General features: G+C 65.1%; 56 protein-coding genes and 1 tRNA gene (1 of these 57 only partly in view). 31 read left to right on the plus strand and 26 right to left on the minus strand.

All coding sequences use genetic code 11. The features are described from left to right. Window positions 1-202 carry the 3' end of an N-formylglutamate amidohydrolase gene (locus tag E2I15_RS24070; RefSeq protein ID WP_137482213.1) on the plus strand. 596 nt of this gene lie to the left of the window's left edge, so 202 of the gene's 798 nt are visible here — the last part of the coding sequence; its start codon lies off the left edge, out of view; the stop codon is at window positions 200-202. Between the two features lie 248 nt (window positions 203-450). Next, on the plus strand, window positions 451-1,926 hold the full coding sequence (locus tag E2I15_RS24075; RefSeq protein WP_137482214.1) for a DUF1963 domain-containing protein: 1,476 nt from the start codon (window positions 451-453) through the stop codon (window positions 1,924-1,926). Between the two features lie 72 nt (window positions 1,927-1,998). Here E2I15_RS24075 and E2I15_RS24080 read toward each other — a convergent pair whose 3' ends face one another. From E2I15_RS24080 to E2I15_RS24105, 6 genes are all read right to left on the minus strand, one after another. Continuing rightward, window positions 1,999-2,181 (minus strand): hypothetical protein, encoded by a 183-nt coding sequence (locus E2I15_RS24080; protein ID WP_016839685.1) that lies wholly within the window; start codon window positions 2,179-2,181, stop codon window positions 1,999-2,001. 7 nt (window positions 2,182-2,188) lie between these two features. After that, window positions 2,189-3,331: a PepSY-associated TM helix domain-containing protein gene (locus tag E2I15_RS24085; protein ID WP_276487064.1), complete on the minus strand. Its 1,143-nt coding sequence runs from the start codon at window positions 3,329-3,331 to the stop codon at window positions 2,189-2,191. A gap of 182 nt (window positions 3,332-3,513) precedes the next feature. Beyond that, complete coding sequence (locus tag E2I15_RS24090; RefSeq protein ID WP_137482251.1) at window positions 3,514-5,778, minus strand: TonB-dependent siderophore receptor; 2,265 nt, start codon at window positions 5,776-5,778, stop codon at window positions 3,514-3,516. 363 nt (window positions 5,779-6,141) lie between these two features. After that, window positions 6,142-7,344, minus strand: coding sequence for an NAD(P)/FAD-dependent oxidoreductase (locus tag E2I15_RS24095; protein WP_137482216.1), 1,203 nt, complete (start codon window positions 7,342-7,344; stop codon window positions 6,142-6,144). A 103-nt stretch (window positions 7,345-7,447) separates the two neighbouring features. Beyond that, on the minus strand, window positions 7,448-7,780 hold the full coding sequence (locus E2I15_RS24100; RefSeq protein ID WP_137482217.1) for a hypothetical protein: 333 nt from the start codon (window positions 7,778-7,780) through the stop codon (window positions 7,448-7,450). Between the two features lie 200 nt (window positions 7,781-7,980). After that, complete coding sequence (locus tag E2I15_RS24105; protein ID WP_137482252.1) at window positions 7,981-8,931, minus strand: helix-turn-helix transcriptional regulator; 951 nt, start codon at window positions 8,929-8,931, stop codon at window positions 7,981-7,983. 366 nt (window positions 8,932-9,297) lie between these two features. Here E2I15_RS24105 and E2I15_RS24110 point away from each other — a divergent pair, with 366 nt between their 5' ends. Then, window positions 9,298-10,230, plus strand: coding sequence for a helix-turn-helix domain-containing protein (locus tag E2I15_RS24110; RefSeq protein ID WP_137482218.1), 933 nt, complete (start codon window positions 9,298-9,300; stop codon window positions 10,228-10,230). Window positions 10,231-10,242: 12 nt separating this feature from the next. Here the strand turns inward: E2I15_RS24110 and E2I15_RS24115 are convergent, their stop codons facing one another. After that, window positions 10,243-10,422, minus strand: coding sequence for a hypothetical protein (locus E2I15_RS24115; protein WP_137482219.1), 180 nt, complete (start codon window positions 10,420-10,422; stop codon window positions 10,243-10,245). Window positions 10,423-10,431: 9 nt separating this feature from the next. After that, complete coding sequence (locus E2I15_RS24120; protein WP_137482220.1) at window positions 10,432-10,665, minus strand: DUF6894 family protein; 234 nt, start codon at window positions 10,663-10,665, stop codon at window positions 10,432-10,434. 190 nt (window positions 10,666-10,855) lie between these two features. Between E2I15_RS24120 and E2I15_RS24125 the strand changes: the two genes are divergently transcribed. The 4 genes from E2I15_RS24125 (at window position 10,856) to E2I15_RS24135 (ending at window position 15,126) form a co-directional block, all read left to right on the plus strand. Next, a complete protein-coding gene (locus E2I15_RS24125) occupies window positions 10,856-11,530 on the plus strand; it encodes a TetR/AcrR family transcriptional regulator (protein WP_137482221.1) in 675 nt (224 codons plus the stop codon). Then, window positions 11,527-12,345, plus strand: a complete 819-nt coding sequence (locus tag E2I15_RS39335; RefSeq protein ID WP_246668272.1) for a (2Fe-2S)-binding protein — start codon at window positions 11,527-11,529, stop codon at window positions 12,343-12,345. The genes E2I15_RS24125 and E2I15_RS39335 overlap by 4 nt, the downstream gene beginning before the upstream one ends. A gap of 142 nt (window positions 12,346-12,487) precedes the next feature. Then, window positions 12,488-14,206: a xanthine dehydrogenase family protein molybdopterin-binding subunit gene (locus E2I15_RS24130; RefSeq protein WP_246668275.1), complete on the plus strand. Its 1,719-nt coding sequence runs from the start codon at window positions 12,488-12,490 to the stop codon at window positions 14,204-14,206. Beyond that, window positions 14,203-15,126 (plus strand): FAD binding domain-containing protein, encoded by a 924-nt coding sequence (locus E2I15_RS24135; RefSeq protein ID WP_137482222.1) that lies wholly within the window; start codon window positions 14,203-14,205, stop codon window positions 15,124-15,126. Before E2I15_RS24130 ends, E2I15_RS24135 begins: the two co-directional genes overlap by 4 nt. 64 nt (window positions 15,127-15,190) lie before the next feature. Here E2I15_RS24135 and E2I15_RS24140 read toward each other — a convergent pair whose 3' ends face one another. The 4 genes from E2I15_RS24140 to E2I15_RS24155 form a co-directional block, all read right to left on the minus strand. After that, window positions 15,191-16,969, minus strand: coding sequence for an adenylate/guanylate cyclase domain-containing protein (locus E2I15_RS24140; protein WP_137482253.1), 1,779 nt, complete (start codon window positions 16,967-16,969; stop codon window positions 15,191-15,193). 156 nt (window positions 16,970-17,125) lie between these two features. After that, window positions 17,126-17,743: a LysE family translocator gene (locus E2I15_RS24145; protein ID WP_137482223.1), complete on the minus strand. Its 618-nt coding sequence runs from the start codon at window positions 17,741-17,743 to the stop codon at window positions 17,126-17,128. Window positions 17,744-17,939: 196 nt separating this feature from the next. Then, entirely contained in the window at window positions 17,940-18,473 is a 534-nt protein-coding gene (locus tag E2I15_RS24150; RefSeq protein WP_137482224.1) for a hypothetical protein, read from the minus strand. A gap of 7 nt (window positions 18,474-18,480) precedes the next feature. Beyond that, window positions 18,481-19,923, minus strand: coding sequence for an LVIVD repeat-containing protein (locus tag E2I15_RS24155; RefSeq protein WP_137482225.1), 1,443 nt, complete (start codon window positions 19,921-19,923; stop codon window positions 18,481-18,483). A 120-nt stretch (window positions 19,924-20,043) separates the two neighbouring features. Here E2I15_RS24155 and E2I15_RS24160 point away from each other — a divergent pair, with 120 nt between their 5' ends. The 4 genes from E2I15_RS24160 to E2I15_RS24175 are packed head-to-tail and all read left to right on the plus strand — an operon-like array spanning window position 20,044 to window position 21,823. Then, the gene (locus E2I15_RS24160; protein WP_028343393.1) at window positions 20,044-20,358 is read left to right on the plus strand and encodes an ArsR/SmtB family transcription factor; all 315 of its coding nucleotides are present in this window, start codon (window positions 20,044-20,046) and stop codon (window positions 20,356-20,358) included. Next, window positions 20,351-20,815: an SRPBCC family protein gene (locus E2I15_RS24165; RefSeq protein ID WP_137482226.1), complete on the plus strand. Its 465-nt coding sequence runs from the start codon at window positions 20,351-20,353 to the stop codon at window positions 20,813-20,815. The genes E2I15_RS24160 and E2I15_RS24165 overlap by 8 nt, the downstream gene beginning before the upstream one ends. After that, window positions 20,808-21,275 carry an SRPBCC family protein gene (locus E2I15_RS24170; RefSeq protein ID WP_137482227.1) on the plus strand — a complete coding sequence of 156 codons (468 nt, stop codon included), beginning with the start codon at window positions 20,808-20,810 and terminating at the stop codon, window positions 21,273-21,275. The genes E2I15_RS24165 and E2I15_RS24170 overlap by 8 nt, the downstream gene beginning before the upstream one ends. A 32-nt stretch (window positions 21,276-21,307) precedes the next feature. Continuing rightward, window positions 21,308-21,823 (plus strand): SRPBCC family protein, encoded by a 516-nt coding sequence (locus tag E2I15_RS24175; RefSeq protein ID WP_137482228.1) that lies wholly within the window; start codon window positions 21,308-21,310, stop codon window positions 21,821-21,823. A gap of 168 nt (window positions 21,824-21,991) precedes the next feature. Here the strand turns inward: E2I15_RS24175 and E2I15_RS24180 are convergent, their stop codons facing one another. The 5 genes from E2I15_RS24180 to E2I15_RS24200 form a co-directional block, all read right to left on the minus strand. Further along, window positions 21,992-23,602: an acyl-CoA synthetase gene (locus E2I15_RS24180; protein ID WP_137482229.1), complete on the minus strand. Its 1,611-nt coding sequence runs from the start codon at window positions 23,600-23,602 to the stop codon at window positions 21,992-21,994. 138 nt (window positions 23,603-23,740) lie between these two features. Next, window positions 23,741-25,261, minus strand: a complete 1,521-nt coding sequence (locus E2I15_RS24185; protein WP_137482230.1) for an FAD-dependent oxidoreductase — start codon at window positions 25,259-25,261, stop codon at window positions 23,741-23,743. 27 nt (window positions 25,262-25,288) lie between these two features. Next, complete coding sequence (gene folE, locus E2I15_RS24190; RefSeq protein WP_137482231.1) at window positions 25,289-25,906, minus strand: GTP cyclohydrolase I FolE; 618 nt, start codon at window positions 25,904-25,906, stop codon at window positions 25,289-25,291. 119 nt (window positions 25,907-26,025) lie between these two features. Beyond that, window positions 26,026-26,481, minus strand: a complete 456-nt coding sequence (locus E2I15_RS24195; RefSeq protein ID WP_018269821.1) for a GatB/YqeY domain-containing protein — start codon at window positions 26,479-26,481, stop codon at window positions 26,026-26,028. Between the two features lie 58 nt (window positions 26,482-26,539). Next, entirely contained in the window at window positions 26,540-27,241 is a 702-nt protein-coding gene (locus E2I15_RS24200) for an alpha/beta fold hydrolase (protein WP_137482232.1), read from the minus strand. 160 nt (window positions 27,242-27,401) lie between these two features. Between E2I15_RS24200 and carA the strand changes: the two genes are divergently transcribed. The 4 genes from carA to E2I15_RS24220 all read left to right on the plus strand — a co-directional run bounded on the left by carA (window position 27,402) and on the right by E2I15_RS24220 (window position 31,088). Continuing rightward, complete coding sequence (carA, locus tag E2I15_RS24205) at window positions 27,402-28,595, plus strand: glutamine-hydrolyzing carbamoyl-phosphate synthase small subunit (protein ID WP_137482233.1); 1,194 nt, start codon at window positions 27,402-27,404, stop codon at window positions 28,593-28,595. A 151-nt stretch (window positions 28,596-28,746) separates the two neighbouring features. Continuing rightward, on the plus strand, window positions 28,747-29,244 hold the full coding sequence (locus tag E2I15_RS24210; RefSeq protein WP_137482234.1) for a PaaI family thioesterase: 498 nt from the start codon (window positions 28,747-28,749) through the stop codon (window positions 29,242-29,244). 150 nt (window positions 29,245-29,394) lie between these two features. Further along, entirely contained in the window at window positions 29,395-30,495 is a 1,101-nt protein-coding gene (locus tag E2I15_RS24215) for a mandelate racemase/muconate lactonizing enzyme family protein (protein ID WP_170991695.1), read from the plus strand. Between the two features lie 71 nt (window positions 30,496-30,566). Beyond that, window positions 30,567-31,088: a cupin domain-containing protein gene (locus E2I15_RS24220; RefSeq protein ID WP_137482236.1), complete on the plus strand. Its 522-nt coding sequence runs from the start codon at window positions 30,567-30,569 to the stop codon at window positions 31,086-31,088. Window positions 31,089-31,091: 3 nt separating this feature from the next. Here the strand turns inward: E2I15_RS24220 and E2I15_RS24225 are convergent, their stop codons facing one another. Further along, window positions 31,092-31,619, minus strand: a complete 528-nt coding sequence (locus tag E2I15_RS24225; protein WP_137482237.1) for a Dps family protein — start codon at window positions 31,617-31,619, stop codon at window positions 31,092-31,094. A gap of 124 nt (window positions 31,620-31,743) precedes the next feature. Here E2I15_RS24225 and E2I15_RS24230 point away from each other — a divergent pair, with 124 nt between their 5' ends. The 5 genes from E2I15_RS24230 (at window position 31,744) to E2I15_RS24250 (ending at window position 37,524) form a co-directional block, all read left to right on the plus strand. Then, entirely contained in the window at window positions 31,744-32,433 is a 690-nt protein-coding gene (locus tag E2I15_RS24230; protein WP_038386877.1) for a class I SAM-dependent methyltransferase, read from the plus strand. A gap of 77 nt (window positions 32,434-32,510) precedes the next feature. Continuing rightward, window positions 32,511-32,586: transfer RNA gene (locus E2I15_RS24235), tRNA-OTHER, on the plus strand. Between the two features lie 352 nt (window positions 32,587-32,938). Beyond that, entirely contained in the window at window positions 32,939-36,403 is a 3,465-nt protein-coding gene (gene carB / locus E2I15_RS24240; RefSeq protein WP_137483992.1) for a carbamoyl-phosphate synthase large subunit, read from the plus strand. 197 nt (window positions 36,404-36,600) lie between these two features. After that, complete coding sequence (gene greA, locus E2I15_RS24245; RefSeq protein WP_155262549.1) at window positions 36,601-37,122, plus strand: transcription elongation factor GreA; 522 nt, start codon at window positions 36,601-36,603, stop codon at window positions 37,120-37,122. Window positions 37,123-37,128: 6 nt separating this feature from the next. Next, on the plus strand, window positions 37,129-37,524 hold the full coding sequence (locus tag E2I15_RS24250; protein WP_137483991.1) for a DoxX family protein: 396 nt from the start codon (window positions 37,129-37,131) through the stop codon (window positions 37,522-37,524). A 178-nt stretch (window positions 37,525-37,702) separates the two neighbouring features. Here the strand turns inward: E2I15_RS24250 and E2I15_RS24255 are convergent, their stop codons facing one another. Then, window positions 37,703-38,182 carry an Lrp/AsnC family transcriptional regulator gene (locus E2I15_RS24255; RefSeq protein ID WP_016845095.1) on the minus strand — a complete coding sequence of 160 codons (480 nt, stop codon included), beginning with the start codon at window positions 38,180-38,182 and terminating at the stop codon, window positions 37,703-37,705. A 282-nt stretch (window positions 38,183-38,464) separates the two neighbouring features. Here E2I15_RS24255 and trxB point away from each other — a divergent pair, with 282 nt between their 5' ends. From trxB to dapA, 3 genes are all read left to right on the plus strand, one after another. Further along, complete coding sequence (trxB, locus tag E2I15_RS24260) at window positions 38,465-39,430, plus strand: thioredoxin-disulfide reductase (protein WP_057017037.1); 966 nt, start codon at window positions 38,465-38,467, stop codon at window positions 39,428-39,430. Between the two features lie 2 nt (window positions 39,431-39,432). Beyond that, window positions 39,433-40,353 carry a LysR family transcriptional regulator gene (locus E2I15_RS24265; RefSeq protein ID WP_026192264.1) on the plus strand — a complete coding sequence of 307 codons (921 nt, stop codon included), beginning with the start codon at window positions 39,433-39,435 and terminating at the stop codon, window positions 40,351-40,353. 530 nt (window positions 40,354-40,883) lie between these two features. Beyond that, window positions 40,884-41,798: a 4-hydroxy-tetrahydrodipicolinate synthase gene (gene dapA / locus E2I15_RS24270; RefSeq protein ID WP_137483990.1), complete on the plus strand. Its 915-nt coding sequence runs from the start codon at window positions 40,884-40,886 to the stop codon at window positions 41,796-41,798. A 104-nt stretch (window positions 41,799-41,902) separates the two neighbouring features. Here dapA and E2I15_RS24275 read toward each other — a convergent pair whose 3' ends face one another. Continuing rightward, window positions 41,903-44,296: a heavy metal translocating P-type ATPase gene (locus tag E2I15_RS24275; protein WP_137483989.1), complete on the minus strand. Its 2,394-nt coding sequence runs from the start codon at window positions 44,294-44,296 to the stop codon at window positions 41,903-41,905. Window positions 44,297-44,361: 65 nt separating this feature from the next. Between E2I15_RS24275 and E2I15_RS24280 the strand changes: the two genes are divergently transcribed. Then, the gene (locus tag E2I15_RS24280) at window positions 44,362-44,637 is read left to right on the plus strand and encodes a metal-sensitive transcriptional regulator (protein WP_018269815.1); all 276 of its coding nucleotides are present in this window, start codon (window positions 44,362-44,364) and stop codon (window positions 44,635-44,637) included. Between the two features lie 151 nt (window positions 44,638-44,788). Here the strand turns inward: E2I15_RS24280 and ychF are convergent, their stop codons facing one another. The 4 genes from ychF to E2I15_RS24300 form a co-directional block, all read right to left on the minus strand. Beyond that, complete coding sequence (gene ychF, locus E2I15_RS24285; RefSeq protein WP_137483988.1) at window positions 44,789-45,886, minus strand: redox-regulated ATPase YchF; 1,098 nt, start codon at window positions 45,884-45,886, stop codon at window positions 44,789-44,791. Window positions 45,887-46,008: 122 nt separating this feature from the next. Continuing rightward, on the minus strand, window positions 46,009-46,623 hold the full coding sequence (gene pth / locus E2I15_RS24290; RefSeq protein WP_137483987.1) for an aminoacyl-tRNA hydrolase: 615 nt from the start codon (window positions 46,621-46,623) through the stop codon (window positions 46,009-46,011). Between the two features lie 55 nt (window positions 46,624-46,678). Then, the gene (locus tag E2I15_RS24295; RefSeq protein ID WP_137483986.1) at window positions 46,679-47,404 is read right to left on the minus strand and encodes a 50S ribosomal protein L25/general stress protein Ctc; all 726 of its coding nucleotides are present in this window, start codon (window positions 47,402-47,404) and stop codon (window positions 46,679-46,681) included. Window positions 47,405-47,584: 180 nt separating this feature from the next. Continuing rightward, window positions 47,585-47,845: an accessory factor UbiK family protein gene (locus E2I15_RS24300; protein ID WP_038388183.1), complete on the minus strand. Its 261-nt coding sequence runs from the start codon at window positions 47,843-47,845 to the stop codon at window positions 47,585-47,587. A 178-nt stretch (window positions 47,846-48,023) separates the two neighbouring features. On the opposite strand from E2I15_RS24300, the gene E2I15_RS24305 reads away from it, so the two are divergent. From E2I15_RS24305 to E2I15_RS24335, 7 genes are all read left to right on the plus strand, one after another. Further along, a complete protein-coding gene (locus E2I15_RS24305; protein WP_137483985.1) occupies window positions 48,024-48,758 on the plus strand; it encodes a dienelactone hydrolase family protein in 735 nt (244 codons plus the stop codon). 15 nt (window positions 48,759-48,773) lie between these two features. Continuing rightward, complete coding sequence (gene lgt / locus E2I15_RS24310; RefSeq protein ID WP_137483984.1) at window positions 48,774-49,616, plus strand: prolipoprotein diacylglyceryl transferase; 843 nt, start codon at window positions 48,774-48,776, stop codon at window positions 49,614-49,616. Between the two features lie 99 nt (window positions 49,617-49,715). Beyond that, window positions 49,716-50,774 carry a class I SAM-dependent methyltransferase gene (locus E2I15_RS24315; RefSeq protein WP_137483993.1) on the plus strand — a complete coding sequence of 353 codons (1,059 nt, stop codon included), beginning with the start codon at window positions 49,716-49,718 and terminating at the stop codon, window positions 50,772-50,774. Next, on the plus strand, window positions 50,771-51,538 hold the full coding sequence (gene pgeF, locus E2I15_RS24320; RefSeq protein WP_137483983.1) for a peptidoglycan editing factor PgeF: 768 nt from the start codon (window positions 50,771-50,773) through the stop codon (window positions 51,536-51,538). Before E2I15_RS24315 ends, pgeF begins: the two co-directional genes overlap by 4 nt. A gap of 136 nt (window positions 51,539-51,674) precedes the next feature. Continuing rightward, window positions 51,675-52,607, plus strand: coding sequence for a MerR family transcriptional regulator (locus E2I15_RS24325; RefSeq protein ID WP_137483982.1), 933 nt, complete (start codon window positions 51,675-51,677; stop codon window positions 52,605-52,607). Window positions 52,608-52,709: 102 nt separating this feature from the next. Beyond that, complete coding sequence (locus E2I15_RS24330; protein ID WP_137483981.1) at window positions 52,710-53,330, plus strand: hypothetical protein; 621 nt, start codon at window positions 52,710-52,712, stop codon at window positions 53,328-53,330. Window positions 53,331-53,510: 180 nt separating this feature from the next. Next, window positions 53,511-54,464 (plus strand): ribose-phosphate pyrophosphokinase, encoded by a 954-nt coding sequence (locus tag E2I15_RS24335; protein ID WP_026192263.1) that lies wholly within the window; start codon window positions 53,511-53,513, stop codon window positions 54,462-54,464. A 159-nt stretch (window positions 54,465-54,623) separates the two neighbouring features. Here the strand turns inward: E2I15_RS24335 and E2I15_RS24340 are convergent, their stop codons facing one another. Further along, window positions 54,624-55,430, minus strand: coding sequence for an SDR family NAD(P)-dependent oxidoreductase (locus E2I15_RS24340; protein WP_137483980.1), 807 nt, complete (start codon window positions 55,428-55,430; stop codon window positions 54,624-54,626). Window positions 55,431-55,533: 103 nt separating this feature from the next. Further along, complete coding sequence (locus E2I15_RS24345) at window positions 55,534-56,115, minus strand: 6,7-dimethyl-8-ribityllumazine synthase (protein ID WP_137483979.1); 582 nt, start codon at window positions 56,113-56,115, stop codon at window positions 55,534-55,536. Window positions 56,116-56,123 lie beyond the last annotated feature (8 nt).

The raw sequence follows: 56,123 nt of genomic DNA on the forward strand, positions 1-56,123 counted from the left end.
CGACAACGAGCCCTATGCGGTCAGCGACGAGACCGACTACACGATCCCCGTGCATGGCGAGACGCGCGGCCTGATGAATTCGGGCATCGAGATCCGCCAGGACCTGATCTCCGACCAGGCCGGCGAGACCGCATGGGCCGAGCGGCTGGCGCGCATTCTCGGCGAGATCGACGCGACGCTGCGCACGGAAGCGCTGATCTAGCGTGCGTGTCCATCAATCATCATCGATATCCGCTACGCTCTGATACCGAGCGCCTTGCAGTCGCAGCAAAGATCACGATGAACCAGATGCCGACGTCACACGCCGCGCATGGTTAAACTGTGCTAATGGTCGCGCCCTCTTATTCAACCAACGCCGGTGCGATTGTTTAAGCTTCTTCCACGAATATGCAAGGGTGAGAGTCTGACAGCACAGCATTCGACGGCGCGTCCGTGTAGAGGGCGATTGCAATGGCCTACGGAAAGATCTTCTCGAAGGTGAGGGCGCTGTTAGGCAAGGCTCAGGAGCCTGCCGATGCGCCTCGGCGTAAGATCACTGCCGCCGATCGGGAGCTTGCCGAGAAGCTGCTCGATGGCATGGTTTCGCAAGTTCTGCACGAACAGGAAATGGACGAGGCGCGAGGCACCGAGCCGCTCCTGGTGCGTCTCGTCCCGCAGGTGCCGGTCAGGGATCGCGAGGCTGTGGGCTGGATCGGCGGCGGCGCACGTCTCCCGGCCGGATTGGAATGGCCAACCGTCGGCGATTCCACCTTTCAGCTGCTGGTGCAGCTCGACTGCTCTCGATTGCCTGCCGGTCTCTGGGAAGGCCTTGGTCCTCGGCACGGCTGGCTGGCCATCTTCCTGGACCCGCAGAGCATCGAGGCCAAGGTGCTTCACTTCTCCGATGCCAGCGAATTCAGATCCTCGCCGCCGATACTCAAGGACTGCAGCATCGCGGGATATGATGGCCGCAAGCGTGCGGAAGCCTCGAATTACACGTGGAGCTTTCCCCGCTGGCCGATCGATATCGTGCCAGTTGAGCACGGACGCGATGACCCCTACCGGGAAGGCCGGAGCCAGATCGGATCGCAACGTTACGGCACACGCCACGACATCGTCACCGAGCAGCGCTGGCCGTTCGACTGGCCTACGGCGCAGATGATGATGGACGGGGCGTTGTCCGCCTATGAAGGCAGGGCCTCCAGCAACGGATTACCGGACTTCCTGAAGCCCGCGGCGCTCGCCAAGGCAAGGCAAGCGATCATCGATGCCGAACAAGCGGGTACTGCTGCCGACGAAGTTGCCAACATGCGCATCAATTATGACGAACGCTGTGCCATGGTTGCTGTCGCGGAATTCAATGCGAAGAACCACGCGACCGTCGTGGACCGGCTGCGCGCCCTGAAAGCCCGGATCGATGCCGTGGCTGCGAGCGAAGCTTTTTCATCCGATGCTATCGGCTCAGTTATGGCCGAGATGAAAGCCATGATGTGGATGCACTCCAGCGTGCCGCCCCAGTATCGCGATGGAAAAAAGCTTTCCGGTGCCGAACGCTTGGCGGAAGGTGTGCAGACGTTGGCTCTGCCACTGACGACCCACGATCCTTCGGCGGCGCCGAAATGGGTTTACGATTTCGAGACCCGTTTGCTGGAGGCCGCAAAGCCGGCTTACCTGCGTGATCCGACGGCGCTGCCCGCCGCACTCGTTGCCGATTGCGAGGAAGTTTGGAGTGATCAGGCCGCGCGCGACATGCTCAGCATGGGACATGTGCCGCAGAAATACATCCACAGATATGACCAGGCCGAAGACGTGACGCTGGTCGAGATCCCTTCGAGCAACCTCATCGGATGGCAGTTCGGCGATGTGGACAATCTGGTCATAACAATCAGCAAGGCCGACCTGTCTCGCGGAGACTTTTCGAAACTTCTCGTGCAAGTCACCAACTGAGCGTTTCGAGCGGCGATGCATCGGCGTCGAGCACGAGAACGCGGCGTTCGCGAGCGTGATCAACAGGCCCGATCAATTCGGCTGGCGCCGCCAGATGAACACCAGATAGAGCAGCACAGGCAGGCCGAGCCCGGCCCAGGAGACCGCATCCCACCAGCCGTCGCCGACCAGCGCGCTGATCAATCCTACCGTGCTCACGATCGCGATGACGAGCGGGGCGGCGAAGATCTGGGTCAATGAACGATGCGAGACCATGCTGACGTCACGACGATAATGCGGGGTTGTCGATGGAGGCGGCGTTGGCGATCGCGCGTTCCTGGCTCACGCCGGCCTTGCGGCGGCGCATCCACAGATACACGCCGGTCACCAGGATGAAGATGGTCAGAATGTCGAGCAGCGCCCAGACGATCTTGAGCGGCATGCCGCCATAGTCGCCGAAATGCAGCGGCTGCGAGACGAACAGGGTCGTCACGTACCAGGGCATGTCCCTTGTGTCGGTCAGCTTGCCGGTTTCCGCGTCGATCAGCGCGGGCTTCAGCAGCCGCGAGGTCAGCGGCGTATCGCCATGCAGGAACACGGCGTAGTGGCTCTTGCTGCTGAACAGGGTTCCCGGGAAGGCGACGAAGCTCGGCGTCATGCCGGGCACCGCATGGGTGGCCACGTCGACCGCTGCATTCAGCGAGGTCAGCTTCGACGGCACCGGGCGGTCCTTGTACTGCGCGGTCATTTCGGCGAGCTGGCCGAACTGCCACATCTTGAGCACGAGATCGGCCCAGGTGTTGATGACCCCGGTGAAGCCAACGACCAGCGTCCAGGCGACGAGCAGGATGCCCGCGAGATTGTGGACGTCGAGCCAGCGCACGACGCGGGTCCGCTGCGCGCGATAGGCGCCGAAACGCAGTTTCCGCATCGACGGCGCGTAGACCACGATGCCGGAAATGATCGCGACGCAGAACAAGATTCCCATCAATCCGAGGAACAGCTTGCCGGGCAGCCCCGCGAACATGTCGGTGTGCAGCTTCAACATGATGTAGGTGAAGCGGCCGGTCACATCGGGCGCATCGAGATAGGCGCCGGTATGGGTGTCCATCCGGATCAGCAGATTGTTGGTCGGATCGGCATCGATGGTCGGGCCGACGCTGACGAACATCGCGCTCGGATCGTCGCGATCCCAGATCAGGAAGTGAGGCACCTTTCCGGGCGCCTGCGCCAGCGCGTTGCCGAGCAGACGGTCCAGATTGGCCGGCGGCGTGCCTGGCGGCACGTCGGCCGGTTTGACCTGGCTGTGCAGGAGATCATCGATCTGCTCGTGGAAGATCAGCGGCAGGCCGGTGATGCAGAGCAGCAGCATGAACAACGTGCAGATGAGGCTGGTCCATTTATGGACAGCGCCCCATCGCCGCAAGGATCTGGTCGTCGCAGTCAAATTCGTTACCTAAAGCGCGATGCGATCCGGTTGGATCGTCATCGAGCTTTAGCCTCATGTTGAAGCATGATCTTCCGAAACCGCTTCGCACTTTCGGGATCATGCTTTTGTTGAAGCATGATCTTTTCCGAAAACCGCTTTGCACTTTTCGGGATCATGCTTTAGTTCCAGGTGTACTTCATCGTGCCGAGCACCGTGCGGCCATTGCCGAGGCCGCAATAGGGAAGCCCGGTCAGGCAGGATGCAACGTAGAAGTGGTCGGTCAGGTTGGTCACGTTGACCTGTGCCTTCCATCCCTTCAGGTCCGGCCGCAAATAGGCGAAGTCGTAGCTGACCGACGCATCGAGCAAGGCATAGGAGGGAATGACAAAGGTATTGAAGTTGTCGCCGTAGGTCTCGCCGACATAGCGCACGCCGAGGCCGAGCCCAAGGCCCGCGAGCGCGCCGTCATACCAGGTATACTTGCCCCAGACCGCGCCCTGATCCTGCGCCGTGTTCATCATGTACTTGCCGGCATAGCCGGCGATGCTCGTCGTCACCCGCGGATCGAGATGGGTGTATCCCGCCGTGATCTCGAACTCGCGCGTCAGATTGCCCTTCAGTTCGAGCTCGAGGCCGCGGACGCGCACGGCATCGGTCTGCACGTTGAAGAGCGGATTGATGGGATCGGCGGTCAGCACGTCCTGCTGACGGATATCGAACGCCGCCGCCGTCACCATGAAGTTCGAGCCGTTCGGCTTGAACTTGACGCCGACTTCCGCGCCCTCGCCCGTCGTCGGCCTGAACGACCGCCCGGCGCTGTCGGCGCCGAGGTTCGGCGTGAACGAGGTCGCGTAGCTGGCATAGGGCGCCAGGCCGATATCGAACAGGTAACTCAGGCCGATCCGCCCGGTTTGCGCCGAGTCGTCGCGCGAATAATGGCCGGCGGGCGGATAGAACGCCATGCTGGTGAAGCCGGAGCTGACCCAGTCCTGGCGGCCGCTCATGGTCAACGTCCAGCGATCGAGCTTGATCTGATCCTGCAGATAGGCGCCGAGCTGCGACTGCCTGTCGTCGCGCAGAATGAACGGCGCCAGCGAACTGGCTGGTGGAACGGCGGTGCCGTAGACCGGACTATAGGCATCGATCGGCGCGATCGGCGTCGTGCGATAGTCCGTGTTCGCCCACAGATCGAAGTAGTCGACGCCGGCCAGCACCTTGTGGACCAGCGGCCCGGTCGCGAAATCCACCTGCAGCTGGTTGTCGAGCGCGACATTGGCGGCATTGGCCTTGACGTAGTTGTAGCTGCGCGCGACCAGACGATCCGTCATCATGCCTTCGGTTCGCACCGAAGCGAGGTCGTTGCTGACCTGGGCGTAGCGGAGGTTTTGCCGGAACTGGAAGATGTTGTCGAAGCGATGCTCGAACGCGTAGCCGACCGCGAACTGCTCGAGATGATAGCCATCCAGCCCGGGCTCGCCGAGGTAACGACTGTAGGGGATATGTCCGTTGGGGTTGGGCAGGAAGGACACCTGTCCCGGGACGTATTGCTGGTAACCCTTGTTGTCGACCTTCTGGTACTGCGAGAGCACGGTGAAGCTGGTGTCGTAGGTCGGGCGCCAGGTGAAGCTCGGCGCGATGAACAGCTTGTTGTCCTGAACGAAGTCGGTCTGGCTGTTGCTGTCGCGGCCAAGGCCGACGATGCGGTAAAGGAACCGGCCGTCCTTGTCGGCGGGACCGCCGATATCGAAGGCGCCCTGGAAGCGATCAAACGAACCGAACGCCCCCTCGATCTCGTAATGCGGCCGACCGATGGGCCGTTTGCTGACCAGGTTCAACAGGCCGCCCGGATCGGATTGTCCATACAGACCAGATGACGGTCCCTTCAGGACCTCGATGCGCTCGAGACCATAGGTCTCGATGCGCGGGACCGCGAAGGTCGTGGTGTCGGTCGGCAGCCGCAGCCCGTCGAGATAACGCGGCGCGGTGAAGCCGCGCAGCTTGAACTCGTCGAAGAACGCATTGGCGCCGAAACTCTCGATCGTCACGCCGGGCGTGTAGCGCAGCGCTTCGGTGATGTTCTGCGCACCCTGTGCCTGGATCTGATCCTGGGTGACGATCGAGATCGACTGCGGCGTCGTCAGCACCGGACTGTCGGTCTTGGTTGCGGTGACGCTCTGGCTGGCAAGATAGCCGGTGACCGGCCCGTTGCCGCGCTCGCCGCCGCCCGCACCCGGTGATGGAACGTTCTGCGCCTGCGCGGGCGCCCGGTTCGCGATCGATCGCGGCGTCGTGCGCGCAGGACGAGCCGCGCGTCGCGCCGGCTTCGTTCGCCGCGCCTGCTGCTGTTGTTTAGGCGCCTCGACCGTCACCGGCGGCAGCGCCGATTGCGCAACGCTTTCACGCGGCATCACCACACTCAGCACGAACAAACCGCTGCCGGCCATGTACCCGGCCGCCAGCGCGGTGCGACGAAACATCCGACCCCCGTCAACTCACATCGCCTTCATCTTCGCCGTCACTAACACGATGAAAGACGTACGCAGCCGATCGGTGATTAGAACACGTCCAGTGTCGGGCTTATCGCCGACGGTGTTGCGAGCTCGCAACGCGAACGCAGCGAAACTGCGTCAATGCGCCTCAGATTTCTCGAGCGTTTCTAAGGACGATTCTAAACTGCGTTTCGCTCCACGATACTTTGAATCGTTTCCGCGCACAGCGATCGAACGACGCCGTGTGCGGACGCGATGATCAGACCGATCGCGCGCAGCGCGCGCGATCGCAGTTGCGAGCTTTCGCCGAGCTCAGCTTCAGACTTCGGTGACGTGCTCCGGGTCGGCGGATGCGAGCGCCGCGGCGCGCTCGGCGCGCGGCGGATAGATCCAGACGGTGTTGATCTCCCGCTTGGTCTTCTTGGCGACGTCGCCGACCATCTCGACCTTGCGCTCCCAGCCGCGGGTGAACAGCGCACCGGCCTCGCCGAGGTCGAGGCAGGTGACATAGGCCTTCTGGTGATACGGCTTGGTCGGGACACCGAGCAGCTCGGCCGCGGCGTTGTTGCCGGCAAAGGCGCCCATCCGCGTTGCGTGCTGGCACGACATCAGCGCGTAATTGCCGACATCGTCGCACGCGGCACGCGCCGCATCGCCGGTGGCGAACACGCCCGCGACCGACGGCACACGCAGATCGCGGTCGACCAGCAGCCGGCCGAAATTGTCGCGTTCCGCCGGGATCTGCATGGTCAGCGGCGCGGCGCGAATGCCCGCCGCCCAGACCACGGTCGCGGCCTCGACATGCTCGCCGTTGGAGAGCGTGACGCCGGACTTGCTGACCTCGGCGACGCCGGCGCCGAAGCGGCCTTCGACGCCGAGCTTGCGCATCGCGTCCTCGATGATCGGGCGCGGGCCCTCACCCATGTCGGGCGCGATCGCGGCATTACGATCGACGATGACGACGCGCGGCCTGGCGTCCTTGCCAAGGATCTCGCGCAACCGCGCCGGCATCTCGGTCGCGGCCTCGATGCCGGTGAAGCCGCCGCCGGCAACGACGACGGTGTCGCGGGCCACCGATGCCGGCTGCCTGGCGAGGCCATGCAGATGGCGGTCGAGCGCGATCGCGTCCGCAAGATTGTCGACGCTGAAGCCATGCTCGGCGCCGGGCACGTTCGGACGGAACAGCCGGCTGCCGGTCGCCACCACAAGGCGATCATAAGGCAGCGTCTTGCGCGCGTCCTTGGCGGTGACGATCTGCACGGTGCGGGCCTTGGTGTCGACGGCCTCGGCACTGCCCTGCACATAGACAACGTCGATCGCGTTGAAGACGTCGAGCAGCGGCGCGGTCAGCGTCTCCGGCTTCGGCTCGTAGAGCCGCGGGCGCACCACCAGGGTCGGCTCCGGCGCGACCAGCGCGATCTCGAGCTCCTCGGGCGAGACGCCCTTGATGTCGCGCAGCCGGGCTGCGGAGAGCGCGGCGTACATGCCGGCAAAGCCGGCGCCAATGATGACAATTCGCATGGGTATCTCCTCTGGGTTGACAGTCTCTGATGTCCGCGCGTTGCCGCCGCGTGCGGCGAAGCCTGTCGCGACCGGCGACGCGAAGAGGTGAAATGGCGAGCGCCTATTGCCGGGCGCAGCTCGACAGGAACGGCGTGCGCACCCCTGGCATGCACGCCGCGCGGCAGCCTCTCGCGCCCGACAACGATCCATGCTGAAGGCCGATCGGCAGCGCGGCGCCCGGGAGCCAATCGCGGTAGAGCGCCTGGGCGGCGTCGCTGATCATCACCGACGTCATGGCATCGACGCCCTGAACGGCCTGCGCCGGCGCATCGGCGTCCTCGCCGGTTGCCGACGTGAAGCGGACGGTGAGCGTAAGTCCGTACATCAGGGCAGTCGCGAGGACCCGGCGTCGCCGCCTGACTGCAAGGGAGCTACCGAAATCCTTCCAGGCCATCGCTTGTCTCCGTTGTTGGCATGGGCGCCACGGTGATCTAGCGAATTGGCCTTGTGAGTGCCCCAGAGCGATTGCCCGACCTGAAGAGCGATTGCGGCTAGAGCATTTTCGATTCTGATTGAATCAGAACCGACGCTCTGGATTCTTGTTTTGACGCGTTTTCTTCACGCGAATCGGTGTCCACTTCGCTCGAAAACGCTCTACCTGAGGCGGCGCCGCCAATCGCTCGGGGTCTCGCCGGTCAGCTTCCTGAACGCGGCCGCGAACGCGGTTTGCGAACTGTAGCCGAGCGCCGCCGCGATCGAGACCACGGATGCGTCGGTGTCGCGCAGCATGTTCATGGCCTGCTCGAGCCGGTGCTGGCGCAGCCAGGCATGCGGCGAGAGCCCGGTGCTTTCCTTGAAGGCCCGGCAGAAGTGAAAGCGCGACAGGCCGGCGTCCGCCGCCAGCGCCGCGAGCGAGACGTCCGCATCGCTGTCCGAGCGCAACCGCTCGATGGCGCGGCGCAGCGCCGCCGGCGCGAGACCGCCCACGGTCGCCTGCACGGTGGCAGGCACGCCGGCATGCGCCGACAGCAGGCGCGTGGCCAAAAGATCGGTCAGCTGCTGCCGGAACAGCGCATCCAGCGCCGCGCTGCCCTCGAGCGCATCAGCGGCGCTCAGCAGCAACCGCGATGTAATCGGATCGGGATGCCCGGTACGCTCCAGCAGATCGCCGGGAGCCGCGGTGTCGGCTTCGCCGGCCACGCGCGCCAGCGTCGCATGCGGAAGATAGAGCTGAACGACATGCATCGACTGGTGAATATCCCAGCGCGAGCTCGAGCCGGCCGGAATGATCGTCACGACCCCGGACCGCGCCGTTCCGATCGAAGCCACCCTGCCGGTGCGCCGCTCCAGCCGCTGCGAGCCGGCGGGATAGGTCATGACGACATGGTCGACCATCGGCCTGACCACATCGTGCAGGGCATCATGCTTCCAGTAGGCGATCGCGCCGCTCGACGGGTCGGCCGCCATGCGAAGCGGCTGCGTCTTGAGCACGCGGGCCATCTCCTGGCCGGCCGGGCAGCGCGGACCGGCCGGTGCCTCGGCCTGCCGCGCTTCGGATGCGGCGGGCGAATCCCGCAAAGGATCGTGCAGGATCGGCTTGCTCATCACCTGTGCTCGCGTTTGAAGGCTCATGCGCTCCCTCCTCGGGGGCCAGTCTGTGGGACCGGTGAGGCGCGGAACTGCCCGCCGGACCTAAGCGCCGTGCAGTTCGAGTGTCTTTCCTGAAACCGCCATGCTTTGCCCAATTCTGCGCCAAGCGCCGCTGCGACATTTCTGCGTCCGGCACGGTCGATCGAACCAAGGCAATTGAAATCGTTCTGGAATCGCGGGGCCGCGATCGGCCGGCAGGTCGTTCATGATTGCGTGAGCAAACTGGACTGCGCCGCAGCAATCCCGGATAATGAGCGACGGCTTCGCAGGATGACTGACGGGTCCCTGCCCGGCTGCACATCAATGATGGACTCAACGCGCATGACACAGGCGGGCGCCTACGGGCAGCGGCTCGGGCAATTCCTACGCCTGAAGGATACGCCGCCGGCGCTGATCACGCGCACGCTGCGCAGCGCCGAACTCGCGGTCACCGAAACCCGGGACGACAGCCCGGTGCCCGGCTTGTCCGGATCGCTCACCGCCGAGGATGCCTTTCTCGTCAGCCTGAAGCTGCACGATTATCCGGACTGCGAATTGTGGGAGGGCGGCAAGTGCCTCATGAAGCGGGATATCCCGGCGGGCGCGACCTATCTCTACGATCTCAAGCGCGATCCGCGCTACGTGATCGACAAGCCGTTCCATTCGCTGTTCTTCTATCTGCCGCGCTCGGCGCTCACCGATTTCGCCGAACAGACCGGCTCGCCGCGCATCGGTGAACTGGCCTGCGAAACCGGCACCGGTCACGACGACGGTGTCATTCGCCATGTCGGGGCGCTGCTGCGCGAGGGATTGCGCCGGCCGGACGAGACCAACCAGCTGTTCATCGATCACATGATGCTGGCGCTGACCGCGCATGTCACCCGGACTTATGGCGGAATACAACACCCGACCAGACCGGCCCGCGGCGGCCTCGCCGCCTGGCAGATCAACCGCGCCTGCGAAAAGCTCGAGTCCGACCTCAGCGGGAAGATTTCGCTGAAGCAGATCGCGGCCGAACTCGATCTGTCGGTCGGCCATTTTTCGCGCGCCTTCCGCATCTCCACCGGCCTGCCGCCGCACCAATGGCTGCTTCAGCAGCGCCTGAAGGTGGCCAAGCAACTGATGGCGGCGCGCGACCTCTCGCTGTCCGAGATCGCGATTACGGCCGGCTTTGCCAATCAAAGCCACTTCACGCGGGCGTTTTCCGCCGTGGTCGGCGTCAGCCCGGCGGTGTGGCGGCGCGAGATGCACCGCCCGGCGAGAAGCGAGCGCTGAACAGGGCCGCGTTCAACCGGCCGCCGCGGCTCGCACGGCATGCTTGGCATGCCATTTGGGGCCGGGACCGCGCATGTAGTGCAGCTCGGGCCGGTAGGGATCGCGAATTCGCGCGATCAGGTTCTGCAAGCCCGTCGTGATCGCGTTCCAGCCGTCGCGCAGAGGGAGCAATGATGCGTGCGGTGACAGCATGGCGCCCTCTCAATGCGGCTTCCCGAGCACGGAAGCGAAGGACAGGATCACGATCTCCTCGCCGGACTCGTCGCTCACATGCACGACCCAGTCGCGCCAGTCTTCGAGGCTCACGGTTGCGACCAGCGATCGCATCATGCACGTCGCCGCCTCGCAGGCCTCCGAGAGGCTGGTCACCGAGGTGCCGCGGCGATCCATCAACACCCCGTGCGTGGTCGAGCAATGAAAATAGACCTGGGTCATGTGCCTATCCTCGGAAGCTCCGGACGAGAAGGTCATCTTTGCGCGACGAAGCTCCACGTTTCTTCGACGCGACCATTCGGAAGGCGGTTCACATCAGTGCGGGCCTCGCGGAATGGTGATCAAGCTCCAGCATCGCCCTCCTCACCAAATCGCGATTTGACAGTTTTTCTATATTTGTCAAAATCGTCAAATGGGACCGAAAACCCGCATTCTCGATGCCACCATGCTGGTTTTCCGCCGGCACGGCTTTCGCCGCTCCTCGATCGAGCAGGTCGCCGAGGCCGCCGGCCTGACGCGGCAGGCGCTCTATCACCACTTCGAATCCAAGGAAGCGCTGTTCCGCGCCGTGATCGAGCGCGTGCATGAATCCGCGATCGCGGCCGAGGAGACCGCCGTTGCCGCGGCGGAGACCGCGGGCGACGATCTCGGCGACATCCTCGCCGCGGGCATGACCGCGCGGATGTCGACCATGATCGGCTCGCTGGACGGCTCGCCGCACCTCGAGGAATTGTATTCCGAGCACCTCGTGCTCGCGCGCGACCTCTACCAGACCTACGCCGCGCGCTATGCGGAGCGCATGGTCGCAACGATCACGCGGATCGTGCGCAAGCAGCAGCTCGCGCTGCCGCAGGACCTCTCGCCGGCCGAATTCGCGCGGCTGGTCGAAATGGCGATGTACGCAGCGAAGTCGCAGTATCCGGCGATGCAGCCGTCGGACGCGTTTTTGAAGGACATGGCGATCATGGTGCGGACGCTCTGCGCCGGCGCCAAGCCGAAACCTTTGCCGAAATCGCAGAAGCCGCCCGTCAGGAAGGCGGCAATCCCCAAAAGGCCGACACGCAGGACAAGCGGAGGACATCCATGAGCACGACGACCGTCAATGGCCGCGTCGAATCCCTGCCCGACGATCCCGATGCGCTTCTGATCGACATCGTGCGCGACCAGCTCGAGCTCACCGGCACCAAGCTCGTGTGCGGCGCCGGCGTTTGCGGCGCCTGCACCGTGCTGGTCGACGGCGCGCCGGTCGCAAGCTGCCTGATGCCGGCGCACGCCGCCGCCGGCAAATCGGTGACGACGGTGGAAGCCATCGGCACGTCCGGGCTGCATCCGGTGCAGAAGGCGTTCATGGCGCATGACGCCCTGCAATGCGGCTTCTGCACGCCCGGCTTCATCGTGGAAGCGACCGCGTTCTGCGACAATTGGCGCGCGACCAGGGGAACGGCGGTGCCGTCGCGCGAGGAAATCGGCGCGGCGCTGTCGGGCCATCTCTGCCGCTGCGGCGCCTATGACGGGATCTTCCGCGCGGTGGCGGACGCCTGCGCCGGCCGCTTCGACGGCGATCATGTCACGGCGCCCCGCATCGAGGCGCGCGACAAGGTGACGGGCGCGGCGAAATACACCGTCGACATCCATCATGACGGCCAGCTCGAAGGCCTGATCCTGCGCTCGCGCGAGGCGCACGCGCGCATCACCACGCTCGATCTCGCGCCGGCGCGCGCTCCCCGGCGTTGCTGCGGTGTCGCTGCTCGGCGACGACCGGATCGTGCGCTATGTCGGCGAGCCGATTGCGGCGGTCGCGGCAAAGGACCGCAAGAGCGCGCTGGCCGCGTTGGCCGCGATCAAGCTGACCAGCGAGCGCCTGCCCGCCGTGGTCGGGCTCGACGCCGGACGCAAGGATGACGCGCCGGTGGTGTTCGACAAGGCGAGCCGCAAGCGGGCCGGCAACGTCTCGGAAGCGGCCGGCGGGCCGGCGCCCTGGAAGCAGAACATCCGCGGGCCGACCGCGGTGTTCTCGACCCGCGCCAAGAAGGCCCGCAACTGGGTGGACGAGGCGCGCCAGGCCAACAGCAAGCTGCTCGTCGAAGCCACCTTTCGCACCGCGACGCAGCAGCATGCGTGTCTCGAGCCCCATGCCGCGGTGGCGCGCTTCGACGGCGACCGGCTGACCCTGCACGCCTCGACCCAGCAGGTGTTTCACCTCAAGGAGCAGATCGCCAAGCGCTACAAGCTCGATCACGACAAGGTCCGCGTGATCGCCGACCACGTCGGCGGCGGCTTCGGATCGAAGGCGAGCCTCGGCACCGAGACGATCGCCGCGATCGAGCTCGCGCGCGCGGCGAAGGCGCCTGTGAGAGTTGCCTACGACCGCCAGGAGGAGCTCTCGGTCGCCGGCTACCGGCCGGCTGCGGAGTTGAAGGTCGCGCTGCTGCCCTCCGACCGGGGCGGCCTGAAAGCGCTCTCCGTCACCGCGCACGCCGATACCGGGGCCGCGACCAACTCGACGATCGCGGGCCTGGCGCGGTTGATCTATCCGGCCGAGGCGAAGGATCTTTCGGATTTCGACGTCATCAGCAATTTGCCGCCCGGCGCCGCCTTCCGCGGTCCCGGCGGTCCGCCGATGGCGTTCGCGGTGGAGCAGTCGATCGACGAGGCCGCGCTGCGGCTCAACGTCGATCCGATCGCCTTACGCAAGAAGTGGGATCCCGATCCCAACCGTCAGCGGCTCTACGATTGGGCATCCGGGCTCGAGATCTGGCGCAATCGCAAACCGGCGCAGAACGGGCGCTATCGCCGCGGCATCGGGGTCGCGACGGGCTACTGGCTCTATCTCTGGCAGCCCAAGGTCAAGGTCGAGGTCGCGGTCAAGGGCGGCCGCATCGTCGCCAGCACGGCGACGCAGGACATCGGCACCGGCACCCGCAGCGTGCTTGCCGACACGATCGCGCGCGAGTTCGATCTCGAACCCGGCGAGATCGATGTGCGGATCGGCGATTCCTCGCTGCCCGAAGGCCCCGGCTCCGGCGGCAGCCGCGTCACCGCCTCGGTGATGCCGCCGACGCTGCAGGCAGTGCGGAAGCTGAAGGCCGCGATGCTCGAACAGGCCACGCGAAAGCCGGCGCCCGGCTCGAACGCGCCCTGGCGCGAGCTGATCGCACGCTCGCCCGACATCGCTGTCGTGGAGACGCGCGGCGAGGACGGCAAGAACACCGCGCCCGGCATCCGCTCGCCGCTGCGCGAAGTGGGCCTGATGGGCATGGTGTTCGGCTGGATGATGCGCCGCTTCTCGAACATCGCGGTCGGCGCTGGCGTGCCGAGCTCGGTGCAGGTGATCGAGGTGGAGGTCGACACCTGGCTCGGCCATGTCCGCGTGCTCAACGTGCATACCGGCATCGCGGTCGGCAGGATCGCTTCCCCCGCGCTGGCGCGCAGCCAAGCCTGCGGCGCGGTGATCCAGGGCCTCGGCTACGCACTCTACGAGGCGCGCGAGCTTGATCCGACCAGCGGCGACGTCCTGACCGCGGGAATGGAGGATTACCGCATCCCCGGGATCGCCGACACGCCGGAGATCGACGTCCATTTCGACGAAGCCGGCTTCGACCACGTGCTCGGCAACAGCGTCGGCATCGGCGAAGCGTCGACGGTGCCGACCTCGGCCGCCGTGGCCAACGCGATCCACAACGCGATCGGCGTCCGCCTCACCGAGATTCCGATCCGGCCCGATCGCATCGTCGCCGCGCTGAAAGGGAGGGATGCCGCATGAGTGTCGCGACTGCAGACGTCATATCCGCGCCCGAATTCCGCGCCGCCGGCACCGATCTGTCGGAGCGCCGCCGCAGCGGCCTGTCGTGCGGCGCGATCATCGATCTCGCCGCCAGTCTCGACACGATCGGGATTGCGTGGAATGCGGACGGCTCGGCCCGCATCGGCGCCCTGACCACGATCGCTGCGATCGCATCCGATCCGCGGCTCGCCGGGGCTTACCCCGGCATCGCCGCCGCCGCGCAGGGCCTCGCCACGCCGCAGATCCGACACATGGCGACGCTCGGCGGCAACCTCGCCCAGCGCTCGCGCTGCTGGTATTTCCGCAATCCGCAGATCGCCTGTCTCAAGAAGGGCGGCGCCGACTGTCCGGCGCGATCCGGCAATCACCTCTATCACGTCGCATTCGATCTCGGCCCATGCGTCGCACCGCATCCGTCGACGATGGCGATGGCACTGCTCGCCTATGATGCGAAGGTCGCCACCGACCGGCGCAGCGGATTGTCGATCTTCGACCTGCTCGGCGACGGCAGCAACGGCGCGGCCGACAACCTGCTTGCCCCAAGTGAACGGATCGAGCGGATCGAACTGCCTGCCCCGCTGGCCGGCGAGCGCGCGCTGTACAAGCGCGCCATCAGCCGGACGCATGCGGAATGGCCGCTGGTCGAGATCTGCGTGCGGGCGGTGATCTCCGGCGGCGCGTTCCAGCAGGTCAACATCGCCGCCGGCGGGATCGCCCCGGTCCCGCTGCGGCTTGCCGCATCCGCGGCGGCGCTGCAGGGCAAGCAGATTAGCGCGGCGACCATCGCGCAGGCCGCCGAACTGGCGACCTCGGGAGGCAGGCCGCTGCCGATGACCGGATACAAGCTCGAGCTGCTGACGGGCCTCGTGCGCGACGTCATCGAGCGGATCGTGGCGTAGGTTCAAGCGCCCATTCGCGGCCTCGAGGCAACGTCGTGTCTGGAATGCATAGATCCAGGAATTCCTACGCCGGAATGCCCGCCTCACACAGCACGGCGACCATGCGGTCGCCCCATTCGGCGGTCCTGGTCGGAAAATTCTGCCGCGCGTAGGAAGCGCGGAGATCAGGCCGCAGCTTGAGCAGGCGGCCGGCGATAGCGCGCGCCTCGTCGAGATGCCCCGAGCCGACTTCATTCATGATCAATGCGCTGAGCGTGTGCGCATCCTCGCCGATCACCAGCGCCTTGGCGGCGGCCGCACGGTCCTGATCATACTGACCGAGCATGAAATGCGCGAAGCTGATTCCATTCCACATCGACGCCCGCCCGGGATCGATCGGGCTGAGCTGCAGCCTACGCTCAAAACTTTCGATCGCGCGTGCCGGCTGGACGCACATGAGCGAAATCCAGCCGCGATATCCCCATGCCGCAGCATCGTTCGAATTGAGCGAGATCGCCTCTTCGATCATCGTCTCAGCGCGATCGTAGTCATGGCCGAGATAAGCAAACATGTGAGCCGCACGCGCCAGCACGAACGGATCGTCACTCGCCAGCACGCAGGCGAGTTCGGCGATCCGCAGCGCCTCTGCCAGCTCCTCCGCGCCGGGGGGCGTGCCGCGCGTGGTCTGCTTCAGCAGTGACGAATAGGCCAGCATGATCTGAGCGGCCGCATAATTGGGATCAAGCGCGCAGGCCTTGTTGAACCACTCGCCGAGTTCGGTGGCGCCCCACTTGGAGCGGTCTGCATATGCCGCAATGCCTCTCAGGAATAGATCGTAGCTGTCGAGACGATCGGTCGGCTTGCTTCGGGTTCGTTCGATCTCGCTCTGCTGGATTTTTGGCGCTATCACGCTGACAACATTTGCGGTGACCTGGTCCTGCAGGTCGAACACGTCCTTCAGCTCACCGTCGAACCTGTCTGCCCAGAGATGCGCGCCGCTGCCGGCCTCGATCAATTGCGCGGTGATCCGAACGCGGCCGCTCGACTTGCGCACCGAACCTTCGAGCACGTATCGCACACCGAGTTCGCGCCCGACCTGCTTGATGTCGACGGGCTTTCCCTTGTAGGTGAAGCTTGAATTGCGCGCGATCACGAACAGCGATCTGAAGCGCGATAGCGCCGTGATGATGTCCTCGACAACGCCGTCGGCAAAGTATTCCTGCTCCGGATCGCCACTCATATTCTGGAACGGCAGCACCGCGATAGAAGCCTTCTCGGCAAGCGCGGGTGGGGAAGCCGGAACGGTGAAGGCATGGTTCACGACCGTAGTCGCAACCGCTGGCGAGGCGCCGCCGATGAGAAGCCTCCAAGCACGAATTGGCTCGGCAATATTCTTCAGGAGCTGCGGCCCCAAGTCCTCGAAGGTCGCATCGACCTTGCCGCGAACTTGCCGTTGCGCGTCGTCGGAAATGCAAACGCCACCCGGTTCGGCAATCCCCTCCAGGCGCGCTGCGATGTTGACGCCATCGCCAAAGATATCGTTGTCATCAAAAATGATGTCGCCGATGTGGATTCCGATTCGGAATTCGAGCCGCTGCTCCGTTGGTTCGGCAAAATTCTGATCGGCCATTCGACGCTGAACTTCAACAGCGCTGCGTACCGCATCGACGGCGCTGGCGAATTCAACGAGCATTCCGTCGCCGGTCGTTTTGACGACGCGGCCGCGATGCGCAGCCAGCATCGGATCGAGCAGCATCCGCCTGACCGACTTCAGCTTGGCCAGGGTGCCTTCCTCGTCGATTCCCATCAGCCGGCTGTAGCCGGCGACATCCGCCGCCAGAACCGCTGCCAGACGCCGATCCACGGTAGTCAAGGCCTGCTCCCAGACGATGGGTTAGCGTTCGTCGCGGATCAAAGCATGGCCGACGGCCTCCGGGCTAGAGCAAACGTCTGCGAAGTTTGCCGACGCCGGGAATCGTGGCCTTGTCTGCGACGATTTTGAGCCTATCGCCCGGCGGCTTCAGCGCGCCCGGGTCAGCGCCAGCCAGATGCCGCCGCCGATCATGAAGCCGCCTGAGATGCGCGACATCAGCCGGGTCCGCTCCCTGGAGAAGAACTTGCGGGCGCGGCCGGCCGCCAAGGCGTAGGCGGCGTCGGTCAGCACGGCGGTCGCCATGAAGGTAACGCCGAGCAGCGCCACCTGCGGAACGTGCGGCTTGTCCATATCCATGAACTGCGGGATGAAGGCGCCGAAGAACACCAGCACCTTCGAGTTCGAAAGCAGCACCAGAAAACCCTGCAGGAAGAAGCCGCCGCGCGGGGGCGGCGGCGTGTCGTCGGTGCTGACGCCCTCGACCGGCGAGCGGATCAGCTTGAAGCCGAGCCAGACCAGATAGGCGGCACCGGCAAAGCGCACCCAGTCGAACCAGTAGCCCATCGTCGCCATCAGCGAGGTCAGCCCGACCGCGACGGTGCCGATCACGATCGCAAGTCCGACCTGCGCGCCCAGCACGTTGGTGAGCGCGGCGCGCGTGCCGTAGCGCAGCCCGTTGGCGATCACCATCGTGACGATCGGACCGGGCAGCAGCGCCAGCGCAATGCAGGCGGCGACGAAGGCGAAATAGGCTTGCAGGGACATGGGGAACTCGCTGACGGTGAAGCTGAATTATGCACATAGGATGGGCGAAGAGGAAGCGGCTCCTGCTCATCTCAGTCATACCCGCCAAAGCGGGGTATCCAGTACGCTGCGGCCTATCAGCTAGGCATCAGCGTCTCTGGAATACACCCGCTTTCGCGGGTGACGACACCACTTTCGCATGCGAGAGACGGGCTCCTCAACGCTCCTCCATTGCCGCAATCATCGATGCTCTGATCTCTCGCGACTCCAGAAACTTCAGCGTCGCCCGCTGCACCCCTGCGGCGTCTCCCCTGCCCTGCGCCGCCACCGCCATCAGGTCGCAGCGATGCGACACGGCGATCCCGATCGCAGTGCGATGTCCATCAAGGTCATAGACCCTGATCCGCCCCGGCATGCCGGCCACCCGGACGATATCGCCGGCCTTCAGCGGCGCGAAGCGCGGGCTGATCATGTCGACATCGGCAACGCGGTCGACCTCGTCGTCATCGGCGACGCCGCTGTCGCAGTTGCAGAAGCCGAGTTTCGGCCGGAGATAAACCTCGACGTCGCCGCCGCATTCCGCCGAGCCGCAGCGGAAGGCGCGGCCGGCAGGCCAGCCGTCGCGCGGGAACGGCCAGCCGATCTCGCGCCACGCGGCCGCGCGCGGCGGCGCCATCTCGTAGCCGGCGACGGCGGAGAGCCCGCCGAGCGCCAGGACCATCGCCGCGATGACGGGCCACGAGCGCATCATGGCGCGCTCACGGCAGACCGGCAATGGCGCGCGCCGCGCCGGTCAGTTCGAGAATATGCAGGCCGGTGTTGGCGCGATCGACCGCGTAGATGTAGCCGCGCTCGTCGGTCTCGACATTGTTGGTCTGGATCGCGACCTTGCAGCGGTCCTTGCCGTCGATGGTGACGCAACGCTTGTCGGTCGCCGCCGTGATGGAAGGTATGAAATACCCCACTTCCTTCGGGTGATAGGGATCGCGGATATCGAGCGCGCGGACGCCGGCGTTGAAGAAGGCGATGAAGGCCAGCTTCTTGTAGTAGACCGGCGCCATGCTCTCGTTCGACGAGTGCGAGCCGAACCGGCCGCCGCGCTCGCAGAACGCGCCGGAGGCTTCGGGCACCGTGTAGCTCGAGATCAGCATCGGCCGCGCCTCGGTGGTGACGTCGGCGAACCACACCATCTGGCGCGCCTCGCCGCATTCATTCTGGATCGCCTCGTCGACGATCATCACGATGTCCCGGGTCTTGCCATCCTTGTCATGGGCGAATTCCGCGATCGGCATGGCGGGCATCGGAAACACCGTGTGCGCGCCGTTCATCGCCGACAGCGGCATCCGCGCGATCTCGGGGAATTTCAGATTGTCCGGCGTCGGCTGCTTCGGTCCGTTCAGCAGCTTGTCGCGATCGACGATCTGCAGGAAGCCGCCCTTGTTGGTACCGTAGCCGAAATAGACGCGGTTGCCCTGCGGCCCGGTCGAGATCGGCCCGTGCAGTTCGGTCGGCACCGCGCCGGTCGCGCCCGGCTCCTGCCCGGGCAGGCCGAAGTCCCGGATCTTCGTTGGCTGCGCGGGATCGGAGAGATCGTAGACCTGCGTCATGCGCCGCGTGCGCCAGTCCGGTGCCCCCGACACCAGGAAGGCGATGCCGGTGCCGCATTCCCAAAAACTCTTGTGCGTGTCCTTCAATCCGCCGATCCGGGTGACGAGCACCGGATTGGCGGGATCGGCGACATTCCAGATTTCATGCGCCTCGCTGCCGAAGGTACGCAGCATGTAGACCGCGTTGCGGTCGCCCTTCGGCAGATCCTTGCCGTCGCAGATCCGCACCATCTGCGCGCCGCCGGATTCATATTTGCCTTCCTGTCCGGGAATGTGCCGCAGATATTTCGGATGCGCGGGATCGGTGACGTCGACGATCGAGGTGCCGTTCGGCTCGGCCTTGCCGGTCATCGGGTTGACGGGATCGGGAATGTCGTCGGTGCCGCCGTGATGGCCGATATAGGCGATCCATTTGTCGCCCTGATGATGGATGGTCGGCTGATAGGCGCTGCGCGCCTGCAAATCGTTGGTTCCAACCAGCCTGATGTTGGAGGCTTCAGGCGGGTCGCCGATCTTCTGCTGCTGGGCGCTCGCGCCATTCGCGAGCAGGACAAGAAAGAACGTGCAGCAAACTGCCGTAACGCGACCGCCCATGCGCACCACCCAATGTTCCACACCAATCTGCGTTGGCTGCCGGCGAGGCTAGCACGGCGCTGCCGGCCTCCAAACACACGCTCTTGACATGCAACCATTTGGTTGCCTATTATTCGACCCATGGATGAAGTCTTCAAAGCCCTCGCGGATGCCTCACGGCGAACGCTGCTTGACCGGCTTCACGATCAGAACGGGCAGACGCTCGGTGAGCTCTGCGACGGTCTCGACATGACGCGTCAGGCCGTCACCAAGCACCTTGTGATTCTCGAGGAGGCCAACCTCGTCACCACGATCAAGCACGGCCGCGAGAAGCTGCACTATCTCAACCCGGTTCCGATCCATCAGATCGGCGAGCGGTGGATCAGGAAGTTCGAGCGCGGGAAACTCGCCGCGCTGAGCGAGTTGAAAAGACAACTGGAGAAGCGTGATGAGTAAACCGGACTACGTCTACGTCACCTATATCGAGACCACGGCCGACAAGCTGTGGCACGCGCTGACGTCGAGCGAATTCACCGAACGGTTCTGGTTCGGCTATCGCGCCAGCTCCGACTGGAAGGTCGGCTCGCCTTACCATCTCGCCAAGGACGGCCGCCGCGCCGTGCAGGGCGAGGTACTGATCGCCGATCCGCCGAACCGGCTCGCCTATAGCTGGGACGTGGTGAAGGAAGGCGTAGAGCGCGAGTGGGTCTCGCGCGTGACCTTCGACATCGAACCGCACGGCGGGGTCGTCAAGCTGATCGTGACGCACGACAACCTCGGTCCGAAGACGCTGCGCGACATCTCCGGCGGCTGGCCGATGGTGATTGCAAGCCTGAAGAGCTTCCTGGAAACGGGACACGAATTGCCGGCCGACCTGCTCACGAGCTCCGCCAGGGAGGCCTACCATGCCTAAGCCCGAATTCGCCTACGTCACCTACATCGAGACCACGCCGGAGAAGCTGTGGGACGCGCTGACCAAGAGCACGTTCACGCGGCAATACTGGTTCGACACCGAGTTGCAATCGGACTGGAAGGTCGGCTCGCCGCTCGCGCTGGTGATGGGCGGCAAGACCACCGACACCGGCGAGATCCTCGAGGCCGACCGGCCGCGGCGCCTCGCCTACATCTTCAAGCACGTGCTCGACGAAGACATGCGCAAGGAGCCGGCAACCAAGGTGGTCTTCACGCTCGAAGCCCATGGCAAGATCGTGAAGCTGACCGTGACCCATGAGGGCTTCGGCGCAGGCAGCAAGCTGCTCGACGGCATTTCCAAGGGCTGGCCGGCGATCCTGTCGGGGCTCAAGAGCCTGCTCGAGACCGGCAAGGCGGCCACCATCCCGCCGGCCGCGCTCGGGATCGACGGCTTCGAATGACAATGAAAATCTATCGACGGGTGCGAACCGACATGAACATCGAGAGATTCAAACCGGCGATCGTCTATGCGATCTACATCGCCGCCACGCCCGAGAAGGTGTGGCAGGCTTTGACGACTGCCGAACTCAGCCGGCAGTACTTCTCCGGCAACGCGGTCGAGGTCGATCTGCGGATCGGCGGCGCCTACATCGTGCGGACGCCCGACGGCGCGCTGCACATCTCCGGCGAGGTGATCGAGTGCGATCCCCAGAAGCGGCTGACCGTCACCTTCAACGTCAACTGGCCGCAGCTGGTCGAAAAGCTCGGGCCAACACTCGTCACTTACGAGATCGAGCCGGCCGGCGACGGCGTGAAGCTGACGCTGCTGCAATCGCATGACCGTCTGATCAGCGACGACATTCTCGCAGGCGGCCGCACCGGTTGGCCGGCGATCCTCTCCAGCCTGAAGAGCCTCGTGGAGACGGGCAAGGCCATGGTGATCCCGATGCAGCCGCCAGCGCGCATGATGGCCGCGCTGAAGGAATTGGGAATCCCGATGCCGGGGTGAGGATGGCGATACAGCCATCCCGTACTCCGCCGTCGTCGCGGCGAAGGCCGGGACCCATTACCACCGCTCCAAGCGGTTGGAGTTCGCTGGAGCCACAGCGTCGCGCAACACAAGCATTTGTGCTTATGGGTTTAGCCGGGACGACGGTGGAGAGAGTGTGTGCCAGAGCTACCCCAGCGCCCTCAGCTCCCGCCGCAGCACCTTGCCCGTCGCCGTCATCGGCAGGCTGTCGGCGAACTGCACGAAGCGCGGATACTCGTGGGCGGCGAGTTGGACCTTGACGAACTCCTGGATCTCGCGCGCCAGGGCATCACCCGGTGCGTAGCCCGGCCGCAGCACGATCCAGGCCTTGATCGATTCGGTGCGGATCGGATCGGGGATGCCGACCACCGCCGACATCGCGACCGCCGGATGCTTCATCAGCGTGTGCTCGATCTCGGACGGGCCGACCCGATAGCCGGCCGTGGTGATGACGTCGTCCTCGCGGCTGACGTACCAGAAATAGCCGTCCTCATCCTGCACGCCGAGATCGCCGGTCAGCAGGAATTCGCCGGCATATTTCTTCGCGGTCGCTTCCGGGTTGCGCCAGTACTCGATCATGGTGCAGGGGCACGGCTGGCGCACGCCGATGATGCCGCGCTGGCCCCGCGGCAACTCCTCGCCCTTCTCGTTGACGATGTGGACGTCGAAGCCCGGCGTGGCGCGGCCCATCGAGCCCGGACGGATCGGAAACAGGTTGGAATTGCTGCCGATCACGAGATTGCATTCGGTCTGGCCGAACACCTCATGGGCGTCGATGCCGAAGGTGTCGCGCACCCAGCCGAGCAATTCGCCACCGAGCGACTCGCCGCCGGTGAAGATGCTGCGCAACTTGACGCCGGAATTCTTCACATTCGCCTGCCGCATCAGCTTCAGCGCGGTCGGCGGCAGGAATACGTTGCGGATGCCGAGCTCGGCCATCATCTGCATCGCCGCTTGCGGCTCGAACTTGCGGGCGCGGTGCCCGACCATCGGGATGCCGTGGTACCAGAACGCGAACAGGCCGTTGATCAGGCCGCCGATCCAGGCCCAGTCGGCCGGCGTCCACATCAGGTCGCCGGGCCGGGGCAGGAAGTTGTGGCACATCTCGACATTGGGCAGATGGCCGAGCACGACGCGATGCGCATGCAGCGCGCCCTTCGGGTTGCCTGTGGTGCCTGACGTGTAGATGATCAGAGCGGGATCGTCGGCCGAGGTGTCGACGGTCGCGAACTCAGGCGACGCCGACTTGATCGCGCTCCAGAACGGTTTCGTCCCCGTCGGCGTCTTTTCGCCGACGACATAGACGCTCTTCAACTCGGGCAGGCGATCGCGGATTTTCGCAATCTTCTCCCAGCCTGCTTCATCGGTGATCACGGCCTTGGCAGCCGAATTCGACAACCGGAATTCGAGCGCGTCCTCGCCGAACAGCGCGAACAGCGGGATTGAGATCATCGCGGCGCGAAACGCCGCGAGATGCGCGACCGGCAGTTCGAGCGATTGCGACAGGAATACCGCGACACGGTCGCCGCGCAGCAGGCCGTCGGCGGTCAGCACATTGGCGAAACGGCGCGAGGCGTCCGCCACCTCGTCAAACGAGGTGCGCGTGGTGCCGCCATCCTCGTCGACATAAACCAACGCGAGCCGCCCGGTACCGTCGGCATGGCGGTCGCAACACGCGGTCGCCATGTTGAAGCGCGCGGGAACGTCCCAGCGGAAGTTGCGATAGAGCTCGTCGTAGGTTTTGGCTTCTTGAAGCATGGCCGCAGATTAGAGCCTTTTCCGTTCCGATGGAATCGGCACGAGCTCCAGATTCTCGTTTTGACGCGTTTTCTTCACGCCAACCGGTATCCACTTCGCTCGAAGCGCTCTGGAGCCGTCAGAACACAAACCCTCCCGTCAGGCGGCCGCCCGCTCCATTGCGACCTCGGCCTTGAGGCTATCGAGGTCGCGATAGATCGACGCGACCGCGAGCACGCGCCCGCCGCGCTTGTAGCGCAGCACGCAATCCCTGCCGGCAATGCTGCCATCCACGGCGATCTCGTCCCACTGCTCGGCATGGCCGACATAGTTGATCGGCACGTCGTAATGCTGGCTCCAGAAGAACGGCACCGCGTCGAACACCTCACGCTGCCCAAGCATATTCCGCGCGGCGGTCTGGCCCTGGCGCTCCGCCACCACCCAATGCTCGACCCGGATCGTCTCGCCGCTGTGCGGATCGGGCCAGCGCGCGATATCGCCGGCCGCGTAGATGCCGGGAGCACTGGTTTCGAGATAGGCGTCGACTGTCACGCCGCGATCGATTGCGAGCCCGGCCGCTTCCGCCAGCGCCAGCCGCGGCTTCACGCCGACACCGACCACGACGAGATCGGCATCGAGCACAGGCCCGCTCTTCAGGTGCGCGCGCTTGGCCTCAATCGCGGTCACCGTGTCGCCGAGGTGGAATACGACGCCATGCTCTTCGTGCAGCGCGCGGACGAAATCGCCCATCTCAGGCCCGAGCACGCGTTCCATCGGCCGCTGTTCCAGCCCGACCACGTGAACCTCGATCTGGCGCGCGCGCAGCGAGGCCGCCACCTCGAGCCCGATGAAGCTTGCACCGATCACAACCGCGCGGCGCGCTCCGCTGGCCGACGCGATGATCGCCCGGCAATCGTCGACGGTGCGCAGCACATGAACGTGAGGCTGGTCCGCGCCAGGGATCGGCAGCCGCACCGGCTCGGCGCCGGTCGCCAGCAGCAGCCGGTCATAGGGGACAACTTCGCCGCTGGCGAGCACGACGTTGCGGCGGCCGGTATCGATCGACTTGACCTCGGTCCTGAGTCTCAGATCGATCGCCGCGTCGGCATAGAAACTGTCCGGCTTCAGCGGCAGCCAATCTTCCGGGGCACTGCCGGCGAGGAAGTCCTTCGACAGGTTCGGCCGATCCACCGGCGGCGTGGCCTCGCCGCTCAGCATGACGATGCTGCCGCGATAGTCCTGCCGTCGCAGCATCTCGGCGGCGGCAAACCCTGCCCCGCCGCCGCCGACAATCACGATGCTGCCGGGTGCATCCACCGGACCCTCGACGCGGAATTTCGGTTGCGCACGCTTCTCGCGCACGACGATGCGATCGCCCGCGCGCTCGACCTTCCAGACGGCGAGCGCGTTGAAGGCGGGCGCGGCGGTCGCTTCACCGGTGCGAATATCGAAACAGGCATGATGCCAGGGGCAATGAACGGTCTCGCCCTCAACGAGGCCTTCGGCAAGCGGGCCGTGGTAATGGCTGCAATGCGCGTCGATGGCGAAGATATCCGCGCCCGAACGCACCAGCAGCACGTCCTCGTCGCCGACATGGCCGAGCAGCATCGCGCCCGAGAAGTCGGAGAGTGCCACGCCCTGTGTCAGATCCGGACCGGAAGGAGCCTGCTGATCGGCCATGTCGTTCCTCCATCGCCCTGTGACGCTCTAAGCCGCTATCCCGAGGAATTCCTGGCGGGTTAGCGCATTGTCGCGAAAGCAACCCAGCATGCGGCTGGTCACGAGATCGGTGTCCGGCTTGTGCACGCCACGGGTCGTCATGCAGTGATGCGACGCCTTGATGATGACGCCCACGCCCTGAGGCTTCAAGACGTCGTTGATGGCGTTGGCGATCTGCGCCATCATCTTCTCCTGAATCTGCAAACGCCTGGCATAGATATCGACCACGCGCGCGAGCTTGCTGATGCCGACCACGCGGCCGTTCGGGATGTAGGCAACCCAGGCCTGACCGATGATCGGCGCCATATGATGCTCGCAATGGCTCTCGAAACGGATGCCCCGCAGGGCAATCATTTCGTCGTAGCCTTCGATCTCCTCGAAGGTCTTTTCCAGGATCTCCGCGGGACGTTGGTCGTAACCCGCAAAGAATTCCTCGAACGAACGCGTCACACGCGCCGGAGTTTCAAGCAGACCGTCCCGCTCGGGATCGTCGCCGGTCCAGCGGATGATGGTGCGGACTGCAGCTTCGACTTCGGCCCGGGTCGGCTTGTCGGATTCGGTTTGAGCAGCTCTTGCACGATCCAGCGTATGCACAATCGGGTTCATCAGGGCCTTTCCTTTGCGGCGTCATCGCGAGGTCATGCCCGTCAGATGCTCCGTCAGCAGAAAGGTTCCCGCAATTCGGCCAGCGGCACCTTGCGCCGCAAGCCACCCGGGACGAACGGCTAGCCCGTCAGCGCTGCCTTGACGAGGCCGCTGGCCTTGCCGAAATCCATCTGCCCGGCGTATTTCGCCTTCAGCGCGCCGATCACCTTGCCCATGTCCTTGATGCCGGCGGCACCCGTCTCGGCGATGACGGCCGAGATCGCGGCCTTCACGTCGTCATCGGACATCTGCTTCGGCAGGTACGCCGAGATCACCGCGATCTCCTCGCGCTCCTGGGCGGCGAGCTCGGCGCGCCCGCCCTTGTCGTAGAGCTCGACCGACTCCTGGCGCTGCTTGATCATCTTCTGCAGCAGGCCGAGCAGGTCGGCATCGGAGAGCGGCGGCTTGCCCTGCCCGCGCGCGTCGATGTCGGCGTTCTTGATGGTCGAATTGACCATGCGCAGCGTGGAGAGCTTGCGCTCGTCCTTCGCCTTCATCGCTTCCTTGACCGCAGTATTGATGTCGTCGCGCAGCATTTCGTTGTCCTTGAACCAGCAATCCCCTCATCTAGGCAGTTTGCACCGGCAGAACAACCTAGTTCCTCAGCCATTCGACCAGCGCGGCGGCGCAGGCCTGCGGTTGTTCCAGCTGCGGCAGGTGACCGCAATTGGCCAGCACCACGAGCCTGGCGCCGGGAATGCCGTTGGCCATCTCGTCCGACAGCGAATTCGGAACGGTGTTGTCGGTATCCGACGTGAGCACCAGTGTCGGGCACTTGATCCAGGCCATGCTCGGCCGCGAATCCGGCCGGCTGAGCACCGCGTTTTGCTGGCGGATGAAGGCCTCGGCGCCGACGTCCTCGCTCATGTCGTCGACAATCTGGCGCAAACTTGCATCGCCCTGCCGCGACGGGTGCACGAAGCCCGGAAACAGCTCGTCGACCACGCTGCGATATTGGCCGCTTTTGGCACGCTCGATCATGCCGCGGCGGCGTGCGGTCGCTTCCGGCGTGTCGGCCCTCGCCTGGGTGCTCATCAGCGCCAGCTTCGCAACCCGCTCCGGCGCTTGCCGCATGATCTCGAAGGCGATGTAGCCGCCCATCGAGTGCCCGGCGAGCGCAAAGCGCGGCGGCGCCTCGGCGAGGATCCGGCGGGCGATCGCCCCCATATTGTCGTCCCTGACATGGTTGGCGATCGTCACCGGCCCGCATCGCCACAGCGCCGGGATGACCGGGGCGAAAATCCGCGGCGAGCAGATGAGCCCCGGGACGAGCAGGATCGGCATCGTATTATCCATGCGGGAGCTCCGGACGGGTCATTTTCGGCAAGCAAACGGCCGTTACAAGGAACTTTAGATTAAAAGGCCGTTCCGGCCTGTCAAATCGGCGGACATTGCCGTGTGAATCCGCGCCGTTTCGCTTTGACGCCGCAGGGTGCGGCGACTATTTAAAGGGCTCATGACAACCCCCGAAAACGCTCCCGCCTGGCCGGACCATAAACCGACCGCGCTCCTTGTGCTCGCCGATGGTACCGTGCTGGAAGGCTTCGGTCTCGGCGCGGAAGGCCACGCCGTCGGCGAGGTCTGCTTCAACACCGCGATGACCGGCTATGAGGAGATCCTCACCGATCCGTCCTATGCCGGCCAGATCATCACCTTCACCTTCCCGCATATCGGCAATGTCGGTACCAACGAGGAAGACATCGAGACGGTGAACATGGCCGCGACGCCCGGCGCGCGCGGCGTGATCCTGCGCTCGGCGATCACGGATCCCTCGAATTACCGCGCCACCCGCCATCTCGACCTGTGGTTGAAGGCGCGCGGCATCATCGGCCTCTCCGGCATCGACACCCGCGCGCTGACCGCGCTGATCCGCTCCAAGGGCATGCCCAATGCGGTGATCGCGCACGCCAGGAACGGCGAGTTCGACCTGCACGGCCTGAAGGAAGAGGCCCGCGAATGGCCCGGCCTCGAGGGCATGGACCTGGTGCCGATGGTCACCTCGGGCCAGCGCTTCACCTGGGATGAGACGCCCTGGGTGTGGGGCAACGGTTTCGGCCAGCAGACCGCGCCGGAATTCAATGTGGTCGCGATCGACTACGGCATCAAGCGCAACATCCTGCGCCTGCTCGCCGGCGTCGGCGCCAAGGTGACCGTGGTGCCGGCGACGACCGCGGCCGAGGACATCCTGGCGATGAAGCCGGACGGCGTGTTCCTGTCGAACGGCCCCGGCGATCCCGCCGCGACCGGCAAATATGCCGTGCCAGTCATCCAGAAGGTGATCGCTTCGGGGACGCCGACCTTCGGCATCTGCCTCGGCCACCAGATGCTTGGCCTTGCCGTCGGGGCCAAAACCATGAAGATGCATCAGGGCCATCATGGCGCCAATCACCCGGTCAAGGACGAGACCACCGGCAAGGTCGAGATCACCTCGATGAACCATGGCTTTGCTGTGGACCAGGCGACGCTGCCGAAAGGCGCGACCCAGACCCATATCTCGCTGTTCGACGGCTCCAATTGCGGCATCGCCCTCGAGGGCAAGCCGGTGTTCTCGGTGCAGTACCACCCGGAAGCCTCGCCCGGCCCGCGCGACTCACATTACCTGTTCCAGCGCTTTGCCGATTTGATGCGGAAGAACAAGCGCGCGGCTTAGAGCCCGATCGTCATTGCCGGGCTTGAACCCGGCAATCCATCCCTTGAAGAAAGATGGATGCCCAGATCAAGTCCGGGCATGACGGCAGTTGGGCGCGGCTAGCACCGACAGCAACAATGCGTCATCGCATCGCATCACGGGAAATCTCGACATGACCGCCCCCGCCACCCCGAAGCCCGTCTACGGCGTCTCCTCGATGGCGGTGATGGCCTCGATGCCGGGGCTCGACTTCGTGCGCGGCATCTTCGCCCGAACCCTGCCGGAACCGCCGATCATGGAGAATGTCGAGCCGTTCGACTGCTCCGCCGAGACCGGCCATGTGGTGATCCATAGCATTCCGGGCCTGCGGCACTACAACCCGATCGGATCGGTGCATGGCGGCTACGCCGCGATCCTCTTGGATTCCGCGATGGGGCTTGCGGTGCAGACCACGCTGCCGCTGGGCTTTGGCTACACCACGCTGGAGTTCAAGATCTCCTTCGTCCGCGGCATGAGCCAGGACACCGGCACAATCCGCACCGAGGGCCACGTGCTCAACGCCGGGCGCCGTGTTGCGACCGCGGAAGCGCGGATTACCGACGACAAGGGCAAGCTGCTCGCGCATGCCACCACGACCTGCCTGGTGTTCGAACTGCCCAAGACGACCTGAGGGCAATCGCGTGTTGGCGCCAGACCTCGGCGCCAGATCTTGGCGCATTGGAGCCATGACGAAGCGCGCTGGATCGCGGCCTGCGCTCTGTGATTGAGTTTCCCTGTCCGAGATCAGGCAAACATGATCCGGCGTGGAAAGGGAACGCCGATGATTTCAGCCCATTCAGACATGACCATCCGCGACGTCCGGGTGACGATGTTGCGGCTGCCCTGGGCCGACGATCCCTGGCTGAAAGGCGCGGCGCTCGGCGCGACACGCGACATCCTGATCTGCGACGTCGAGACGTCCGGCGGCATCACCGGCATGGGCTATCTGTTCGTGTTCAAGCCGGCGATGAAGTCGATCGCGGCCTGTCTCGACGAGTGCATCATCCCGCGCGTCATCGGCAAGGACGCCACCGCGATCGAGGCGATCTGGCGCGATCTGTGGACGGCGACGATGACCTATGGCCGTGGCGGCATCGCCGCGATGGCCATGTCGGCGCTCGACATCGCGCTGTGGGACGCGGTGGGGAAACGCGCCGGCCTGCCGCTGCACCGGCTGTGGGGGCACTATCGCTCGGAAATCCCGATCTATGGTTCCGGCTGCTTCCGGGGCGCCGGCGGCGACGGGATGATCGAGAAGGCGCTGCATTTCGTGAAGCAGGGCTACAAGGCGATCAAGATGCAGGTCGCGCATGTTCACACGCCCGCGCAGGACCTCGACAATGTGCGCCGCATGCGCGAGGCGCTCGGGCCCGACATCGACATCATGATCGACGTCAACATGGGCTGGAGCGCCGATGTCGCCATCGAGATGGGACGCAAGTTCGAGAAGTACGATATCTACTGGCTCGAGGAACCGGTGCCGGCCGACGACTTCGCCGGTTACCAGCGCATCGCGGCGGCGCTGGACATGCGTGTCGTCGGCGGCGAGACGCATTTCACGCGCTACGATCTGCGGCCGTTCTTTCTCAATCCCTGCCTGCCGATCCTGCAACCCGACCCGATGCGCGGCGGCATGACCGACCTGCGCAAGATCGCCGCGCTTGCGGACACGTTCGGCATCACCATCGCGCCGCATCTGTTTCCCGAACTCAATGTGCACCTGCTGGCTTCGATTCCGAACGGCATCTGGTGCGAGAACATGGCACTGATCGACGATCTCTGGGTCGACCCGCCCGAGATCGCCAACGGCATGATCACCGCGCCGGAGCGGCCCGGGCACGGGCTCAAATTCAAGGAAGACGTGTTGAAGTTCAAAATCTAGCTGGAACGGTTTGCGGACCGACGGTTTGTTGGTCTGCAGACCGCGGCACCTCGCATCGCTGGAGAGCCACCATGTCGGTCGTCCGTATCGATATCGAACCCCTGACCATCGTCTTCCAGGACGACGGTCTGGTGCCGAACAACCCGATGCCGTTCCTGGTCTACAAGGCCGCCGTCGACGTCAGCAGCAATCCCGAGGCCACCATCGAGCAGCTGTTCGGCAAGAACGGTTGGGGCGCGATGTGGCGCAACGGCGTCTACGACTTCGCGCATTACCACGCCACCGTGCACGAGGTGCTGGGCGTCGCGCGCGGCCGCGCGCGCGTGCAGTTCGGCGGCGAACATGGGCGGGCGCTGGAGATCGCGGCCGGCGACGTCGCGATCCTGCCCGCCGGCACCGGGCATCAATGCCTGTCGGCGAGCGACGATTTTTGCGTGATCGGCGCCTATCCCCCGGGCCCGCCGATGGATCTGCAGCGGCCGACGCCGCAGAACCACGCCAAGGCGCTGAAGACGATCCCGCTGGTCGCGATCCCCGCGACCGATCCGGTGATGGGCAAGGACGGGCCGCTGGTGCGGCTGTGGAAGCGCTGACGCCTACGCCGCGTTGCTGCCTTCCTGGCGGCTGGCCTCGAACAGGAACCAGGTGCGGCGCTCGGTCTCGTCGATGAAGGTTTCGAGCAGGCCCGCGGTACCGGAGTCCTCCTGGTCGTCGGCCAGCTTGTGCGCCTTGCGCATCGCGGCCGCCATGTGCTTGTTGTCTTCCATCAACTCGCGCAGCATTTCGCGCGGCGGCACATAATCGTCGTCATTGTCCTTGATGGTCTGATGCTTGGCGACATCGCCGATCGACTTCAGCGTCGCGCCGCCAAGCTTGCGCACCCGCTCGGCGAGTTGGTCGGTGGTCGCGAAGATCGCCTCCGACTGCTCGTCCAGCAACAGATGGTAATCATGGAAATGCCGGCCGCTGACGTGCCAATGGAAATTCTTGGTCTTCAGGTAGAGCGCGAAGGCGTCGGCCAGAAGCGTGTTGAGCGAGGCCGAGATCGTGTCCACCGCAGCCTGCGGCAGGTCGCTCGGCGTGTCGAGATCGGGCGAGATCTTGTCAGTCTTGGCTTTGCTCACGTTGGACCTTCCTGTTAGGAACCCGTATTTCGGCGCATTGAACATTGGCCGCCGGACCGCTAACGCATCATCAGCCCACCCGTTCCTGAGGCCAGGAACCCCGTTCTGCCGGATACCAAACGCGATGGATGAATGGATCGATTATTACGATTCCACGCATACGATCTATGCGAGCCGACTGCACCGTGACCTGCATTTCCAGATCATCGCAAACGACATCATCGGCTACATCGCTTCGCCGGATGCCGTGGTGCTCGATTATGCCTGCGGCGAGGCGCTGTCGGCGGCGAAGGTCGCCAATGCCTGCGCCCAGCTCTACCTGGCGGAGCCGGCGCCCGGCGTGCGCGGCCGTCTGGTCGCGCGCTTTGCGCCCGACACCCGAATCCGTGTCCGCTCGCTCGATGATCTGAAGCACATGGACGCGGACTCGATCGACCTCGTGGTGATGAACTCGGTGGCGCAGTACATGACGCCGCAGGAGCTCGATTCCGCATTCGACGTGATCCACCGCGTGCTGAAGCCCTCCGGCCGGTTCGTGCTCGGCGATATCCTGCGGCCCGAAGTCGGCATGGCGAGGGATGTCGTGGCGCTGCTGCGCTTTGCGGCGACCCACGGCTTCCTGCGCGATGCGCTGGTCGGGCTGGCTTCAACCGCACTGTCCGACTATCGCCAGCTGCGCACCAGGATCGGACTGCAGCGCTACCGCGAGGACGAGATGATCGCGAAGCTCGGCGCCGCGGGGTTCAGCGCCACGCGCGCGCCGCGCAACATCGGGCACAATCCGTGGCGGATGACGTTCGTGGCGCACCACTGATCCAAGGTTGCACGACGCGTTAACGTTACCCAGAAGGAAACATAGCGGCGGCTGAAATAATCAGCAATGATCCGCTCGGCCCGGTGGCGGAAGCGTCGACGCGGCAGTGGTGCAACACTGTTTATCCTGGTTCAAATCCAGGCCGGGCCTCCACGCTTCGCCCTGACGGGCTACGCGTGGCGCAGCCACGCTGGACCGGCGGGACCAAGCGTGTCCGGCGTAGCTTGAGCGTTTGCGAAAGCGTAGACGGACAGGGCGGCAGCTCAGCCCCGCCCCTGACAACCCCTCACCCCACCCCAGCCGGCCATACGCCGAATGCGGAATTTCCCCCAGAATCACGGTTGATTGGGCGCTTTTGGGGGTTTCGCGGGTGCGGAAACTGGTCTAAAGACCACCCGCGCGCGAAGGATCGCGCTTCCGGCGCTACAAGATGTAGCGCATGGCTCGAGGGACGCGCGGGAAGCGCGCCCTTTTTTTGTGCCCAAATTCCAGTCCGCGAGAGCTGATGCCCAAAAGAACCGACATCTCCACCATCCTGATCATCGGCGCCGGTCCCATCGTGATCGGCCAGGCCTGCGAGTTCGACTATTCCGGCACGCAGGCCTGCAAGACGCTCAAGGAAGAGGGCTATCGGATCGTCCTGGTCAATTCCAACCCGGCGACGATCATGACCGACCCGGAGCTGGCGGACGCGACCTATATCGAGCCGATCACGCCCGAAATCGTCGCCAAGATCATCGAAAAGGAACGCCACGTCGTGCCCGGCGGCTTCGCGCTGCTGCCGACCATGGGCGGCCAGACCGCGCTGAACTGCGCGCTGTCGCTGCGCAAGCAGGGCACGCTGGAGAAGTTCGACGTCGAGATGATCGGCGCCACCGCCGATGCCATCGACAAGGCGGAAGACCGCCAGCTGTTCCGCGACGCAATGGAGAAGATCGGGCTGCAGACGCCGAGGTCGCGGCTTGCCAATGCGTCGGCGCTGAAGAAGTCCGACCGCGACAAGTACCTCGCCGATCAGGCCAAGCTGTCCGGCCGTGAGCTCGAAGCCTTCGAACGGCAGTGGGAAGGCGGCGAGAACGAGCGGCGCAAGCGCTACCAGCAGCAGGCCCTCGCCGAAGCGCTGATGGCGCTGTCCGACATCGGCCTGCCCGCGATCATCCGCCCCTCCTTCACGCTCGGCGGCACCGGCGGCGGCATCGCCTACAACAAGGAAGAATATCTCGACATCATCGAGCGCGGCCTCGACGCTTCGCCGACCAACGAGGTGCTGATCGAGGAATCCGTTCTCGGCTGGAAAGAGTTCGAGATGGAGGTGGTGCGCGACAAGAAGGACAATTGCATCATCATCTGCTCGATCGAGAACGTCGATCCGATGGGCGTGCACACCGGCGATTCCATCACGGTGGCGCCGGCGCTGACGCTCACCGACAAGGAATACCAGATCATGCGCGACGCATCGATTGCGGTGCTGCGCGAGATCGGGGTCGAGACCGGCGGCTCCAACGTGCAGTTCGGCATCAATCCGGACGACGGCCGCATGGTCGTGATCGAGATGAACCCGCGCGTGTCGCGCTCGTCGGCGCTGGCCTCGAAGGCCACCGGCTTCCCGATCGCCAAGGTCGCCGCCAAGCTTGCGATCGGCTACACGCTCGACGAGATCGCCAACGACATCACCGGCGGCGCGACGCCGGCCTCGTTCGAGCCGACGATCGACTACGTCGTCACCAAGATTCCGCGCTTTGCGTTCGAGAAATTCCCCGGCGCCTCCTCCACGCTGACCACCTCGATGAAGTCGGTCGGCGAGGTGATGGCGATCGGCCGCACCTTCCAGGAGAGCCTGCAGAAGGCCCTGCGCGGGCTCGAGACCGGGCTGACCGGCCTCGACGAGATCGACATCGAGGGCCTCGGCCGCAGCGACGACAAGAACGCGATCCGTGCCGCGCTCGGCACGCCGACGCCGAACCGCCTGCTGCAGGTCGCGCAGGCGATGCGGCTCGGTTGGTCCAACGAGGATATCTTCAATTCCTGCAAGATCGATCCCTGGTTCCTCGCCGAGCTGCGCGCCATCGTCGAGATGGAAGGCAAGGTCCGCAGCAGCGGCCTGCCGACCAATGCGTTCGCGATGCGGATGCTGAAGGCGATGGGCTTCTCGGACGCGCGGCTCGCCGTGCTCACTGACACCACCGAGGCCGACGTCACCGCCAAGCGCCACGCGCTCGGGGTGCGCCCGGTGTTCAAGCGCATCGACACCTGCGCGGCGGAGTTCGCTTCGCCGACCGCCTACATGTATTCGACCTATGAGCGGCCGTTCGCCGGCGAATTTGCCGACGAGAGCGCGCCGTCGGACCGCAAGAAGGTGATCATCCTAGGCGGCGGCCCGAACCGCATCGGCCAAGGTATCGAATTCGACTATTGCTGCTGCCACGCCTGCTTCGCGCTCGAGGACGCCGGCTACGAGACCATCATGGTCAACTGCAACCCGGAAACGGTATCGACCGACTACGACACCGCCGACCGGCTGTATTTCGAGCCGCTCACCGCCGAAGACGTGCTCGAGATCATCGCGACCGAGCGCAAGAACGGCACGCTGCACGGCGTGATCGTGCAGTTCGGCGGCCAGACCCCGCTGAAGCTTGCCCGCGCGCTCGAAGCCGCCGAAGTGCCGATCCTTGGCACCTCGCCCGACGCGATCGACCTCGCCGAGGACCGCGACCGCTTCAAGCGCGTGCTCGACAAGCTGCGTCTCAAGCAGCCGAAGAACGGCATCGCCTATTCGGTCGAGCAGGCCCGCTTGGTCGCCGCCGATCTCGACCTGCCGCTGGTGGTGCGTCCGTCCTACGTGCTCGGCGGCCGCGCGATGCAGATCATCCGCGAGGAGAACCAGCTCAACGACTACCTGCTGGGAACGCTGCCTGAGCTGGTGCCCGCCGACATCAAGGCGCGCTACCCGAACGACAAGACCGGGCAGATCAACACCGTGCTCGGCAAGAACCCGCTGCTGTTCGACCGCTATCTGTCCGACGCGACCGAAGTCGACGTCGACTGCCTCTGCGACGGCAAGGACACCTTCATCGTCGGCATCATGGAGCACATCGAGGAAGCCGGCATCCATTCCGGCGACTCCGCCTGCTCGCTGCCGCCGCATTCGCTCGACGCCAAGACCATCGAGGAACTGGAGCGGCAGACCCGCGAACTCGCGCTCGGGCTCGACGTGGTCGGCCTGATGAACGTGCAGTACGCCATCAAGGACGGCGAGATCTACGTGCTCGAGGTCAACCCGCGCGCATCCCGCACCGTGCCGTTCGTCGCCAAGGTGATCGGCACGCCGGTCGCCAAGATCGCGGCGCGGATCATGGCCGGCGAGAAGCTCGCCGACTTCAAGCTGAAGAAGAAGAAGCTCGGCCATGTCGGCGTGAAGGAATCGGTGTTCCCGTTCGCGCGCTTCCCCGGCGTCGACACCGTGCTCGGACCGGAGATGCGTTCGACCGGCGAAGTGATGGGCATCGACCGCTCCTTCGAGGTCGCGTTCGCGAAGAGCCAGCTCGGCGGCGGCACGCGCGTGCCGCGGCAGGGTACGGTGTTCGTCTCGGTGCGCGGCGACGACAAGATGCGCATCGCGGATGCGGTGCGGCTGTTGCACTCGCTAGGTTTCAAGGTGATGGCAACCTCGGGCACGCAGCGTTACCTCAGCGACAACGGCGTGCCGACTGAAAAGGTGAACAAGGTGCTCGAAGGCCGTCCGCACATCGTCGACGCCATCACCAATGGCGACGTCCAGTTGGTCTTCAATACCACCGAAGGTCCGCAGGCGCTGGCCGACAGCCGCTCGCTGCGGCGGGCTGCCCTCTTGCATAAAGTGCCATATTACACCACTCTTTCGGGCGCGGTGGCGGCCGCACGGGGAATCCGGGCCTATCGGGCCGGGGACCTTGAGGTCCGCACGCTTCAGAGTTACTTTTCCGAAAGCTGACCGCTGCCCGGGCTGAAGGCCCGAAGCGGTCAATTAGCCGAATGGCTGGAACTCACCGCGCGATTGGATGTTGTCACGGCCCTTAGCGGGGCCGAAAATCACTGGGCTTCCGGGCGCGTTGGCGCCCTGATTCCTGCGTTAGCTGAACTGGATATTCGTGCACGGCCGCCGGGCGCGCGCGATGAAGGACGAAGATGATGGATAAGGTTCCGATGACCGCGGGCGGATACGCCGCGCTGACGGACGAGTTGAAGCATCGCCAATCGGTGGATCGTCCGCGCATCATCGAACACATCGCGGAAGCGCGCTCGCACGGCGATCTCTCGGAGAACGCCGAGTATCACGCCGCCAAGGAAGAGCAGTCGCACAACGAGGGCCGCATCGCCGAGCTCGAGGACAAGCTCGCGCGCGCCGACATCATCGACATTTCGAAACTGTCAGGCGACACCATCAAGTTCGGCGCGACCGTGACGCTGATCGATGAGGACACCGAGAAGAAGGCGGTCTGGCAGATCGTCGGCGAAGTCGAGGCCGACGCCAAGAAAGGCCGCATCTCCATCACCTCGCCGCTTGCGCGCGCGCTGATCGGCAAGAAGAAGGGGACCACCGTCGAGGTGATGGCGCCGGGCGGCGCCAAGGCCTACGAGATCACCAAGGTCGAGGCGGACACCGTGTGTTTCTGCTTCGTGCAACGTTCCAGTGTGTCAAACAGGGGGTAAATGACAATGGACCAGATGTTATCCAAGTTTCAGCCGGTGGCACTCAGCCTGTTCCGGTTCATCACCGGATTGCTGCTGTTTCAGTTCGGCGTCGCCAAGCTTTTGAAGTTCCCGCCCGGGACAATGTTCGAGAAGGTCGAACTGTTCTCGTTGATCGGAGCTGCCGGCGCGCTCGAGTTGGTCCTAGGCGGGCTGCTGATGATCGGCCTGTTTTCACGGATCGTGGCCTTCATCCTGGCGGGTGAAATGGCTTTCGCCTACTTCATCGGCCACTTCCCGAAAGGCTTCTATCCGCTGCTCAACAACGGCAGTCTGGCGATCGCGTTATGCTTTGCCTGCCTCTATCTTTCGACATCGGGCCCCGGTCCGATCAGCGTCGACGCCGCAATGGGCAAGAGGTAACGAACATCGTCATTGCGAGCCAACGGTCGCGTGAACGCGCGCCCGATGACAGGCTCCGCGAAGCAGTCCACCTCACCGCAAACGGGCAAGCGTGGATTGCTTCGTCGCTTCAGCGCAAAAATTGTCGTGCAATTTTGTCGCGAGTTCCTCGCAATGACGACGATGTAGATGGGATCGATCAGCCGACCGCCTTCAATCCCAGCGGCACCGCAGCCTCGTATTTCGAATTGTGCAGCACCAGCGACGTCCTGACGTTGCGCACATGCGGCGCCGCCGTCAGGTGGGTAACGAAATCCTGGAACGTCGCCATGTCGGGCGCGACGCATTTGAGGATGAAGTCGACTTCGCCCGACAGCATCCAGCATTCCCGCACCAGCGGCTCGGCGCGCACGAAATTCTCGAAGGCGCGGAGGTCGGCGTCGGCCTGGCTCGACAGATGCACCGAGGCGAACACCGTGACGTCGTAGCCGAGGCGGCGCGGATCGAGCAGGCCGCGGTATCCCTGGATGTAGCCTTCCTCCTCCAGCGCCCGGACCCTGCGCAGGCAGGGCGGCGGCGAGATACCGACGCGCTTGGCCAGTTCCACATTGGTGATTCGGCCATCGGCCTGGATCTCGGCGAGGATTTTGAGGTCGATCTCGTCAAGGTTCTTCGACACGCGACTACAGTTCCCTAGGGGTTTGGAAAGCTTGGCAGGTCCGCCGGCAACTCTCATAGCGCAGCCAGCCGGCACTGCGCAATTTTATTGCGCGTGCAGCGCACGATTTCGCGAATGTGACTTCAGTTCCGGGGAAAATTCGCTGCCATGGATTGCAAATCTTGCATAGCTTCCCAGATATCCTAGACTTGGATTTGACACTTTTAGCACCGCCGTGACCTGCCTCCGGGGTGCTTCCCACACAAGTCCCCGTCAAAGTCCCCAGCAGAGAGGGATCAGCTAATGCCCGCGCCTGTCCACGCCAAGGTCGTCATCATCGGGTCCGGGCCCGCCGGCTACACCGCAGCGATCTACGCGGCACGCGCGATGCTCGAGCCGGTGCTGATCCAGGGCATCCAGCCGGGCGGGCAGCTCACCATCACCACCGACGTCGAGAACTATCCCGGCTTCGCCGATGTGATCCAGGGCCCCTGGCTGATGGAGCAGATGGAGAAGCAGGCGGCCCATGTCGGCACCAAGATCGTCACCGATCTCGTCAACAAGCTGGAACTCGGCCAACGCCCGTTTCGCCTGACCTGCGATTCCGGCGACGTCTATCTCGCCGAGACCGTGATCCTCGCCACCGGTGCCCAGGCGCGCTGGCTTGGGCTGCCCTCGGAAGCAAAGTTCCAGGGCGGCGGCGTGTCGGCCTGCGCGACCTGCGACGGCTTCTTCTACCGCGGCAAGGACGTCGTGGTGGTCGGCGGCGGCAACACCGCGGTCGAGGAAGCGCTGTACCTGACCAATCACGCCTCCCAAGTCACCATCGTGCATCGCCGCGATCATTTCCGCGCCGAGCGCATCCTGCAGGAGCGGCTGTTCAAGAATCCCAAGATCAAGGTGGTGTGGGATTCGGCGATCGACGAGATCTGCGGTTCGGAGAACCCGAACAAGGTCACCCATGTGCGGCTGAAGAACGTCAAGACCGGCGCGCTCACGAACCTCAAAACCGACGGCGTCTTCATCGCGATCGGCCATGCGCCGGCGACGGAGCTCGTCAAAGGCCAGATCAAGCTGAAACCGTCGGGCTATGTCGAGGTGGCGCCGAACTCCACCGCGACCTCGATGCCCGGCCTGTTCGCCGCGGGCGACGTGGCGGATGAAACCTTCCGGCAGGCGGTCACCGCCGCCGGCCTCGGCTGCATGGCTGCGCTCGAGGCGGAACGCTTCCTGGCTCTTCGCGCGAGCGATCGCGCAGCGGCGGAATAATCATGGCACGATCTCGCGACGGATTTACGGATATGGATTGGGACAAGCTGAAGGTCTTTCACGCAGCGGCGGAGGCAGGCAGCTTCACACATGCCGGCGAACAGCTTGGCCTGTCGCAATCGGCGGTCTCCCGCCAGGTCAGCGCGCTGGAGCAGGAGCTCTCGGTGTCGCTGTTTCACCGCCACGCCCGCGGCCTGATCCTCACCGAACAGGGCGACCTCCTGTTCCGCACCGCGCATGACGTGTTCATGCAGCTGCAGGCGGCCCGCGCAAAGCTCACCGACAGCCGCGAGCGGCCGAGCGGCGACCTCAAGATCACGACGCCGCCGGCGCTCGGCATCAACTGGCTGATCCCGCGGCTCGACGAGTTCACCGCGCTCTATCCCGACATCCGGATCTCGCTGATCGTCACTGACGAAGATCTCGACCTCTCGATGCGCGAGGCCGACGTCGCGATCCGCACCCGCAAGCCGACCCAGCCGGACCTGATCCAGCGCAAGCTGTTCTCGATCGGCTTCCATGCCTATTGCTCGCCGGAATACATCAAGCGCTTCGGCACGCCGCGCACGCTCGATGATCTCGACTCGCATCGCATCATCATGCTCGGCGACTCGCAGGTGCCGGCACATCTGCAGAACCGCAGCTGGCTGATCGATGCCGGCCGCAACGGCTCCGGTCCGCGCGAGCCCTACTTCAAGGTCAACAACATCCTTGGCCTCGTGCGCGCCTGCCAGCAGGGCCTCGGCATCGCCGCGCTGCCGGACTATCTGGTCGAACAGAACAACCTCGTGCAGCTGTTCGGCGAGTCCGACTCGATCGCGCTCGACACCTACTTCGTCTATCCGGAAGAGCTGAAGACGGTGGCCCGGGTGCAAGTGTTTCGCGACTTCGTGGTCAGCAAAGCGCAGCGCTGGCCATCGTGATTAAGCGGCCCTTATAGGGCTGGTTTATAGGACTATCGGTGCTGCCCCCAGTCTCCGCATGACTGACATGCGACCTGGATAGTTGCTGCATGGCACAGATGGGGATCATAGTGCTTATACGCTGAGCGTTCGCGTCGCGCATATGTCCCCCTCCTCCAGTGGCGCGGAAGTTCAGTAATCCCTCTTGGAAGGTGATTGTGTCGGCCTCACGTGGCCAATACCTTAAGCCGGGCTCACTCGAGCCCGGCTTTTTTTCATCGCTGTGCCTCTTCACCTCCGTGTCATGCGCAAAACGCGCCGCACGCGCCGATCAGCATGCGCATTGACAACAACCTCGCAGCGCAGCATCATTGTCCGATGATCACGACTTCGTGCGCCGTTTTTTCGTCGAAAAAAGCTCCCCTCCCGGGGGCACGAGATCGCGCGCGATAGGATCACCTTCGCATTCAAACCGATCCCAAAACCCCGCCGCCTGGACGGGGTTTTTTGTTGGTCCCGTCTCCGGCCTTGCCTTCTTGAGGAGATGGAACATGACCGCTCTACACCAGCAATTGCAGGGCCTCTGGCTGCCCCTGATCACGCCATTCCGTAACGGCGAGCTCGACGTCACCTCGCTGCGGCGTCTCGTACGGCACTACGCCAATGGCCCCGTCGACGGGTTCATTCTCGGCGCAACCTCCGGCGAGGGCATGGCGCTCAGCATGGACGAGCTGGAGGGGCTGGTGAGCGTCGTGCTCGACGAGCTCAGTGCCAGTTCCCGCCATCTGCCGGTCTGTCTCGGGCTCTCCGGCGCTTCGACCGCCCGGATGAAGGAAGCGCTGGACGACACGGCCGACTGGCCGATCAACGGCTATTTGATGGCAAGCCCCTATTATATCAGACCCTCGCAGCGCGGGCTCGTGCAGCACTTCAACGCGCTCGCCGATCACGCATCGTGGCCGATCGTGCTTTACAACATTCCCTATCGCACGGCGGTGAACCTGACCAACGAAACGCTGCTGGCGCTCGCGGACCATCCGAACATCGCCGGCATGAAGGATTGCTGCGCCGACCGCGCGCAGTCGATCGACTTCGTCAACCGCCGGCCGGCCGGCTTCCGCGTGCTGACCGGCGAGGATGCGCAGACTTTCGATGCGCTCTCGGACGGCGCCGACGGCGCGATCCTGCTGTCCGCACATCTGGAAACAAACACCTTTGCTGCGATCCGCACGCTGTTGCAGCAGGGCCAGCGCGACGCGGCGCTGGCCGCCTGGCAAAGCGTCGTCGGCCTGACGAGACTGCTGTTCGCCGAACCGAGCCCTGCGCCGGCCAAGCACTGGCTGTGGCGGCAGGGGCTGATCGACAGCCCCGAGGTGCGGCTGCCGATGGTCGCGGTGAGCGAGGATCTCGCAACCTGGCTCGATGCCGAGATGGAGCGCCGCGCGCAGCTGCTGCTGCCAGCCTAAGTCTTGTAGACCGGATGCAGCGCAGCGAAATCCGGGGCATCTCCACTTGGCGAGACCGGCCCCGGATTACGCTGCGCTTCATCCGGGCTACCGGTCTTGCTGGCTCAATCCAGCCTCGTCCTCGCCAACCGCAGCGCATTGCCGATCACGCTGACCGAGGACAGCGCCATCGCGGCGGCGCCGACCATCGGCGACAGCAGGATGCCGAACAGCGGATACAGCACGCCGGCCGCGATCGGCACGCCTGCCGCGTTGTAGACGAAGGCGAACGCCAGGTTCTGGCGGATGTTGCGCATGGTCGCGACCGACAGCCGCCGCGCGCGCACGAGGCCCATCAGATCGCCGGTCAGAAGCGTAATGCCGGCGCTCTCGATCGCGACGTCGGTGCCACCGCCCATCGCGATGCCGACATCGGCAGCGGCGAGCGCCGGCGCGTCATTGACGCCGTCGCCCGCCATTGCGACGGTGCGCCCCTCGCCGCGCAGCCGCTGCACCACCTCGCTCTTGCGCTCCGGCAGAACGCCGGCCTCGACCTCGTCGATGCCGAGCGTCTTTGCCACCGCCCGCGCGGTGGTCTCATTGTCGCCGGTCAACATCACGATGCGCAGGCCCTCGGCACGCAGCGTCTGCAGCGCGCTCGTCGCGGACGGCTTGACCGGATCGGCAATCGCGATCACCCCGGCGACGCGGCCATCGACTGCGACATAGATCGCCGTCGCGCCGTCCCGCCGCGCGGCCTCGGCCGCCTCGTCGAGCGCTGCCGTCGCGATCTTCAGTTCGGCCATCAGCACCGCGTTGCCGAGCGCAACCTGCCTGCCTTCGACCGTGCCGGTCGCGCCCTTGCCGGACGGCGAGGCAAAATTGCTGACGGCGGCGGACGCAAGCTTGCGCTCCCTGGCAGCGGCGATGACCGCCTGCGCCAGCGGATGCTCGCTGCCCTGCTCGACACTGGCGGCAATGCACAGCAGATCACTCTCGCCGAACCCTGCGGCGGCAATGACGCGCACGACCTTCGGCTTGCCCTCGGTGAGCGTACCGGTCTTGTCGATGACGAGCGTATCGATCGCCTCCATCCGCTCCAGCGCCTGCGCGTCGCGGATCAGGATGCCGGAATGCGCGCCGCGGCCGACACCGACCATGATCGACATCGGCGTCGCCAACCCCAGCGCGCAGGGGCAGGCGATGATCAGCACCGTGACCGCGGCGACCAGCGCGAAGGTCAGGCGCGGCTCGGGGCCGAACACCGTCCAGGCGATGAAGGCGAGCACGGCAGCAGCGATCACCGCCGGCACGAACCAGCCGGCGACGCGATCGGCGAGCCGCTGGATCGGCGCGCGTGAGCGCTGCGCCTTCGCCACCATGTCGACGATCCGCGACAGCATGGTGTCGCGGCCGACCTTCTCGGCGCGCATCACGAGGCCGCCGCTCTGGTTGACCGTGCCGCCGATCACCCTCTCGCCTTCGGCCTTCGCGACCGGCATCGACTCGCCTGTGACCATGGACTCGTCAATGACCGCACTGCCCTCGACGACGACGCCGTCGACCGGCACCTTCTCGCCCGGCCGCACGCGCAGGCGGTCGCCGACCTTGATCGCGTCGATGTCGATGTCCTCGTCGCCATGCTCGGTGACACGCCGCGCGGTCTTGGGCGCGAGGCCGAGCAGCGCGCGGATCGCGCCCGAGGTCTGCGCGCGGGCGCGCAATTCCAGCACCTGGCCGAGCAGCACCAGCACCGTGATCACGGCCGCCGCCTCGAAATACACCGCGACCGCGCCGTGCATGTCGCGGAACGCGGGCGGGAATAGCTGCGGCGCCAACGTCGCGACCACGCTGTAGACATAGGCGACGCCGGTGCCCATCGCGATCAGCGTGAACATGTTGAGATTGCGGGTGACCAGCGACTGCCAGCCGCGCACGAAGAACGGCGCACCGGCCCACAGCACGACCGGCGTCGCCAGCACGAACGAGATCCAGTTCGACCAGTGCTGCGGCACCAGATTCATCAGCCCGAGATGGCTGCCCATCTCGAGCACGAACACCGGCAGCGTGAGCGCAAGGCCGATCCAGAACCGCCGCGCCATGTCGATCAGTTCAGGGTCGGGGCCGTCGTCGAGCGAGACCTGCTCGGGCTCCAGCGCCATGCCGCAGATCGGGCAGCTGCCGGGGCCGATCTGGCGCACCTCGGGATGCATCGGGCAGGTGTAGATGGTGCCCGCGGGCGCCGGCGGCTCCTCCTCGCGCGGCTTGAGATACTTCTCGGGGTCGGCCTCGAAGCGCTCGCGGCAGCGGCCGCTGCAGAACAGGTACTCCTCGCCCTTGTAGCTGAAGCGGTGCTTGGCGGTCGCCGGGTTGACCTTCATGCCGCAGACCGGATCGATCGCGAACGCCGCCTCGGCCGGCGCCGCGTCGTGATCATGCTTGCCGCCGCAGCAGGAATGCGCGGCCGCGCCGTTGTGATGATGATCCGCGTGCGAATGGTCGTGCTTTGCGTGTGCCACGAAACTCTTCCCGGCCGCTAACCCGGCCTCTTGATCTGTATACCCTAGGGGGGTATATGAGACCTATGAGAGACGAGGTCAAGACATCCTGCTTAAAACGGCTCAAACGGATCGAAGGTCAGATCCGCGGGTTGGCCGCCATGGTCGAGGACGACCGCTATTGCATCGACGTGGTGACGCAGATCGCGGCCGCGCGCGCGGCGCTGCGCCGCGTCGAGGAAGAGGTCCTGCGTGATCATGTGGCGCATTGCGTCGAGCATGCGATCTCGTCCGGCGACAAGGCCGACCAGCGGCGCAAGATCGCCGAACTGATGGACGTGATCGGCCGCGCGGATCGGTGAGGCGTGGCCGTTGCCACGGCGCGCTCGCTGCTTTCGACGGAGTCGAGAGCAGCACCGCACATCCGGTGTCGTCCCGGCGAAGGCCGGGACGACGTGGGGAAAGTGCGGTGATTAATTCGCCGCCGCTATTGCACGCGGCCGGCGCTCGCGCTCAGGTATTGAATCTGAAGTGCATGACGTCGCCGTCGGCGACGACATACTCTTTGCCTTCAAGCCGCAGCTTGCCGGCATCGCGCGCGCCCGCTTCGCCGTTGCCGGCAATGTAATCGGCATAGGCGATGGTCTCGGCGCGGATGAAGCCCTTCTCGAAATCGGTATGGATCACGCCGGCGGCGGCGGGCGCCTTGGTGCCGCGATCGATGGTCCAGGCCCGCGCTTCCTTCGGGCCGACGGTGAAATAGGTGATGAGATCGAGCAGCCGGTAGCCGGCGCGGATCAGCCGATCGAGCCCGGCCTCTTCCAGGCCCAGCGTCTCCAGGAAGTCGGTGCGTTCTTCACGCGACAGCGTCGCGATTTCGGATTCGATCTTGGCCGAGATCACGACTGCGACCGCGCTCTCCTCCTTGGCGCGCTCGAACACCGCCTTGGAGAAGTCGTTGCCGTCCTTGGCCGAGCCTTCCTCGACGTTGCAGACATAGAGCACGGGCTTCGAGGTCAGGAGCCCGAGCATGCGGAACGCCCGCTCCTCCTCCGGCTTGCGCTCCAGCGCGCGCGCCGGCTTGCCGTCGCGCAGCAGCACCAAGGCGCGGTTGACGAGCTCGAGCTGCTCCTTGGCTTCCTTGTCGTTGCCCTTGGCCTTTTTCGAGAGGTTGTCGACGCGCTTCTCCAGGCTGTCGAGGTCGGACAGCATCAGCTCGGTCTCGATGGTCTCGATGTCGGCGAGCGGCGCGATCTTGCCTTCGACATGGGTGATGTCGGAATCCTCGAAGCAGCGCACCACATGGGCGATGGCGTCGACCTCGCGGATGTTGGCGAGGAACTGGTTGCCGAGGCCTTCGCCCTGCGATGCACCGCGGACGAGGCCCGCGATGTCGACGAAGGTCAGCCGGGTCGGAATGATCTGCGCCGACTTCGCGACCGCCGCGAGCTTCTCCAGCCGCGGATCGGGTACCGCGACCTCGCCGACATTCGGCTCGATGGTGCAGAACGGATAGTTCGCGGCCTGGGCGGCCGCCGTCTCGGTCAGCGCATTGAACAGCGTCGACTTGCCGACGTTAGGCAGCCCGACGATCCCGCATTTGAATCCCATGTCTTCCTCAACATTCTCTGATCCGTCATGGCCGGGCTCGTCCCGGCCATCCACGTCTTACGGTGCACGCGGCAGGTAAGACGTGGATGCCCGGCACAAGGCCGGGCATGACGACAAGGGAATCAAGACGGCTTCTCGCCGCCGTTCTCACCCTTGTCGAAAAACCCCTTGGCCTGCATCGTCAGATGCACCTTGTTGGCGAACGACGCGTCGTGGCCGGTCGCCAGCAGGCCGGCATTGTCAGCGACGGCCTGGCACAAGGCCTCCACCCACGCCCGGTCGCTCTTGGCGAAGTCCGACAGCACGTGGCTGTGCACGAGCTCCTTGACGCCGGGATGACCGATCCCGAGACGCACCCGCCGATACTCGTTGCCGATATGCGCGGAGATCGAGCGCAGGCCGTTGTGGCCGGCGATCCCGCCGCCGATCTTGACCCGCACCTTGGCGGGCGGCAGTTCGAGCTCGTCCTGGAACACGGTGACGTCGGAGGGCGCGAGCTTGAAGAAGTTCGCCGCTTCCTGCACCGCGCGCCCGGACTCGTTCATGTAGGTGGTCGGCTTCAGCAGCACGACCTTCTCACGATCGACGACGCCCTCGGAGGTCTCACCCTGAAAGCGACGGCGCCATGGTGCGAAACCATGACGCCGTGCAATCTCGTCGACCGCCAGGAAACCGATATTGTGCCGGTTGCTGGCGTATTTCGCGCCGGGATTACCGAGACCGACAAAAAGGCGCATGGCGCGGCATCCCGCGTCGGCGCGCCATCAGACGATCGCGCGCCGACCTGATCGATTACTTCTTCTTGTCGCCACCGCCGGCGGGAGCCTTGGCACCCGCGGCCGGAGCCGCAGCACCCGCAGCCGGAGCCGCCGCGGCGGCCGGAGCTGCAGCACCCGCGGCCGGAGCAGCGCCGCCGGCAGCAGCCGCAGCCGCGGCCTTCTGCTCTTCGGCGTAGCCGGACGGCGGCACGATGGTGACCAGGGTTGCGTCCTCGCGGGCGAGCGACTTCACGCCCTTGGGCAGCTTGATGTCGGTGAGATGCAGCGAGTGGCTGATCTCGAGGCTACCGACGTCGGCTTCAATGTATTGCGGAATGTTGTCGACCGCGCATTCGAGTTCGAGTGCGTGGGTGACGATGTTCACGGTGCCGCCGCGCTTGATGCCGGGGGCGGTTTCCGCGTTCACGACGTGCAGCGGCACGCTGACGCGGATGGTGGCGCCTTCGCCGAGCCGCATGAAGTCGACATGGAGCGGGAAGTCCTTCACCGGATCGAGGTGGTAGTCGCGCGGAATCACGCGATGCTTCTTGCCCTCGAGATCGATGTCGAACAGCGTGGTGAGGAACCGGCCCGCCAGGATGCGCTGGCGCAGTTCACGATCGTCGACCGAGATGGTCACCGGGGGCTGGTTGTCTCCGTAGATCACTCCGGGAACTCTCCCGGCGCGACGCTCTGCCCGGGCGGCCCCCTTGCCGCTCTTCGGACGCGCGGTCGCCTTCAATTCCTTGACGGTCGCCATAGCGTTAAGTCCTTGTATTTAAAAAGTTAAAGGCCGCAGCGCGGCCCATGCTCAGGTCCACAGCAAGCCTCCAGGGGTGCGGGGGCCGCGGACGTGGCGGGCTTTTAGCCCCAAAGGGCCGAAATGACAAGGAAATGAAGGGATTTTTCTTGATGCCCCAACACGGGGCTACGTGCCGTTTCAGCCGGCCGAACCGCCGAGCTTGGCCTCAAGCGCGGCGATCCTCGCCTTCAGCGCCTCGTTCTCCTCGCGCGCCAGGCGGGCCATGTCCTTGACCGCGTCGAATTCCTCGCGCTTGACCACGTCGAGGTCGCGCAGGATCCGTTCGGCCTGGTTGCGCATGACCGTGTCGACCTCGCGCTTGACGCCCTGGGCGGCGCCCGCGGCATCGTTCATCAGACGGCCGATCTCATCGAAAAACCGGTTGCTGGTCTGGGTCATCTCGCAAAACTCTCCGCGTTCACTGGCCTCGCGCCAAAGACAATGGCGATCTCAGCCATCCGGTTCAAGTCCGACGCGAATGGCAGGCCCCCCGAGGCTTGCCTTGTCATGCTGCGGTTTCCTTGCAATCGTATGAACTCACAACAGAAATCGCACACATAACGCGAGCAGAAACGCCATGATCGAAGAGACCGTCGATATCCCGACCAAGGACGGCAAGACCACCACCTTCATCACCCATCCCGAGCGCGGCGGCCCCTTCCCTGTCGTCATCTTCTACATGGACGCGCCGGCGATCCGCGAGGAGCTGCGCGACATGGCGCGCCGGCTCGGCACGTCGGGCTATTATGTGATGCTGCCCAATATGTACTACCGCGCCGGCGTGATGGAGCTCGGCCCGATCAATCCCGATCCGGAATCGCCCGAACGCAAGCGCATGTTCGAGCTGATGCACTCCCTCAACATTCCGCTGGTCATGGAAGACACCAAAGGCCTGCTCGCCTATGCCGAGACGCAGAAGGCCGCCAACACCGGGATCATCGGCACCGTCGGCTATTGCATGAGCGGCCGCTATGCGGTGAACGCGGCGACGCATTTCGGCGATCGCGTCAAGGCCGCCGCCTCGGTCTACGGCACGCATCTGGCGACCGACCAGCCCGACAGTCCGCATCTTGCCGCGCAAAAGACCAAGGCCGAACTCTATTTCGCCTGCGCCGAGACCGATATCTACGCGCCACAGGAAATCATCGAGCAGGTGAAGGCCGGCATGAAGGGATCGAACAACGAGGTGGAGATCTATCCCGGCACGCATCACGGCTTTGCGTTCCCCAAGCGTCCGGTCTATGACCGCGACGCCGCCGAACGCCACTGGGAGCGGCTGCTGGCGCTTTACCGCCGCAACCTCGTGAGCTGAGTCTCAAGACGCACGATGCCGTTCCTGCTGATCGACTTTCCGGTATTCAATCCCGTCGCGCTCTCGCTCGGCCCGATCGTGATCCGCTGGTATGCGCTGGCCTACATCGTCGGCATCGTACTGGGCTGGATCTACGCCCGCTCGCTGATCAAGAAGGAACGGCTGTGGGGCGGCCCGGCGCCGATCACGCTGCCGCAGCTCGACGATTTCATCCTCTGGGTCACCATCGGCATCATCGTCGGCGGTCGCACCGGCTATGTGCTGTTCTACAATTTGCCCTTCTTCATCGCGCATCCGGCCGAAATCCTCGAACTGTGGAAAGGCGGCATGTCGTTCCACGGCGGCTTCCTCGGCTGCGTCGCAGCGGTGATGCTGTTTGCCCGCCGCAACAACATCCCGATCCTGTCGCTCGGCGATATCACCACCGCGGTCGCGCCGATCGGGCTGTTCCTCGGGCGGCTCGCCAATTTCATCAACAGCGAATTGTGGGGCCGTCACGCCGATCCGAGCCTGCCCTGGGCCATGATCTTCCCCAATGGCGGGCCGCTGCCGCGGCATCCGAGCCAGCTCTACGAGGCCGGGCTCGAGGGCATCGTGCTGTTTGCGGCGCTGGCCGTCATGATCTGGATGGGGGCGCTCAAGCGTCCCGGCCTGATCCTCGGCAGCTTCATTGCGATCTACGGCGTTGCCCGAATCATCGGCGAGCACTTCAGGGAGCCCGACCCGCAGCTCGGCTTCCTGTGGGGCGGGTTAACCATGGGCATGCTGCTGTCGGTGCCAATGATCATCGTCGGCGTTATCATCATCGCGGCCGCCGTCCGCCGCCGGGCGAACGGTCCGGCGCCGAGTTCAACCTGAACAAGTTCAATCCAAAGCAAGTGCAATCCAAGGAAGGCCGTGAGCGAACCCTCCCCGCTGCTGGATGAGATCAGGAAGCTGATCAAGCTGTCCGGGCCGATGCCGGTCTGGCGCTACATGGAATTGTGCCTGATGCATCCGCGGTACGGTTACTATTTGTCGCGCGATCCGCTCGGTCGCGAGGGCGACTTCACCACATCGCCCGAGGTCAGCCAGATGTTCGGCGAACTGCTCGGGCTGTGGAGCGCTTCGATCTGGCGCGCGATCGGCTCGCCGGAGACGCTCCGCCTGATCGAGCTCGGCCCCGGCCGCGGCACCATGATGGCGGACGCGCTGCGCGCGTTGCGCGTGCTGCCGCCGCTGTACCAGTCGCTCAGCATCCACCTCGTCGAGGTCAATCCGGTGCTGCGCGAGAAGCAGTACGCGACGCTGACGGGCGTGCGCAACATCACCTGGCACGACAGCATCGACGACGTGCCCGAGGGACCGGCGGTGATCCTCGCCAACGAATATTTCGACGTGCTGCCGATCCACCAGATGGTCCGCCGCGAGACCGGCTGGCACGAGCGCACGGTCGGGATGGATGCCAACGGCAACCTGTATTTCGCTCCCGCCCCCGAGCCGACACCGCATTTCGAGGTGCTGCTGCCGCCGCTGGTGCGCGCCGCCCCGCTCGGCGCGGTGTTCGAATGGCGGCCCGACAACGAGATCATGAAGCTGGCTACGCGGCTGCGCGACCAGGACGGCGCCGCGCTGATCATCGATTACGGCCATCTGCGCAGCGATGCCGGCGACACCTTCCAGGCGATCGCGCGCCACAGCTTCGCCGACCCGCTGAAGAACCCGGGACAGGCCGATGTGACCGCGCATGTCGATTTCCAGGCCCTGGCGCGGGCCGCCGAGGATGTCGGCGCGCGCGTCCACGGACCGGCGACGCAGGGCGACTTCCTCAAGCGCCTCGGCGTCGAGGCTCGCGCCGCCGGGCTGATGGCGAAAGCAAGCCCCGAAGTCTCCGCCGACATTGCCGGCGCGCTGAAGCGGCTGACCGATTCCGGGCGCGGCGGGATGGGCTCGATGTTCAAGGTCATGGCCATCTCCGACCCGCGCCTCACCTCGATCGCCGGATTGAGCGATCAGCCTGACGAGACCGAACAATGACATTGGGATCACCGCTGCTGTCGGCCATTCCGGGCCTGCGCCATGCCTTCTTCTCGCGCGAGGGCGGCGTGTCGGAGGGCATCTATGCCGCGCTGAATGGCGGGCTCGGCTCGCGCGACGATCCGGCCAAGGTCGCGGAGAACCGGCGGCGGATGGCGGAGCAGCTCGGCGTGCCGCTCGATCACCTCGTCAGCGTGCATCAGGTTCACTCGCCTGACGTCGTGGTCGTGACCGGTCCATGGAACGGCGCCGCGCGCCCGAAGGCGGACGCGCTCGTCACCCGCACCGAGGGCCTTGCGATTTCGGTCACGACCGCCGACTGCGGCCCGATCCTGTTCGTCGATCCCAATGCGCGGGTGATCGGCGCGGCGCATGCCGGCTGGAAGGGCGCGCTGACCGGCGTGCTGGAATCGACCATCGACGCGATGGAGAAGCTCGGCGCCGAGCGCGGCGGCATCGTCGCCGCCATCGGCCCGCTGATCCGCAAGGAGTCCTACGAGGTCGGCAACGAATTCGTCGAACGCTTCATCGAGGCCGATGCGGAGAACGGCATGTTCTTCATGCCCGCCGAACGCGACGGACACGCGATGTTCGATCTTGCCGGCTTCATCCGCATGCGGCTGGAAAATGCCGGCGTGCTGATGATCGACGATCTCGGCATCGACACCTATTCCGACGAGCGCTGCTTCAGCTACCGCCGCTCCGTGCACCGCAAGGAAGCCGATTACGGCCGGCTCGTTCACGCCATCGCGCTGGAAAGCTGACGCCCGGCATCCAGAGCGTTTTCCCGCGAAGTGGATACCGGTTCGCGGTGAGGAAAACGCGTCAGAATAAAATCGGGCGATTTTTGTGCGACAAGCGTCTTGACTCTCCACCTGCTGGAGACCGGACAAGCGGCGCATGACACAACGCACCTACAGCATCGGCGAGGCGGCGCGGCTCAGCGGAATTTCCGTCCGCAAGCTCCGCTTCTATTCGGACCAGGGGTTGCTGCCGCCGGCCGGCCGCACAGCGAGCGGCTATCGCGTCTTCACCGAAGGCGAACTGGTACGCCTCGACCTGATCCGCTGCCTGCGCGATGCGGGGCTCGGTCTCGATGCCATCCGTGAGGTCCTGACCAAGGAACTCTCGCTGGTCGAGGCGCTGCGGCTTCGCCTCGAGACGCTGGAAGCGGAGATCGCGGCCCAGCGCCGCGTCGCCTCGGCCCTGCGGGCTGCGTTGCGTTCACCGCAACTCACCGAAGCAGATTTGAGGAGATTCCTGACCATGACGCAGCTGTCCCGCACCGAGCGCCGCAATGTCGTCGAGCGCTTCTTCGAGAAAGTGTCCGACGGCATCAACATCGACCGGAAATGGATCCGGCAGATGATCGAGACCAGCGTGCCCGAATTGCCCGACGAGCCGACGCCCGAGCAGTGCGATGCCTGGATCGAGCTTTCGGAGATGCTGAGCGACCCTTCCCTCGTCGCCAACATCCGCGCCAACGCGGAGGACGTCTGGAATCACCACGTGCTGGATCTCGCCGCCTGGCAAGCGGCCAACGAAATCGTGCTGGCGAGAGCCAGGGAGATCATCGCGCGCGACCTCGGCCCGACGTCGGAGGCCGGCCAGGCGCTGGCGCGCGACTGGCTGGAAACATCGGCGCGATTGCTGAAGCGAAAACCTGATCTGGAATTCCGCAACTGGATTCGCGGCAAATATGCGCTGCACGACGCGCGGGCCGCGCGCTATTGGGAGCTCGTCGCCATCATGCGCGGGCAATCGCCGGACGCGAGCCCGAACCGCGAATGGGCCTGGATCACCGCAGCCATGCGGCACCATCTCTCTGACTGAGCAGGGAAATCCGAAACCTCGTGGCGCGCCGCCCGGATCGGTTAAGTGCTGTGGCCGTCCTGCCCTAGACGTTAAGCCGTTTTAACGATATCGCAGGACGCAATGAGGGAAGCGTCGAACCGCCAGTTTCAAACTGGGACAGCCGCGCGTGCCGCGATCGCAGGCACGTGGCTCGCGATCGCGTGCGCGCTTGGCGGCTGCGCGGCCGGCGGCAACGTGGCCGACTCCTACGCCATGGCCACGCCGGCAAGCAGCGGCGCAACCGTTGCGTTCGAATCGATCGATGGCCCGCCGCCGCAGGTGTTCGACCGTATGGTCGGCGTGCTCGACAGCGAGTCCAAGCTGCGCAGCCTGTCGATCGTGTCGCGCCAGGACGCTGCCGCCTATCGCGTGCGCAGCTATTTGTCGGCGCAGGTGGTGCGCGGCCGCACCATGATCTCGTGGGTGTGGGACGTCTACGACAGCAACCAGCAACGCGCGCTGCGGCTCTCCGGCGAGGAGCCCGCCGGCAAGCCCGGCCGCGACGCTTGGGCCGCCGCCGACGACCTGGTGCTGCGCAAGATCGCCCAGGCCGGCTTCAGCGGCCTCTCCAGCATGCTCAATGGCGGCCCGGCGGACAGCCCCGCGCCCGCCTCGGCACCGGACCTGCGCGGGCCCACGGTGGCAAGCGCCCCGGCCCCTGCCGCGCCCGAGACCGTGGCGCTCGGCTATTCCGCCGACTAAAACCCCGTTATCTCCCGGGGAAATGCGTTTTTTGCCCAGGAAAACGGCGGCCAAAGCCGGCTAATGGGTTGCCATCGGAGGCGCCTGCCTGATATTCCCTCGCGCACCGAAAACCCGCCGGTTCTGTAAGGACTTGAGATGCTGAACGTCGTATCCAGCAAGGCGCGGGGGGAAGCATCGATGTCGGCAAAGAACGGATCAATCAAACTCGTCGCCGGCAACTCCAATCCTGCGCTGGCGCAGGACATCGCCAAGGGACTTGGCATCGAACTGACCAAGGCCGTGGTCCGGCGCTTCGCCGACATGGAGATTTTCGTCGAGATCCAGGAGAACATCCGCGGCTCGGACATGTTCATCCTGCAGTCGACGTCGTATCCGGCCAACGACAATCTGATGGAACTGTTGATCATCACCGACGCGCTGCGCCGTGCCTCGGCGCGGCGCATCACCGCGGTGGTGCCCTATTTCGGCTATGCCCGCCAGGACCGGAAATCCGGTTCGCGCACGCCGATCTCGGCCAAGCTCGTCGCCAACCTGATCTCACGCGCCGGCGTCGACCGCGTCATGACGCTCGACCTGCACGCCGGCCAGATCCAGGGCTTCTTCGACATCCCGACCGACAATCTCTTCGCGGCACCCCTGATGGTGCGCGACATCAGAGAGAAGTTCGACCTCGCCAAGGTGATGGTGGTGTCGCCCGACGTCGGCGGCGTGGCGCGTGCCCGCGGCCTCGCCAAGCGCATCAACACCCCGCTCGCCATCGTCGACAAGCGCCGCGAGCGCCCGGGTGAGTCCGAGGTGATGAACGTGATCGGCGACGTCGCCGGCTACAATTGCATCCTGGTCGACGACATCGTCGATTCCGGCGGCACGCTGGTGAATGCGGCCGAGGCGCTGATCGCGCACGGCGCCAAGGAGGTCTCGGCCTACATCACCCACGGCGTGCTGTCCGGCGGCGCCGCCGCGCGCATCGCCTCGTCGCGGCTGAAGGAACTGGTCATCACCGACTCGATCCTGCCGACCGAGGCCGTCAACAAGGCGCCGAACATCCGCCAGATCTCGATCGCCGGCCTGATCGCCGAAGCGATCGGTCGCACCGCGGCGGAAGAGTCGGTCTCGAGCCTGTTCGATTAGACCAATACTCACTGTCGTCCCTGCGAAAGCAGGGACCCATAACCACAGGCCTTTGTTGTTGCGAAGGCTGTGGCTCCAGCGTTGTCAATCAATTCGCATTCGGGGTTATGAGTCCCGGCTCAAGGCCGGGACGACACCGAGTTTGCGGCTAGCGCTTCTTCAAAACCCCGGCCGCGGCACGTGGCTCATCAGCGTCCGCGCGTAGCCGCCATCGACGATGATTTCCTCACCATTGACGTATGACGAGCGATCGCTGGCCAGGAACAGGGTCGCGTCCGCCATGTCCTGCGGTGCGCCGATCCGGCGCATGGGCACCACGGCGGTGCGCCGCTCGGTGACGCCAGGTGTGTCGTAGAAGGCCTGGCTCATCGGCGTCACGACAAGGCCGGGGCTCACCACATTGCTGCGGATGCCATGCGGCCCCCATTCCGCGGCGAGTTGCTGCGAGAGCATTACGACGGCGGCCTTGCTGACGCTGTAGGCGCCGCTCTGCCCTTGCGCATTGCTGGCGGCGATCGAGGCGACGTGGATAAGGCTGCCGCGTCCGGCCTTGCGCATCTGGCGGCCGAACGCCTGCGCGCAGATGAAATAGCCGGTGAGATTGACCGCCAGCACCGCATTCCATTCCGCGAGCGCGAGCGTATCGAGCCCGCCCGGGCGCAGCACCGCCGCGGTGTTGACGAGAATGTCGCATGAACCAAGCGTGTGCGCGACGGCATCGGCGGCTGCCGCGACATTGTCCTCGCTGGTCGTATCGCAGCTCGCGACGAGATGACCGTCGCCGAACTCGCGAAGCGTTGCCTTGGTCTCCGCCAGGGAGCGCTCGTCGCGATCGAGCGCGGCAACCCTGGCGCCGGCGCGCGCGAAACTGACGGCAGTGGCGCGGCCGATGCCGCCGCCTCCACCGGTGACGACGGCAACGCGGCCAGACAGGCCGAGCCAGTCAGAGGAATGTTGTTCGGTCATGAGCGCCTCCCGCGCGTTTTGGTTTTATGCCGCAAGCATAACCGAACGCGCCGCAGGCGAGAGCGATCCCGGCACGCATGCCGGAATCGCTTTTCCGCCGATGCTAACCAGGGATTCCCGCCGCGACCTGGCCGCGCAGCCGCTCGAGGCTGAGCAGCGTGTTGGCACAGGCTTCCGCGACCTCGATCCCCTTGATCACGAAGTGCTTACGGAAGAACTCGTAATGCACCTCGGTCTCGTGGAATTGCTGCGGCGTCAACACCGCCGAGAACACCGGCACCTCGGTGCGCAACTGCACATCCATCAGCGCCTTGATCACGGTATCGGCGACGAATTCGTGGCGGTAGATGCCGCCATCGACGACCAGCCCGGCCGCGACGATCGCGGTGTAGCGGCGCGTCTTCGCCAGCAGCTGCGCATGCAGCGGAATCTCGAACGAGCCCGGCACCTCGAACACGTCGACATTGGTGATGTGGCGTGCCTCGATCTCCTTCAGGAAGGAGATGCGGCACTCTTCCACCACGTCGCGATGCCAGGACGACTGCACGAAGGCAACGCGCTGCGGCTTTGCGAAGTGCGGATGCTCCGGCGTCGGCGGATTTGCCGGCGTATCGGGAGCGCCTTCTGCCTGGGGGGTTTGGACTTGAGAGGCTTGAACGTCTTGGTCTTGCAACATCTGATTCATGGCTTTCC

The organism is Bradyrhizobium sp. BR2003 (genome assembly GCF_009720285.1).
GTDB lineage: Bacteria > Pseudomonadota > Alphaproteobacteria > Rhizobiales > Xanthobacteraceae > Bradyrhizobium > Bradyrhizobium elkanii.

Bases quoted from the DNA above. Each gene is read 5' to 3' on its own strand.
- E2I15_RS24075 (WP_137482214.1), top strand. From the start codon at position 451: ATGGCCTACGGAAAGATCTTCTCGAAGGTGAGGGCGCTGTTAGGCAAG.
- E2I15_RS24335 (WP_026192263.1), top strand. From the start codon at position 53,511: ATGTCGGCAAAGAACGGATCAATCAAACTCGTCGCCGGCAACTCCAAT.
- E2I15_RS24090 (WP_137482251.1), bottom strand. From the start codon at position 5,778: ATGGCCGGCAGCGGTTTGTTCGTGCTGAGTGTGGTGATGCCGCGTGAA.
- E2I15_RS24265 (WP_026192264.1), top strand. From the start codon at position 39,433: ATGGCACGATCTCGCGACGGATTTACGGATATGGATTGGGACAAGCTG.
- E2I15_RS24250 (WP_137483991.1), top strand. From the start codon at position 37,129: ATGGACCAGATGTTATCCAAGTTTCAGCCGGTGGCACTCAGCCTGTTC.
- ychF (WP_137483988.1), bottom strand. From the start codon at position 45,886: ATGGGATTCAAATGCGGGATCGTCGGGCTGCCTAACGTCGGCAAGTCG.
- E2I15_RS24095 (WP_137482216.1), bottom strand. From the start codon at position 7,344: ATGCGAATTGTCATCATTGGCGCCGGCTTTGCCGGCATGTACGCCGCG.
- E2I15_RS24300 (WP_038388183.1), bottom strand. From the start codon at position 47,845: ATGACCCAGACCAGCAACCGGTTTTTCGATGAGATCGGCCGTCTGATG.
- E2I15_RS39335 (WP_246668272.1), top strand. From the start codon at position 11,527: ATGAGCACGACGACCGTCAATGGCCGCGTCGAATCCCTGCCCGACGAT.
- pgeF (WP_137483983.1), top strand. From the start codon at position 50,771: ATGACATTGGGATCACCGCTGCTGTCGGCCATTCCGGGCCTGCGCCAT.
- E2I15_RS24305 (WP_137483985.1), top strand. From the start codon at position 48,024: ATGATCGAAGAGACCGTCGATATCCCGACCAAGGACGGCAAGACCACC.
- E2I15_RS24155 (WP_137482225.1), bottom strand. From the start codon at position 19,923: ATGGGCGGTCGCGTTACGGCAGTTTGCTGCACGTTCTTTCTTGTCCTG.
- E2I15_RS24120 (WP_137482220.1), bottom strand. From the start codon at position 10,665: ATGACCCAGGTCTATTTTCATTGCTCGACCACGCACGGGGTGTTGATG.
- E2I15_RS24215 (WP_170991695.1), top strand. From the start codon at position 29,395: ATGATTTCAGCCCATTCAGACATGACCATCCGCGACGTCCGGGTGACG.
- E2I15_RS24315 (WP_137483993.1), top strand. From the start codon at position 49,716: ATGCCGGTCTGGCGCTACATGGAATTGTGCCTGATGCATCCGCGGTAC.
- E2I15_RS24160 (WP_028343393.1), top strand. From the start codon at position 20,044: ATGGATGAAGTCTTCAAAGCCCTCGCGGATGCCTCACGGCGAACGCTG.
- E2I15_RS24170 (WP_137482227.1), top strand. From the start codon at position 20,808: ATGCCTAAGCCCGAATTCGCCTACGTCACCTACATCGAGACCACGCCG.
- carA (WP_137482233.1), top strand. From the start codon at position 27,402: ATGACAACCCCCGAAAACGCTCCCGCCTGGCCGGACCATAAACCGACC.
- E2I15_RS24345 (WP_137483979.1), bottom strand. From the start codon at position 56,115: ATGAATCAGATGTTGCAAGACCAAGACGTTCAAGCCTCTCAAGTCCAA.
- E2I15_RS24100 (WP_137482217.1), bottom strand. From the start codon at position 7,780: ATGGCCTGGAAGGATTTCGGTAGCTCCCTTGCAGTCAGGCGGCGACGC.
- E2I15_RS24330 (WP_137483981.1), top strand. From the start codon at position 52,710: ATGAGGGAAGCGTCGAACCGCCAGTTTCAAACTGGGACAGCCGCGCGT.
- carB (WP_137483992.1), top strand. From the start codon at position 32,939: ATGCCCAAAAGAACCGACATCTCCACCATCCTGATCATCGGCGCCGGT.
- E2I15_RS24295 (WP_137483986.1), bottom strand. From the start codon at position 47,404: ATGGCGACCGTCAAGGAATTGAAGGCGACCGCGCGTCCGAAGAGCGGC.
- E2I15_RS24340 (WP_137483980.1), bottom strand. From the start codon at position 55,430: ATGACCGAACAACATTCCTCTGACTGGCTCGGCCTGTCTGGCCGCGTT.
- folE (WP_137482231.1), bottom strand. From the start codon at position 25,906: ATGAACCCGATTGTGCATACGCTGGATCGTGCAAGAGCTGCTCAAACC.
- E2I15_RS24195 (WP_018269821.1), bottom strand. From the start codon at position 26,481: ATGCTGCGCGACGACATCAATACTGCGGTCAAGGAAGCGATGAAGGCG.
- E2I15_RS24125 (WP_137482221.1), top strand. From the start codon at position 10,856: ATGGGACCGAAAACCCGCATTCTCGATGCCACCATGCTGGTTTTCCGC.
- greA (WP_155262549.1), top strand. From the start codon at position 36,601: ATGGATAAGGTTCCGATGACCGCGGGCGGATACGCCGCGCTGACGGAC.
- E2I15_RS24200 (WP_137482232.1), bottom strand. From the start codon at position 27,241: ATGGATAATACGATGCCGATCCTGCTCGTCCCGGGGCTCATCTGCTCG.
- E2I15_RS24150 (WP_137482224.1), bottom strand. From the start codon at position 18,473: ATGATGCGCTCGTGGCCCGTCATCGCGGCGATGGTCCTGGCGCTCGGC.
- E2I15_RS24115 (WP_137482219.1), bottom strand. From the start codon at position 10,422: ATGCTGTCACCGCACGCATCATTGCTCCCTCTGCGCGACGGCTGGAAC.
- dapA (WP_137483990.1), top strand. From the start codon at position 40,884: ATGACCGCTCTACACCAGCAATTGCAGGGCCTCTGGCTGCCCCTGATC.
- E2I15_RS24210 (WP_137482234.1), top strand. From the start codon at position 28,747: ATGACCGCCCCCGCCACCCCGAAGCCCGTCTACGGCGTCTCCTCGATG.
- E2I15_RS24220 (WP_137482236.1), top strand. From the start codon at position 30,567: ATGTCGGTCGTCCGTATCGATATCGAACCCCTGACCATCGTCTTCCAG.
- E2I15_RS24280 (WP_018269815.1), top strand. From the start codon at position 44,362: ATGAGAGACGAGGTCAAGACATCCTGCTTAAAACGGCTCAAACGGATC.
- E2I15_RS24080 (WP_016839685.1), bottom strand. From the start codon at position 2,181: ATGGTCTCGCATCGTTCATTGACCCAGATCTTCGCCGCCCCGCTCGTC.
- E2I15_RS24175 (WP_137482228.1), top strand. From the start codon at position 21,308: ATGAACATCGAGAGATTCAAACCGGCGATCGTCTATGCGATCTACATC.
- E2I15_RS24135 (WP_137482222.1), top strand. From the start codon at position 14,203: ATGAGTGTCGCGACTGCAGACGTCATATCCGCGCCCGAATTCCGCGCC.
- lgt (WP_137483984.1), top strand. From the start codon at position 48,774: ATGCCGTTCCTGCTGATCGACTTTCCGGTATTCAATCCCGTCGCGCTC.
- E2I15_RS24105 (WP_137482252.1), bottom strand. From the start codon at position 8,931: ATGAGCAAGCCGATCCTGCACGATCCTTTGCGGGATTCGCCCGCCGCA.
- E2I15_RS24165 (WP_137482226.1), top strand. From the start codon at position 20,351: ATGAGTAAACCGGACTACGTCTACGTCACCTATATCGAGACCACGGCC.
- E2I15_RS24185 (WP_137482230.1), bottom strand. From the start codon at position 25,261: ATGGCCGATCAGCAGGCTCCTTCCGGTCCGGATCTGACACAGGGCGTG.
- E2I15_RS24230 (WP_038386877.1), top strand. From the start codon at position 31,744: ATGGATGAATGGATCGATTATTACGATTCCACGCATACGATCTATGCG.
- trxB (WP_057017037.1), top strand. From the start codon at position 38,465: ATGCCCGCGCCTGTCCACGCCAAGGTCGTCATCATCGGGTCCGGGCCC.
- pth (WP_137483987.1), bottom strand. From the start codon at position 46,623: ATGCGCCTTTTTGTCGGTCTCGGTAATCCCGGCGCGAAATACGCCAGC.
- E2I15_RS24180 (WP_137482229.1), bottom strand. From the start codon at position 23,602: ATGCTTCAAGAAGCCAAAACCTACGACGAGCTCTATCGCAACTTCCGC.
- E2I15_RS24325 (WP_137483982.1), top strand. From the start codon at position 51,675: ATGACACAACGCACCTACAGCATCGGCGAGGCGGCGCGGCTCAGCGGA.
- E2I15_RS24110 (WP_137482218.1), top strand. From the start codon at position 9,298: ATGACACAGGCGGGCGCCTACGGGCAGCGGCTCGGGCAATTCCTACGC.
- E2I15_RS24145 (WP_137482223.1), bottom strand. From the start codon at position 17,743: ATGTCCCTGCAAGCCTATTTCGCCTTCGTCGCCGCCTGCATTGCGCTG.